At 31.3% G+C, this 57,671-nt stretch carries 56 protein-coding genes, 1 other RNA gene and 1 pseudogene (1 of these 58 running past the window's edge); 17 read left to right on the top strand and 41 right to left on the bottom strand.

Annotation, left to right across the window (positions count from 1 at the left end):
• Both ACKOWY_RS01990 and ruvX read right to left on the bottom strand, forming a co-directional pair.
• Positions 1-313: peptide deformylase (locus tag ACKOWY_RS01990; RefSeq protein WP_408939767.1), on the bottom strand; the 313-nt coding region annotated here is incomplete at its 3' end.
• Between the two features lie 67 nt (positions 314-380).
• Positions 381-791 carry a Holliday junction resolvase RuvX gene (ruvX, locus tag ACKOWY_RS01995; protein ID WP_408939768.1) on the bottom strand — a complete coding sequence of 137 codons (411 nt, stop codon included), beginning with the start codon at positions 789-791 and terminating at the stop codon, positions 381-383.
• Positions 792-855: 64 nt separating this feature from the next.
• On the opposite strand from ruvX, the gene ACKOWY_RS02000 reads away from it, so the two are divergent.
• From ACKOWY_RS02000 to ACKOWY_RS02010, 3 genes are read left to right on the top strand one after another with little or no spacing between them, the layout of a single operon-like run.
• The gene (locus tag ACKOWY_RS02000) at positions 856-1,671 is read left to right on the top strand and encodes a 2,3,4,5-tetrahydropyridine-2,6-dicarboxylate N-succinyltransferase (protein ID WP_408939769.1); all 816 of its coding nucleotides are present in this window, start codon (positions 856-858) and stop codon (positions 1,669-1,671) included.
• A gap of 9 nt (positions 1,672-1,680) precedes the next feature.
• Positions 1,681-2,733 carry a glycosyltransferase family 9 protein gene (locus ACKOWY_RS02005; RefSeq protein ID WP_408939770.1) on the top strand — a complete coding sequence of 351 codons (1,053 nt, stop codon included), beginning with the start codon at positions 1,681-1,683 and terminating at the stop codon, positions 2,731-2,733.
• A complete protein-coding gene (locus ACKOWY_RS02010; protein ID WP_408939771.1) occupies positions 2,733-3,845 on the top strand; it encodes a glycosyltransferase family 4 protein in 1,113 nt (370 codons plus the stop codon). Before ACKOWY_RS02005 ends, ACKOWY_RS02010 begins: the two co-directional genes overlap by 1 nt.
• Here ACKOWY_RS02010 and ACKOWY_RS02015 read toward each other — a convergent pair.
• Positions 3,837-4,595, bottom strand: coding sequence for a glycosyltransferase family 2 protein (locus ACKOWY_RS02015; protein WP_408939772.1), 759 nt, complete (start codon positions 4,593-4,595; stop codon positions 3,837-3,839). The two genes, ACKOWY_RS02010 and ACKOWY_RS02015, sit on opposite strands and share 9 nt — an antisense overlap.
• A 120-nt stretch (positions 4,596-4,715) precedes the next feature.
• Here ACKOWY_RS02015 and ACKOWY_RS02020 point away from each other — a divergent pair, with 120 nt between their 5' ends.
• A complete protein-coding gene (locus ACKOWY_RS02020; protein WP_408939773.1) occupies positions 4,716-5,486 on the top strand; it encodes a glycosyltransferase family 2 protein in 771 nt (256 codons plus the stop codon).
• A 1-nt stretch (position 5,487) separates the two neighbouring features.
• Here ACKOWY_RS02020 and ACKOWY_RS02025 read toward each other — a convergent pair whose 3' ends face one another.
• Genes ACKOWY_RS02025 through ACKOWY_RS02085 form a run of 13 tightly spaced genes read right to left on the bottom strand, consistent with a single transcriptional unit; the run spans position 5,488 to position 17,378 of the window.
• Complete coding sequence (locus tag ACKOWY_RS02025; protein WP_408939774.1) at positions 5,488-6,222, bottom strand: lipopolysaccharide kinase InaA family protein; 735 nt, start codon at positions 6,220-6,222, stop codon at positions 5,488-5,490.
• Positions 6,223-6,237: 15 nt separating this feature from the next.
• On the bottom strand, positions 6,238-7,026 hold the full coding sequence (locus tag ACKOWY_RS02030; RefSeq protein ID WP_408939775.1) for a polysaccharide deacetylase family protein: 789 nt from the start codon (positions 7,024-7,026) through the stop codon (positions 6,238-6,240).
• Entirely contained in the window at positions 7,023-7,952 is a 930-nt protein-coding gene (locus ACKOWY_RS02035; protein ID WP_408939776.1) for a glycosyltransferase family 2 protein, read from the bottom strand. The genes ACKOWY_RS02030 and ACKOWY_RS02035 overlap by 4 nt, the downstream gene beginning before the upstream one ends.
• Positions 7,953-7,955: 3 nt before the next feature.
• On the bottom strand, positions 7,956-9,149 hold the full coding sequence (locus tag ACKOWY_RS02040; protein WP_408939777.1) for a glycosyltransferase family 87 protein: 1,194 nt from the start codon (positions 9,147-9,149) through the stop codon (positions 7,956-7,958).
• Positions 9,150-9,154: 5 nt separating this feature from the next.
• Positions 9,155-10,021, bottom strand: coding sequence for a hypothetical protein (locus ACKOWY_RS02045; protein WP_408939778.1), 867 nt, complete (start codon positions 10,019-10,021; stop codon positions 9,155-9,157).
• Complete coding sequence (locus ACKOWY_RS02050; RefSeq protein ID WP_408939779.1) at positions 10,018-10,839, bottom strand: glycosyltransferase family 2 protein; 822 nt, start codon at positions 10,837-10,839, stop codon at positions 10,018-10,020. Before ACKOWY_RS02050 ends, ACKOWY_RS02045 begins: the two co-directional genes overlap by 4 nt.
• Before the next feature lie 55 nt (positions 10,840-10,894).
• Positions 10,895-12,004, bottom strand: coding sequence for a DegT/DnrJ/EryC1/StrS family aminotransferase (locus tag ACKOWY_RS02055; RefSeq protein ID WP_408939780.1), 1,110 nt, complete (start codon positions 12,002-12,004; stop codon positions 10,895-10,897).
• A complete protein-coding gene (locus ACKOWY_RS02060) occupies positions 11,988-12,353 on the bottom strand; it encodes a sugar 3,4-ketoisomerase (RefSeq protein ID WP_396146310.1) in 366 nt (121 codons plus the stop codon). Before ACKOWY_RS02060 ends, ACKOWY_RS02055 begins: the two co-directional genes overlap by 17 nt.
• Entirely contained in the window at positions 12,346-13,374 is a 1,029-nt protein-coding gene (locus ACKOWY_RS02065; protein ID WP_408939781.1) for a hypothetical protein, read from the bottom strand. The genes ACKOWY_RS02060 and ACKOWY_RS02065 overlap by 8 nt, the downstream gene beginning before the upstream one ends.
• Positions 13,374-14,363, bottom strand: a complete 990-nt coding sequence (locus tag ACKOWY_RS02070) for a sugar transferase (RefSeq protein WP_408939782.1) — start codon at positions 14,361-14,363, stop codon at positions 13,374-13,376. The genes ACKOWY_RS02065 and ACKOWY_RS02070 overlap by 1 nt, the downstream gene beginning before the upstream one ends.
• Positions 14,364-14,367: 4 nt before the next feature.
• Positions 14,368-15,546, bottom strand: a complete 1,179-nt coding sequence (locus tag ACKOWY_RS02075; protein WP_408939783.1) for a TDP-N-acetylfucosamine:lipid II N-acetylfucosaminyltransferase — start codon at positions 15,544-15,546, stop codon at positions 14,368-14,370.
• A gap of 3 nt (positions 15,547-15,549) precedes the next feature.
• On the bottom strand, positions 15,550-16,677 hold the full coding sequence (rffA, locus tag ACKOWY_RS02080; RefSeq protein WP_408939784.1) for a dTDP-4-amino-4,6-dideoxygalactose transaminase: 1,128 nt from the start codon (positions 16,675-16,677) through the stop codon (positions 15,550-15,552).
• A complete protein-coding gene (locus tag ACKOWY_RS02085; RefSeq protein WP_408939785.1) occupies positions 16,674-17,378 on the bottom strand; it encodes a GNAT family N-acetyltransferase in 705 nt (234 codons plus the stop codon). Before ACKOWY_RS02085 ends, rffA begins: the two co-directional genes overlap by 4 nt.
• 112 nt (positions 17,379-17,490) lie before the next feature.
• Between ACKOWY_RS02085 and ACKOWY_RS02090 the strand changes: the two genes are divergently transcribed.
• The 7 genes from ACKOWY_RS02090 to ACKOWY_RS02120 all read left to right on the top strand — a co-directional run bounded on the left by ACKOWY_RS02090 (position 17,491) and on the right by ACKOWY_RS02120 (position 22,932).
• The gene (locus ACKOWY_RS02090; RefSeq protein WP_408939786.1) at positions 17,491-18,057 is read left to right on the top strand and encodes an L-threonylcarbamoyladenylate synthase; all 567 of its coding nucleotides are present in this window, start codon (positions 17,491-17,493) and stop codon (positions 18,055-18,057) included.
• A 1-nt stretch (position 18,058) separates the two neighbouring features.
• Positions 18,059-19,480, top strand: coding sequence for a CCA tRNA nucleotidyltransferase (locus ACKOWY_RS02095; protein WP_408939787.1), 1,422 nt, complete (start codon positions 18,059-18,061; stop codon positions 19,478-19,480).
• Between the two features lie 10 nt (positions 19,481-19,490).
• A complete protein-coding gene (locus ACKOWY_RS02100) occupies positions 19,491-20,501 on the top strand; it encodes a COX15/CtaA family protein (RefSeq protein ID WP_408939788.1) in 1,011 nt (336 codons plus the stop codon).
• 50 nt (positions 20,502-20,551) lie between these two features.
• Positions 20,552-21,322: a CDP-alcohol phosphatidyltransferase family protein gene (locus tag ACKOWY_RS02105; protein ID WP_408939789.1), complete on the top strand. Its 771-nt coding sequence runs from the start codon at positions 20,552-20,554 to the stop codon at positions 21,320-21,322.
• Positions 21,323-21,393: 71 nt separating this feature from the next.
• Entirely contained in the window at positions 21,394-21,777 is a 384-nt protein-coding gene (locus ACKOWY_RS02110) for a hypothetical protein (RefSeq protein WP_408939790.1), read from the top strand.
• 23 nt (positions 21,778-21,800) lie between these two features.
• Positions 21,801-22,634: a 50S ribosomal protein L11 methyltransferase gene (prmA, locus tag ACKOWY_RS02115; protein WP_408939791.1), complete on the top strand. Its 834-nt coding sequence runs from the start codon at positions 21,801-21,803 to the stop codon at positions 22,632-22,634.
• A gap of 22 nt (positions 22,635-22,656) precedes the next feature.
• Positions 22,657-22,932, top strand: a complete 276-nt coding sequence (locus ACKOWY_RS02120) for an ATP-dependent Clp protease adaptor ClpS (RefSeq protein WP_408939792.1) — start codon at positions 22,657-22,659, stop codon at positions 22,930-22,932.
• 1 nt (position 22,933) lies between these two features.
• On the opposite strand, the gene ACKOWY_RS02125 is transcribed toward ACKOWY_RS02120, so the two are convergent.
• From ACKOWY_RS02125 to ACKOWY_RS02135, 3 genes are all read right to left on the bottom strand, one after another.
• Positions 22,934-23,200: a heavy-metal-associated domain-containing protein gene (locus ACKOWY_RS02125; protein WP_408939793.1), complete on the bottom strand. Its 267-nt coding sequence runs from the start codon at positions 23,198-23,200 to the stop codon at positions 22,934-22,936.
• 75 nt (positions 23,201-23,275) lie between these two features.
• On the bottom strand, positions 23,276-23,689 hold the full coding sequence (locus ACKOWY_RS02130; RefSeq protein WP_408939794.1) for a DUF6691 family protein: 414 nt from the start codon (positions 23,687-23,689) through the stop codon (positions 23,276-23,278).
• A 9-nt stretch (positions 23,690-23,698) separates the two neighbouring features.
• Positions 23,699-24,256, bottom strand: a complete 558-nt coding sequence (locus ACKOWY_RS02135; protein ID WP_408939795.1) for a YeeE/YedE family protein — start codon at positions 24,254-24,256, stop codon at positions 23,699-23,701.
• Positions 24,257-24,340: 84 nt separating this feature from the next.
• Here ACKOWY_RS02135 and ACKOWY_RS02140 point away from each other — a divergent pair, with 84 nt between their 5' ends.
• The 3 genes from ACKOWY_RS02140 to ACKOWY_RS02150 all read left to right on the top strand — a co-directional run bounded on the left by ACKOWY_RS02140 (position 24,341) and on the right by ACKOWY_RS02150 (position 26,554).
• A complete protein-coding gene (locus ACKOWY_RS02140; protein ID WP_408939796.1) occupies positions 24,341-24,808 on the top strand; it encodes a 2-dehydro-3-deoxyphosphooctonate aldolase in 468 nt (155 codons plus the stop codon).
• 72 nt (positions 24,809-24,880) lie between these two features.
• The gene (gene kdsA / locus ACKOWY_RS02145) at positions 24,881-25,699 is read left to right on the top strand and encodes a 3-deoxy-8-phosphooctulonate synthase (protein WP_408939797.1); all 819 of its coding nucleotides are present in this window, start codon (positions 24,881-24,883) and stop codon (positions 25,697-25,699) included.
• A gap of 9 nt (positions 25,700-25,708) precedes the next feature.
• Positions 25,709-26,554 carry a hypothetical protein gene (locus ACKOWY_RS02150; protein ID WP_408939798.1) on the top strand — a complete coding sequence of 282 codons (846 nt, stop codon included), beginning with the start codon at positions 25,709-25,711 and terminating at the stop codon, positions 26,552-26,554.
• A 52-nt stretch (positions 26,555-26,606) separates the two neighbouring features.
• On the opposite strand, the gene ACKOWY_RS02155 is transcribed toward ACKOWY_RS02150, so the two are convergent.
• The 4 genes from ACKOWY_RS02155 to ACKOWY_RS02170 form a co-directional block, all read right to left on the bottom strand.
• The gene (locus ACKOWY_RS02155; protein ID WP_408939799.1) at positions 26,607-27,971 is read right to left on the bottom strand and encodes a M28 family peptidase; all 1,365 of its coding nucleotides are present in this window, start codon (positions 27,969-27,971) and stop codon (positions 26,607-26,609) included.
• 126 nt (positions 27,972-28,097) lie between these two features.
• Positions 28,098-29,534 carry an MFS transporter gene (locus tag ACKOWY_RS02160; protein WP_408939800.1) on the bottom strand — a complete coding sequence of 479 codons (1,437 nt, stop codon included), beginning with the start codon at positions 29,532-29,534 and terminating at the stop codon, positions 28,098-28,100.
• 25 nt (positions 29,535-29,559) lie between these two features.
• On the bottom strand, positions 29,560-31,656 hold the full coding sequence (locus ACKOWY_RS02165) for a glycoside hydrolase family 97 protein (protein WP_408939801.1): 2,097 nt from the start codon (positions 31,654-31,656) through the stop codon (positions 29,560-29,562).
• A 135-nt stretch (positions 31,657-31,791) separates the two neighbouring features.
• The gene (locus tag ACKOWY_RS02170; RefSeq protein ID WP_408939802.1) at positions 31,792-32,994 is read right to left on the bottom strand and encodes an NAD(P)-dependent oxidoreductase; all 1,203 of its coding nucleotides are present in this window, start codon (positions 32,992-32,994) and stop codon (positions 31,792-31,794) included.
• Positions 32,995-33,216: 222 nt separating this feature from the next.
• Here ACKOWY_RS02170 and ACKOWY_RS02175 point away from each other — a divergent pair, with 222 nt between their 5' ends.
• Positions 33,217-34,416, top strand: a complete 1,200-nt coding sequence (locus ACKOWY_RS02175; protein WP_408939803.1) for a serine hydrolase domain-containing protein — start codon at positions 33,217-33,219, stop codon at positions 34,414-34,416.
• A 98-nt stretch (positions 34,417-34,514) separates the two neighbouring features.
• Positions 34,515-34,913, top strand: a transfer-messenger RNA (tmRNA) gene (ssrA, locus tag ACKOWY_RS02180).
• Positions 34,914-35,487: 574 nt separating this feature from the next.
• On the opposite strand, the pseudogene ACKOWY_RS02185 reads toward ssrA, so the two are convergent.
• Together ACKOWY_RS02185 and ACKOWY_RS02190 are read right to left on the bottom strand one after the other, a co-directional pair.
• Positions 35,488-36,423, bottom strand: a pseudogene (locus tag ACKOWY_RS02185) (recombinase family protein); the annotation flags it as partial.
• A 217-nt stretch (positions 36,424-36,640) separates the two neighbouring features.
• Positions 36,641-37,558, bottom strand: a complete 918-nt coding sequence (locus tag ACKOWY_RS02190) for a hypothetical protein (RefSeq protein ID WP_408939804.1) — start codon at positions 37,556-37,558, stop codon at positions 36,641-36,643.
• Positions 37,559-37,649: 91 nt separating this feature from the next.
• On the opposite strand from ACKOWY_RS02190, the gene ACKOWY_RS02195 reads away from it, so the two are divergent.
• Positions 37,650-38,039: a hypothetical protein gene (locus tag ACKOWY_RS02195; protein ID WP_408939805.1), complete on the top strand. Its 390-nt coding sequence runs from the start codon at positions 37,650-37,652 to the stop codon at positions 38,037-38,039.
• Between the two features lie 268 nt (positions 38,040-38,307).
• Here ACKOWY_RS02195 and ACKOWY_RS02200 read toward each other — a convergent pair whose 3' ends face one another.
• The 16 genes from ACKOWY_RS02200 to ACKOWY_RS02275 form a co-directional block, all read right to left on the bottom strand.
• A complete protein-coding gene (locus ACKOWY_RS02200; RefSeq protein WP_408939806.1) occupies positions 38,308-38,793 on the bottom strand; it encodes a hypothetical protein in 486 nt (161 codons plus the stop codon).
• A 16-nt stretch (positions 38,794-38,809) separates the two neighbouring features.
• The gene (locus ACKOWY_RS02205) at positions 38,810-39,808 is read right to left on the bottom strand and encodes a hypothetical protein (RefSeq protein WP_408939807.1); all 999 of its coding nucleotides are present in this window, start codon (positions 39,806-39,808) and stop codon (positions 38,810-38,812) included.
• Between the two features lie 51 nt (positions 39,809-39,859).
• A complete protein-coding gene (locus ACKOWY_RS02210; protein WP_408939808.1) occupies positions 39,860-40,912 on the bottom strand; it encodes a hypothetical protein in 1,053 nt (350 codons plus the stop codon).
• Between the two features lies 1 nt (position 40,913).
• Positions 40,914-42,254, bottom strand: a complete 1,341-nt coding sequence (locus ACKOWY_RS02215; RefSeq protein WP_408939809.1) for a hypothetical protein — start codon at positions 42,252-42,254, stop codon at positions 40,914-40,916.
• A gap of 191 nt (positions 42,255-42,445) precedes the next feature.
• Complete coding sequence (locus tag ACKOWY_RS02220) at positions 42,446-42,571, bottom strand: hypothetical protein (protein ID WP_408939810.1); 126 nt, start codon at positions 42,569-42,571, stop codon at positions 42,446-42,448.
• Between the two features lie 302 nt (positions 42,572-42,873).
• Positions 42,874-43,290 (bottom strand): hypothetical protein, encoded by a 417-nt coding sequence (locus ACKOWY_RS02225; RefSeq protein WP_408939811.1) that lies wholly within the window; start codon positions 43,288-43,290, stop codon positions 42,874-42,876.
• A 94-nt stretch (positions 43,291-43,384) separates the two neighbouring features.
• Entirely contained in the window at positions 43,385-44,392 is a 1,008-nt protein-coding gene (locus tag ACKOWY_RS02230; RefSeq protein WP_408939812.1) for a JAB-like toxin 1 domain-containing protein, read from the bottom strand.
• A 515-nt stretch (positions 44,393-44,907) separates the two neighbouring features.
• A complete protein-coding gene (locus tag ACKOWY_RS02235) occupies positions 44,908-45,228 on the bottom strand; it encodes an HNH endonuclease signature motif containing protein (protein ID WP_408939813.1) in 321 nt (106 codons plus the stop codon).
• A 196-nt stretch (positions 45,229-45,424) separates the two neighbouring features.
• Entirely contained in the window at positions 45,425-46,456 is a 1,032-nt protein-coding gene (locus ACKOWY_RS02240; RefSeq protein WP_408939814.1) for a YaaC family protein, read from the bottom strand.
• Positions 46,457-46,611: 155 nt separating this feature from the next.
• Entirely contained in the window at positions 46,612-47,595 is a 984-nt protein-coding gene (locus ACKOWY_RS02245; RefSeq protein ID WP_408939815.1) for a PIN domain-containing protein, read from the bottom strand.
• Between the two features lie 169 nt (positions 47,596-47,764).
• Positions 47,765-48,151, bottom strand: coding sequence for a hypothetical protein (locus tag ACKOWY_RS02250; RefSeq protein WP_408939816.1), 387 nt, complete (start codon positions 48,149-48,151; stop codon positions 47,765-47,767).
• Complete coding sequence (locus ACKOWY_RS02255) at positions 48,141-48,500, bottom strand: DUF6864 domain-containing function (protein ID WP_408939817.1); 360 nt, start codon at positions 48,498-48,500, stop codon at positions 48,141-48,143. Before ACKOWY_RS02255 ends, ACKOWY_RS02250 begins: the two co-directional genes overlap by 11 nt.
• A 190-nt stretch (positions 48,501-48,690) precedes the next feature.
• Positions 48,691-49,383, bottom strand: a complete 693-nt coding sequence (locus tag ACKOWY_RS02260) for a hypothetical protein (protein ID WP_408939818.1) — start codon at positions 49,381-49,383, stop codon at positions 48,691-48,693.
• Between the two features lie 5 nt (positions 49,384-49,388).
• A complete protein-coding gene (locus ACKOWY_RS02265) occupies positions 49,389-50,414 on the bottom strand; it encodes a ComEC/Rec2 family competence protein (protein WP_408939819.1) in 1,026 nt (341 codons plus the stop codon).
• Positions 50,415-51,369: 955 nt separating this feature from the next.
• Positions 51,370-51,774, bottom strand: coding sequence for a hypothetical protein (locus ACKOWY_RS02270; RefSeq protein WP_408939820.1), 405 nt, complete (start codon positions 51,772-51,774; stop codon positions 51,370-51,372).
• 4 nt (positions 51,775-51,778) lie between these two features.
• Positions 51,779-57,671, bottom strand: the 3' portion of a protein-coding gene (locus ACKOWY_RS02275; protein ID WP_408939821.1) for a SpvB/TcaC N-terminal domain-containing protein. The gene runs 4,571 nt beyond the window's last position; the window shows 5,893 of its 10,464 coding nt (coding positions 4,572-10,464); the start codon falls outside the window, past its right edge — the gene reads right to left on this strand; it ends in the stop codon at positions 51,779-51,781.

Genomic DNA, 57,671 nt, shown 5'->3' on the forward strand with positions numbered 1-57,671 from the left:
AACCTTCATTAAAACCCCATTCTTCGCCTTCCTCTTTTAAAATTTTTGCATTGATAAAGGTTTGCTTAAAAAGTCGCAGTTTTTCTTGTTCTTCATTTGTGATGTTTTCGCTGTCGCAAAAAGGCTCCGTGTCAATTACAAATAATCGAATAGCCATTCCCACTTGAGGAGCTGCCAATCCTACACCATAGGCATTGTACATTGTTTCATACATATTTTGGATGATTTCCTTTAAATTAGGATAATCGGCCGAAATATCTTCTCCAACTTTTCTTAAAACTGGTTCTCCATAACCATATATTGGTAGAATCATTTTATATTATTTGTTAAATTAATTTATAAAAAGGAAGTGCAAAAGTAACAAAAACGGATGTATTTATTTACTGTTTCAAAAGATAATCTTGCAACATAATGGTAGCTGCTATTTCATCGACTAAAGCTTTGTTTTGACGTTGTTTCTTTTTTAAACCACTATCAATCATGGTTTGAAATGCCATTTTGGAAGTAAAACGCTCATCGGAACGCTCTAAAGGCATCTCAGGAAATTCTTGTTTAAATTTAGTTACAAATTTTTCAATTATTCCGGTGCTTTCAGAAGGCAAACCATTCATTTGTTTGGGTTCTCCAATTAAAACCTTACCCACCTTTTCTTTTGCAAAATAGTCTTTTAAAAAAGCAATAGCGGTCTCTGAAGGAATTGTTGTTAGCCCCGAAGCAATGATTTGCATTTCATCGGTAACAGCAATTCCGGTTCTTTTTATTCCGTAATCTATTGCTAAAATTCGAGACATATTATTTTTTTGTAAAGGTAAGAAATAACAGAACTTGTTTTTATCTTTGTGAAAAATATTAACGATGATTCATTTACAACCTACCATAGAAAAAGCTTGGGAAAACCGAGAATTACTTAAAGAAGAAACGACCATAAATGCTATAAAAGAAGTTATTCATGCCATAGATAACGGAAGTTTACGCGTTGCTGAACCAACCAATAACGGGTGGCAAGTTAACGAATGGGTTAAAAAAGCAGTGGTAATGTATTTTCCGATTCAAAAAATGGAAACACATGAGGTAGGTATCTTTGAATACCACGATAAAATGTTATTAAAAACAGGCTATGCCGAAAAAGGTATTCGTGTAGTCCCTCCTGCTGTAGCTCGTTATGGCGCTTACATTTCTAAAGGCGTAATCTTAATGCCAAGTTATGTAAATATTGGTGCTTATGTAGATGAAGGAACCATGGTTGACACCTGGGCAACCGTTGGAAGCTGTGCGCAAATAGGTAAAAACGTACACCTATCCGGTGGAGTTGGAATTGGTGGTGTACTAGAACCTTTGCAAGCAGCCCCAGTAATCATTGAAGACGGAGCTTTTATTGGATCACGATGCATTGTTGTTGAGGGAGTTCGTATAGAAAAAGAAGCCGTTCTTGGCGCTAATGTATGCCTTACTTCGTCTACTAAAATTATTGACGTTACCGGAAGCGAACCGAAAGAATACAAAGGATATGTTCCGGCACGTTCGGTAGTCATCCCTGGTAGTTATACTAAAAAATTTGAGGCAGGAGAGTTTCAAGTACCTTGCGCATTAATCATTGGTCAACGCAAACCATCAACCGATTTAAAGACTTCTCTTAATGATGCTTTGAGAGAATATGATGTAGCTGTTTAATTGCAAACTATGAAAGTACTTGTAATACAAAAAAAACGAATTGGTGATGTACTAACTAGTACGATAATCTTTGAGGCTTTAAAAGAAAAATTCCCTGAATCTGAGTTACATTATCTAATCTATGAAAATGCGGTTGATGTTGTAAAAAACAATCCGTTTATTGACAAAATCGTCTTACTGGACAATAAAGCCCGTAAAAGTAAATTTGAATTTGTAAGGTTTTTATTTTCAATACGAAAAGAAAAATACGATGTGGTAATTGATGCCTATGGCAAACCAAACAGTGTGCTTATTGGCTGGTTTTCGGGAGCTAAAAAAACAATTACTTTCTACAAAAATTACGCTAAATTATTATACACGGATACTATTTACAGAACTGAAAAATCATTTTCTTCAGCCACAAGAGCAATAGAACACCGTATGCAATTGCTTGAACCTTTAGAAATTCGATTCAAAGAAATTGCTCCCAAAATTATTATTACAAATGAGGAACTGGAAGCAGCAAAAGCAGATTTAATTCGTTCCAACATCAATCCTTCTAAGCCCATAATAATGATAAGTGCTGTGGGAAGTAATACTTTAAAAACCTACAGAACTGATTATTTAGCTGAAGTATTAAATGAAATTTGCAACCATAAGGAAGTTCAAATTCTCTTCAATTACCTTCCTTTTCAAAAAGAAATTGCTTTAGAGATTTATAACAACTGTAATGAAAATACTAAAAAAAGTATATTCATAGATTACTATAAAGAAAACTTAAGAGAGTTCTTAGCCATAACAAAACTATGTGATGCACTAATAGGCAACGAAGGTGGTGCTACGAACATGGCAAAAGCGCTTTCGGTTCCAACTTTTACCCTGTTTTCACCTACAGTTCCTAAAGAAGATTGGAATATGTTTGAAAATGACACTACAAATATTTCAGTCCACATAAATGACTATGAAATAATTAAGAAGATTACTTTTGATGAGGAAGAAACTACACAATCCTATTTAAAATTCAAGCCCCACTTATTTAAAGACAAATTAATTAAGTTTATTAATTATAATATTAGATCATAATGCGCATAGGATTCGATGGCAAGCGGTTCTTTCATAACAATACTGGGCTAGGAAATTATTCTAGAAGCCTAGTAAAAGTGCTGTCTGACAACTTTCCTGAAAACGAATACTTACTTTACAATCCAAAAAAAAGCAGTAAATATAACTTAGAAAACTACACTAATTCTGTTACTGAGGTCTTACCTACTTCTTCTTTTACAAAAAAATTAAGTTCACTTTGGCGATTATACTTTGTATCAAAAGATATTAAAAAAAACAAAGTAGAATTATTTCATGGTTTGTCGGGTGAAATACCTTTAGGTTTACCTAAAAATATTAAAAAGGTGGTTACCATTCATGATTTAATATTTGTGAGATATCCAAATTTATATTCTTTTTTTGATCGAAAAATTCACTTCTTCAAATTCAAATATGCCGCCAAAAAATCAGATGTAGTTGTAGCAATAAGTGAGCAAACCAAAAAGGACATTGTTGCTTTTTTAGGAATAAATGAAAATAAAATTAAAGTAATTTACCAAGGTTGCCATACTGTTTTCAAACAAGAATATTCTGAAAATCAAATTGAAAATACAATAAAAAAACACAACTTACCTGAAGAATACATTTTGAATGTTGGAACCATTGAAAAAAGAAAAAATCTTCTCGTAATTTTAAAATCAATATCAAACACTGCTAAAAAACTGGTTGTAATTGGAAAAAAAACAGCTTATTTCGATGAGGTTTGGGATTATATAGTAGCTAATAATTTAGAAAAACAAGTGATTTTTTTAAAGGATTTATCACTTGAAGAATTAGCCATTATTTATCAAAAAGCAACTTTATTTGTTTATCCATCAATTTTTGAAGGATTCGGGATTCCAATTATTGAAGCGCTTTACTCAAAAACTCCCGTAATCACTTCAACGGGCAGTTGCTTTTCTGAAGCTGGAGGAAGTCATTCTTTGTATGTAAATCCAGAAAGTAGTGACGAATTAAGAACCGCAATCGACCTAGTTTGGGACAATACTTCAAAACGTATAGAAATGCAAGAAAAGGGATTTGAATTTGTGCAAAAATTCAATGATTCAACTATCGCAAAAAACTGGCAAGAACTATATAAATCGTTACTTTAGATTTTTTCTCTCTTTTTGAATTTGATATAGATTGGCATATTTTATATACGAAAAATAGCCTTGGGTTAATGAAATTGTTAATCCGTCAATTCCATTGATTATCCCTTTTTTAAATAAATAACAACGAATAAAAGAAATCAATCCATTCAATACCGGTTTGAAACTGTTTACTCTTTTTCCAGCGTCATACAATTGCTCGGCATTCCATTGTGCATATTGATTTTTCTTTGCTATAATTTGAAAAAAAGAATGGCTGCCATAATGTAAAATATGGGTTTTTAACTTTTTTACGTTTGTTGCAATAATTTTTTGATGAACCTTATCTTCAGAAGGTGTAGCTGTTTTTTTGTTAAAAAAACGAATCTTATAATCAGGGTACCATCCTGCAAAATCAATTACTTTATCTTGAAGAAAATTCTTTACCCGAAAACTATAGGCATCATAAGGCGCATCAAAAAAAGAAGCCTTTTTTATAAACTCAATGGAATCAGTATCTAAATACTCATCGGCATCCAAATTTAAAATCCAATCGTTTTTACAAAAAGGAACACCATGAATTCGTTGTGGCCCATCTCCTAAAAAAGGTTGAACAATTACTGTGGCTCCTTTTTCTTTAGCAATTGCAACCGTTTCATCCTTACTATTTGAATCTACAACAATCACTTCATCACAAACTTCAAAAAGTGCATCGATGCATTTACCAATATTTTTTTCTTCATTATAAGTAATAACCAAAGCACTGATATTCATTTGCAGCTAATTTTTTACAAATATAAACTATAATAAAATATTTTAAAAAAAAAAGAAAAAGTAAACGAAATGGTTAGTATTATTTATACATTTGTTTTTTTAATACAATTTTCAAATTTGATGAGTCAATCTCAAAAAAACAAAATTACTGGATTAATAATAACTTTTAATGAAGAAAGAAACATTGAAGAAGTTATTAATAATTTAGATTTTGTAGACGAATTAATTATTGTTGACTCCTACAGTACTGATAAAACTGTTGAATTAATCAACAAGTACCCAAACGTAAAGTTAGTTCAGAATAAATTTGAAAATTACACTTCTCAAAGAAACATAGCATTAGAACATGCCAATTATAATTGGATACTATTTATTGATGCCGATGAGCGCGTTTCAAATAAATTAAAAAGTGAAATTTTAGAAACTGTAAATAGCGAGACTACTCATTCTGCTTTTTATTTTTATAGAAAATTCATGTTTCAAGGGAAACACCTTCGTTTTAGCGGATGGCAAACCGATAAAAATATTCGATTATTTCTTAAAGATAAAGCCGAATACGTTAGCACCAAATTGGTTCATGAGAAATTAATCATCAACGGAACTATCGGAAAACTAAAACATAAGTTGATACACCATTCGTATACCGATTATAATTCCTACAAGCAAAAAATGGTTTATTATGGTGAACTTAAAGCAAAAGAACTTTTATTAAAAGGATCAAAACCTAATTTATTGCTTTATTATTTAAAACCTATTTATAAGTTCTTACATAGTTATCTTGTAAGATTAGGCATATTTGATGGTAAAAAAGGAATAATTATTTGCTACCTAAATGCATTAAGCATCCATGCTCGATATGCAGAATTCATAAAAATTAGCAAAACAAAATAAACTAGTTAAACAATCTTAGTTTATTTTTAATTCTTTTTTTTCTGTAAAATTTATACTGAAACTCAGAGGTATATTTCCACAACGTATCAAACACCAAGCTCTCCTCTTCATTAGATAATTTGGCATATTCTTTACTCATAATCTGAATCATATCTTGATATGGAGTCAATCGTGATAGGTTTTTCATACGCTGCTCAAAAGCCATTTCTTTATGAAATATCATTCTATTTAAATCAACTAAATAAAAAGAATATTCACTATCGTTTTCTTTTTTAATCAAAGTATTACCAGGTGAATGATCTAAAAATTCAATTCCATTTTGATGTAATTTATAACAAAATGACATGAATTGTTTTAAGATCAGCTCACGATCAGGGTAGTTGTTGTTTTCAACCAAATCTCTGAACATTAAATCAAATTCTAAATGTTGACTTACATAATAACTTTTCTCAAGTCCAAATATTGATTTTTCTTCATAATAAGCAATAGGTTTAGGGGTTCCTATTCCTCTCTCTAACAGCAACGTTGCATAGGTATAGGATCTTTTGGCTTTCGATTCTCTAAAATAGTTGTAAATGATTTTATTAAACCAATTAGGAACTTTAAATGCCTTTACATTAATTACAGCTCCTTCATAATCAAATAATTTAATTACATTTCTACTACCCGCAATGAATAGTTTTCCTGAATTATCAAAATTATCGAAAATGCTTTGTAAGGCGCTGTTTATTTGCATATTAAAACTAAAATATTAGTAATCTTTACGATTAATAGTTTTTAATAAATCTGAAAAAGTACCAAAAACATAGTTTTGAGACTTCATCGAATTAATAAAGTTATCCATTCGTTGAATCATTTTTTCGCCAGAATTTTTGGAAACATATCCTGGAAAATTGAATCTATTTTTGTCTGAAATATCAGTAAATTCCCATGGGTGAAAATAAATATTTAAGTATTTATCCTTCTTTATTGTGATTTTGGATAACCATTTGTATAAAAATAAAGGCAAATTATGAAATGACAACCAAAACAAAGGAAATCGAACAACGGGACTTACAGAGGCAGGAATTTGAATCACTCCTTCTTGCATGTAATACGTTCGAGGTTTGTCAAGATTATTATATCTTCCTGGTAAAAAAGTGGGATTGATAGAGGAATTATAAATATATCCAGCTTTATAAATTTCTTTTTCATCCACCGGATACATTCTTGGCATGCGATAACCAATTATTTTTTGACCTGTTACTTCTTCCAATTTTAATTTGGATTCTAACAAGTGTTCTACTTTAAAATCACTATGAAAATAACTATGAGAAGCAACTTCATGTCCTTCATTTACAATTCTTTCCATAACTTTTGGTGCATTAATTGCAAAAGTTGCTGTAGAAAAAAAAGTGGCTTTAACTTGGTGCTTTTTTAATAAGTCCAATATAGAATTTGTACCCTGAATTGAAATTGAAATCTGATCCTTAAAGTCAATTTCTCGTTCATATTCAAAGGGCATGTCAAACTCTTCAATATCAAAACTTAATATTATCATTTGTAATTGGTGCTTCGTATTAAATAATTTGGGCGTTGTTTTGATTGTATAAACAGCTTCCCAATATACATTCCAATTATTCCTAATACGATTAAATTAAGGCCACCAAAAAATACAATCGTACTAATTACTGAAGCCCAACCCGAAATTACATGTCCAAAATAAATGCTGTAAATAACATATCCTATATAAAACACAAAAGCAAAAAGTGACAACCCAACACCAAGAAAAATAGCTAAATGCAACGGTCTTGTACTAAATGAAGTGATTCCTTGAATGGCAAATCGCATCATTTTCTTCATTGTATATTTACTTTTTCCCGAAAATCGTTCGGCTGGAGCATAATCTATAGCGAATTGTTTAAACCCTAACCAACTTACTAAACCTCTAATAAAAAGTTCATTTTCTGTAAAATCGGTGAAAACAGCCACAACTTTTTCATCCATAAGTCTAAAATCGGCTGTACCTGGTTCAAAATTAACTTCCGATAAATAATTCATCATTTTATAAAAACCCTTAGAAGTCTTTCTCTTAAAATAGGAATTATTTTTGTCATCTTCTCTTCTTGTGTAAACAACATCGTAGCCTTCCTCCCATTTTTTTAATAACTCTGGGATTAATTCTGGTGGATGCTGCATGTCTCCATCCATAGTAATTACCGCATTAGCTTTTGCAATATCTACACCTGCTTTAAGTGCATTTTGGTGTCCGAAGTTTCTTGAAAGTTCTACAAAAAACAAATTAGAATAGGAAGTTGAAAGCGCTTTAAGTTTTTCTAAAGTAGCGTCACTGCTCCCATCATCTACAAAAATAACTTCATATTCATAAGGCAATGCCTGCATCGTATCCTTAATAGAATTTGCCATAATTTCAATATTTCCCTCTTCATTATAGGAAGGAATTACTATTGCTATTTTCTTTCTCATCTACTATTGGACTATTTTTATTTCTTCTTCAGATTGTTTGAAAAAAATCATTTCATAAACTATACTAAACCAAATCAACACACACGGTAAGGCTTTTAAAGCATATGGAATGATGTAATTTTCTCTTAGAAACTTTGGTATTATATCTGAAGGCGAAAAACTTGTTAATATGAGTGCAAATATAAATAAAATTAAAACACGATTCGACCTTGGTCTATCCTGCAAAACAAACCAAATTGCAACTCCTAAAAAGGCAATGATATAGGTTGGCGATTCTGATCCTGAACTAAATATTACAGTAAAAATCAATACGGAGCACAATAACAATAATTGAAATTTTTCTTTTATATAAGAACTAATTTTCAAATAAGGCAACCCAAATAATATTAATCCGAATAATAAGAAAGGAAGATTTGGCAACTCTGGATTGTGTAAAATTCTTCTAAACATTCCCATAAAGGAAATATCCTGCATAGAAATTAGAGACGCATTTTCGCTATTTTTTACAACCAATCGCTCATACCATTCTACATAGGTATGTAAAATATACTCTGGCGAAGAGAGCAACATTGGCAACACAAAAAACAAAATTGCCCAAAAGACTAATGACCCAATAAATTTTATTTTATCTTTAGAAAAGAAGAAGAACGCCAAGCCTACAATTCCGTATAATTTAACAAAGGTACCCAGCATTATCAACATGGCAGCCCAAAAATCTTTTTTATCTTTAATAAATACATAAGATAAAATAATGATTGCAGTCATGATTGGATTGAACTGAAAACTCAATATAGTTGTTAGAAATTCATGGGCTCCAATCCAAAGAATAAGGTTGATTTGTTCGTATTTTAAGGGTAATTTATTGATAGCGTATACAATCACAGCTGCATTAAACGTGCTCCATAAAGTCATCCCCAGCCAATCTGGAAAAATTGCAAAGGGCGCAATGATGATACTAAAAATTGGTCCGTAATGGTTGTGATCGAAATACTCATTGGGATAGGTTGTATACAAAGACAATTTATGTATTGTATGAAAAAAAACATTCTTATAAATCGAGTAATTATTATAATTATCGGGGTTTCTGGTTAAATATTGCTTTATTGAAGATCCAATTGCAATAATAAACCAAATACTAATTATGTACTTTTTCTTGGTAAAGAAGGGTAGGTAAAAAAACTTCTTTAATGTTTGCATACTGCTTATTTTTTGAATAAAAATTTAAACCATTGACCAAAATTCCTAAAGAACAATTTTGATTTACCTAAGTGTAATGATTTTTTATTTTGAGCATAATTTTTTATTTCTGAAATATTCTTGGTTGGAAAATACTCCAACTTCTTCCAACGCTCTGGTTCGATATAATAGAAATTTTCAAAATTCATATAATTGGTCTCATCAACAGCAATCCATTTATTTAAAAAATCCTTATTTACATCTTTGTTATGCCCCCAGTTTTCTAACTTAAACCGTAAGTCGTCCTCCGATCTTGAAACCGATTCATGCAAAATTAAATTATTGGTATAAATCACTCTTTCATTGGTTCTTCTAGCGTATTTATAATTTGGATAATTCGTAGCAAAAATTGCCTTTAAAGGCTTGTCAACATATAAAATACCCTCATTAGTATATTTATAAATAATAAGCCAAAAAGCCGCGATTTGAATTTTGTTTTTCTCTGGATTATCTAGATAGTGATCGAACTTTCGTAAGTCTTTTACAAATTTTTCAAAATCGATAAAATACTCATCACTATCCACTTGAATTAACCAATTTCCAACACCCATTTTTTCGGATAGCATCGTCCTTTCACGGGTATCGTTTTCAATAGTAGATAATTCCGGTAAATAAAAATCATCTGCGTAGATTTCAATTTTATGGTCAACATCAAATTCTTTTAACCATGAAAAGAATTCTGGATCAACACTAAATTGCTTGCCATTCCAAGTTCTAAAATCTTTATCGTGAGCTAAAAAAATTCGGTCTGCAGCTTGATATACAGGTGGCAAAGACAACTTTAGCAACTCATAATCATAAGACAATAAAAAACCTACATGTATTTTTTTCATTTTTTAATTTTTGGAATAAATACTAAAATAATGCTTATGAATACTTTCAATACCTTCCAAGCAATAGGATGGTTTTGAATATGTAAAACCTGTTGCACTCGCTTCGAATTCAATTGCGATACTTGAACATAATCTTCAACAAAGGCAGGGAAATATTTTTGCATAACACTCAAACGCTCTTCGTTTACTTTATTTTTATATTTATCTAAAGACGAAATACCGGTAAAATCATAGTTGGCAATAGTCTTTGCAAGATATTTATAGGGACGGTTTTCCTTGCAAATGGTATAAATAAAAAACTCCCAATCGGCTACAATTTTTAAATTTTCACTGTAATAGAAATAGGTTTCAAATAATTCTCTTCTGATAAATGTAGATTGATGGTTGATACAACTTCCATAAAAAAATGAAAAAGAAAGCTTTTCTGGATAGGTTTTTAATCGTTTGGAACCATCTGCCTTAACCTTATAATTATCTCCATAATAAATATCAAACTCGCTAGTTAAATCATCTGAAACATTCGATAGAACATTGTAATCAACAAAGGTATCTCCAGAATTCATAAAAATAACAAACTCCCCTGTGGCCGCTTTTATGCCTTTATTCTGCGCATTGTAAACGCCGTTATCTTTTTCAGAAATCCAATAATTAATTTTACTTGAGTGTTGCTCAATCAATTCTTTACTCCCATCGGTACTTCCGCCATCAATAACGAGAAACTCAAAATCTTTATAGGTTTGATTTACAACGCTATCAATAGTTTTATCTAAACCAATTTTATCGTTATAATTTATTGTTATTATTGAAATTTTTGTCATCAAACAGATTTAATAAAGCTCCCAAGAGCTTTTAATTATTAATTATTTATCCCAATTACTCAAAAAAACTATTTACTTTTTCAATTACTCGATGCACTTCTTCTTCTTTGGTAGCATACGAAATAGGCAAACTAAGCGTTGTTTTATGAATTTCTTCACTGATTTTAAACTCTGTATCCTCAAAAAATTCCTGATATCCTTCTTGTTTATTTGGTGAAACCGGATAATGTACTTCGGTATTGATTCCGTTCTCTAATAAATACGCCTTCAATTCATCTCGTTTGTCTGTTCTAATGTTGTAAATGTGGTACACATGAGAATAATCAGTTGTAAAAATTGGCTTGATTACTCGATTCGTAATTCCTTGATCATACAATCCGGCAAGCTTAATTTTGTGATTGGTAATTTTATCCAAATGCGGTAATTTAACATTCAAAAAAGCCGCTTGTAATTCATCCAACCTTGAATTCAAACCAATGTATTTATTGTAATATTTTTTTTCAGATCCGTAATTTCTTAAAGCCTTTAGCTTTTCATACAAATCAAAATCAGAAGTTGTAATGGCTCCGGCATCACCTAAAGCACCCAAATTCTTAGTTGGATAAAAACTATGCGCACCTATCTTTCCAAAACTTCCGGCACGTTTACCATCAAAGTTAGCTCCGTGTGATTGAGCACAATCTTCAATTACCTCCAAATTATTTTTCGAGGAAAGCGCCATTATTTTATCCATTTGGCAAATTTGACCATATAAATGAACAATCATTATCGCTTTGGTTTTGGTAGTGATTTTAGCTTCTATTGCATCCGGATTAATGTTATAAGTGAAAGGATCTGGCTCAACTAAAACCGGAATATGACCTGCATTTATAATTGCTAATATTGTAGCAATATAGGTATTTGACGGTACAATTATTTCTGATTTTTTAGGAAAATCAAATACCTGAAGCCCTAATATTAAAGCATCCAATCCGTTGGCAACTCCAATACAATAGGTAGTTCCGCAATATTGCGCATAACTTTCTTCAAATGCCTTTACTTCATTTCCTAATATATACCAACCTTTATCCAAGAATTGTTTGAATTTTTCTTGAAATTCGATTTCAAATTCTTTATTAAGAATATTTAGATTTTCGTAAGGAATCATATTATCTGTATGGCTCATATATATAATCGTTAGGATCGTAATACTCAGATGCTAAAACCAATAGAACAGCATCTTTTGAAAAACTATGCATAGAATGATAATCTTCTGGATACAGAAACAAACATTTTTCAGGATGGTCTAAAGTAAATTCTTCCAAATTTGTACCATCATCATTTGCTATTTTGCACGATCCATGAATGCAAATTGCTGCTTGAATGGTTTTGTGATGCCTGTGCTTACCTCGAACAGAATCGTCTACATTATAAATGTAAAAAACCCTTTTAATATCAAAAGGGATGTTTTTTTCAAGAACCGTAAGTGATCCTCGAGACTCATGAAATGACTTAATATGAATTAATTTAGGCATCTATTTTTATTATTAATTTTCGAATAAATTTAGGAATATAAGTGAAACTCTTATGTTCTAATGCATTATTTTTTCGTTTGTAAACAACTTTTTCTTTCAGCAATTTAGACAACAACCTATTGGATGTTTTATATCGAGTTGAATCTTCTTCTACAATCGCAAATTGATTATTATAAGAATCAATAGCGTCCCAATAATCTAAATACAATGCATCAATTCCTTTTTGGTGCTTTGCTTTATATTCGATAAAACCGTTTGAAGCCCAACTCGAATTAAATATTTTAAAGTGGTGAAAATGATAAAAAATCATTTGTTCACCATCAGAAAAATACTTGTTCCCCACTTTTTCAATTGTGTAATTATTCAAATTCCAAGGAGCGATTCCGCTAATCTTATCATTCAAAACAAAAACTTCATTTGGATACAAAGTTAACCATTTGTCAAGATATTTTTGATCTGCAAAACGGTCATTTACTTTATCGTATTGATCGCCACAATATTCAATGCATTCTTCTTTCCATTTGTGTAAACAAGCCAATCCTGTTTCGTTATTTTTAAATATCTGAAAACTCACATTATACAAACCAAATTCACTTAAATGAAGTATTTCTTTGGAAAATTTATGCGGTGTGATTACAATTGAAAAATCATTTAATTGATCAAAAAGTGGCTTAGGTGAATTTAAAAATAAAATATCTGCATCTAGCGAACAGATGTGTGGAAGATTGTATTTTTTTAACAAATACAATGGCAAGCACGGACTCAAAGTAAAATAATACTCGATCTTACTTCTGTTGGATTTTGCAGCAGCTAAATCAGTATCGTTTTCTTCAATATCTGCTAATTGCAAAGTTCTAACTTCAGGAAAATCTTTTTTATTTTTCTCAAAATACGCTCTTGTAAAATCATCCAAACAAAGAATATACAATTCAAAATCGGAGGTATATTCTTTAAGTGAATGATACAATACCAATCCCCGAGAAAGGTAATTTTTATCAAAAAAGGTAGTTAGATGTAGCATTAATCTAGATTTTTACTTTTGTTTCTATCTTTCTTAAAAAACATTACAATTCCGAATGGAATTAAAAACAAAAGCGCTTTTTTCAGCAATTTACCCGCTTTCTTCTTGAGGTATTTTGATTTATAATTTCCATAATAATCACTTTTCCCAGCATATCCTTTTTTAATTGCAGAAATAATTTCAGGCAATTCAACAGCGGCAACTGTTTCAAAATTTGGTTTTTCTAATTGCAAAGGCGGAACCACATTAATTTTAGCATGTGTGGCATCAACCGAATCAATATGATTTGAAAAAGCAGGATTGGAATATAAACAAAGCCAATTATTTAAAACCATAACTGCCTGCCAGCGAATAGCCCAAGAATCAACCTTGCCAAATATCTGTTCTTGCAACATCCCTTCCATATCATATGATCCGTGAGTATTGAACTGATACATTAAATCTTTTTTCTGCAATTCCTTGTAAAGATAGACCGCATCACTATTAAATTTTTCCCAACGGTTTTTCCAAGTGGCCCAACCCCATGTATCTGGCATATTTATAAAAAAGGCATTTGGATATTTTGATCCATTTGCAAAGAAATTACAAGCCCCTATCTCTCCCACTCGCCCATCATCTTCATAACGAATTAACGAATCATTCATGTAATTCAAAAAATAAGGAGAAAACACCAAATCATCTTCCAAAACAATTACTTTGCCATGTTCATTTACAACTTGAGTTACCCCATCAATGATAGAGTTCGCCAATCCTTTATTTTTTTCTTGAACGGTAATGATTATTTGTTTAAATCTATTTTCGGAAGCTACAATTTTTCTAACCTCATCAATTTTATTTAGCCCGGTAGCATCAACATTTTCTTTGGCTCCATCACAAAAAACATAAAGCAAACTCTCTTTTGCTTCTTCGCAATTGGCTAGTGAATTCAATACATTTTGAGTGTGAATTGGCCTGTTGTAAGTGAATAATACTATAGGTGCTAATTTCATAATATTAATTTAGTATTTCTCTTAAATATTCTAAACGTTTTTCTTTTGAAAATAAACCTTGAAGAATTTCCTTGTTTTTGTTTTTTTCATTTTCCGATAACGGATGTATGAATTCATCATAGGTCATTTTGTCAATTTCATTGGCATCAAAAACAGTCACCCCTATTGATTTAAAAAATGCAAAAAGAGAATTTTCTTTTTTCAAATATAACTTTTTCCCAAGCATTAATAACGGAATACAATTTCCAAATCCTTGTTGTCTGTTATGAAACATGATACAAACGTCTGTTTCTCTCAACTTGCTTATGTATTCTTCTCTTGGAACAAAATTTTCTACATATTCAATTTTGTTGCTAAAAAAATGAGTTCCGTATTTTTTTACAAATAAACTATATTTTGAATTACCATAGGCCATTGGTAGAACCAATTTTATTGCATTTTCTTTGAACTTACTCAGTTTTGATAATGCGTCTACATGATTATTACTTTCGGTGGCAGAATTACCGATTTGAACTACAATTTCATCCTTTTTTTTGACAACAGGATCAATAGATTGTATGCTTGCCAAATCAACATTTTGATCATAATTAAAATCAGCTGATGCTAATTTATCCAAACCATATAATTTTTTAATTAATTCTACTTCATATTCGTTATTCTTTGGTAGAAGTAACTTATCAATTCGATTGATGGTTTGTACTTTTTCAATAAATTCAGCTTTGGCTCTTGATTTGTAATTGTATTTCAACCACATCTTTTTTAAGAATAAATGGGGTCTTCTGTTGTATTTATCAGGGACTATATTGTTGTTTTTAACAAATTCAAAAGTCAGTGGATCATGTATCCAATCAATATGATACAAATAGGGGTCTTCATAAAATTCGCCACCCCAAAGAGCCACATACAAAGGGACTTCCCTTTTTAAATTTTTTAGTAAAAATTGTCCGGTTTTTAAATCATACCAATGAACAATAACTCTATCCGATTTAGATGCATTTTGAATGGTCGACATGAATTCGGGATCCGAAAAACTAATCCATTGTGCGATAGAATTCTTAACGTGTTTGGATTCCTCTTTTTTTCCATTAATAAAATAGCGATTGGAATTACTTTGAGAAACACGTTCTGCATCTTCAATAAATCCATCAATGAATTTATCGTCAATCATGATGTGATAATTCATAGCTTATTGGATTATTATTGAAACAATTTTCATAATATCAGATTCGGTTAATTCAAAATACATTGGTAAACGCAACAATCTATCGGTATAATAATCACTCCAAGTAAGCTCTTCACCTGTATATTTATCTTTGTAATAATCACTTTTATGCAAACTCAAATAATGGAAAACCGCCATTATGTTATTGTTTTTAAGCCTTTCAATACAACTCGATCTTTTCTCTAAATCATCAAAAACTATAAAAAACATGTGCGCATTATTCGTAGCAAAACTTGGAACATCTACTATTTTAAAACCTAAATTTTCATGAGGTTTTAATAATTTATTATACATATTCCATAGTTCTTTTCTTTTATTTTGAATAAAATCCAATTGCTCTAATTGCGCCCATAAAAAAGCTGAAATTATTTCGGAGGGCAAAAAAGAGGATCCCGTGTCTACCCATCCGTATTTATTAATTTCACCTCTAAAAAATTCGGCTCTATTGGTACCTTTTTCCCAAATTATTTCGGCTCTATGGATGAATTTATCGTCATTAATTGCAAGCATCCCTCCTTCTCCAGCGATAATATTTTTTGTTTCATGAAAAGAAAATGCAGCCAAATGTCCAATTGAACCTAGTGCTTTTCTTGTCCCATCTTTAAAAATAAAAAAACTATCAATGGCTTGAGCAGCGTCCTCGATAACTAACAAATTATATTTTGTTGCCAAATTCATTATGGCTTCCATATCACAAGCAATACCAGCATAATGCACTGGCACGATTGCTTTTGTCTTGGAAGTTATTAACGATTCAATTTTTGCAACATCTATATTTGGATTGTCTGCACTTGAATCAGCAAATATTATTTTGGCTCCCTGTCTTACAAAAGCTAAAGCTGTTGAAACAAACGTATAACTAGGAATAATAATTTCGTCACCTTTTTCAATATTCGCTAAAATGGCGCACATTTCAAGTGCATCGGTGCACGAAGTAGTTAGCAAACATTTTTTGAATGCGTATTTTTTTTCAAAATAATCCTGACACATTTTGGTATATTTTCCGTTTCCAGAAATTTTCCCACTACTTACTGCATCTTCGATATAAAATGTTTCTTTCCCTGCCAAATAGGGTTTATTGAATGGTATCATAAATTCCAATAGTGATAAACAAATGTTTTTTCTTGTATTTCAAATCCAACAGATTCATATAATTTCATTGCATTTACATTATTAAATTGTGTAACTACCTGAATTTCTTTGTAGCCTAATTCAAAACAATTTTTTAAAGTATACTGCAACAATTTCTTGCCAATTCCCTTTCCCCTGTGCGCTCCAGATACTGCTACAAGACCAATATCTACAAGACTTTCACTCTTTTTATTTAGGGTTACAAACCCAATAATATGCTCATTTTTGTCGGTGGCAACGACAATATCAAAAGCTAATTCTCCATCAATTGAAAGGGAAATCCAACTTTGATATAATTTTAAAAACTCATCCGATTTAAAGTTTTCATCAATTTTAAATCTAGAATAAGCACCGCTTTCTATTGCCAATGCTTCTAATTCTTTTCGATTATGAGTTAATTTATTGAATGATTTAATTGAGAAAAAATCCGAAGTTAAGTCGATATTTATTTGACTTAATTCTTGATGTAAAACAACTTTTTCATCAACTAATTTAAATAATTCATTTTGTAAACTTAATTTAGAAAAGATATAAACCAACTTAAATTCTTTGCTATTTGAAAGAAAATCAGGAATATTGAGAGATTGGTTTTCATTAATTATAATTCTTCCGATATTATAATTAAAAAAAATAGAGTCCCATTCCAGTTTTTCAAGCCTCATAAGTGCATATCTTTATTGGCAAATATAACAAATTCTTTACTTGATTGAATTTGTTTATAAAAGGTATTTGTGATTAAAAAATTTATCTTTGCAACTTAATTAATAAATTATCATGGACGTCAATACGGAACTACACAATGCCTTTGAAGTAATTAAAAATGGCGGAATCATTCTCTATCCAACCGATACCGTTTGGGGAATTGGTTGTGATGCCACAAATCCGGAGGCAATAGCAAAAATTTATGCACTTAAACAACGGGAAGATTCAAAGAGCATGATTGTATTGATGAATGGCGATAAAATGATGTATAATGTATTTTCGCAAATTCCAGATTTAGCATGGGATTTATGGGATTTATCTGAAAAACCAACTACCTTAATTTTAGATAATCCTAGAAATATTTCCGAAAATTTAATTGCTGCCGATAAAACACTTGGCGTTCGAATTATTAAAGAGCCATTTTGTTTCAAATTATTAGAACGAATGAAAAAACCATTGGTTTCTACATCAGCAAACATTTCTGGAATGCCAGCTCCAAAAACTTTTAAAGAAATTAGCCCCGAAATTATAAAAGGTGTCGACTATGTAGTAAATTTGTACCGAGATAAAGTTTGTAAAAATCCATCTACTATAATTAAACTTTCTTTAGATAATCAAGTTAAGGTTATTAGAAAATAAAATGAATTACACCAAAGCGCTAAATAACCCAATTTTTAAAATAATTGAACAAGCAAGCCAGGAACTTAACCTAGAAAGTTATGTGATTGGTGGATATGTACGCGATTTTATTTTAGGTAGGGATTTCAAAAAAGATATCGATGTTGTGGCGCTTGGATCGGGGATTGATTTAGCCTTAAAAGTATCCGAATTAATTCCAAATAAACCCAAAGTACAAGTCTTTAAAAATTACGGAACGGCCATGTTGCGTTACAAAGATATGGATATAGAGTTTGTGGGTGCCCGTAAAGAAAGTTACCTACAAGAAAGCAGAAATCCAATTGTTGAAAACGGGACTTTGGAAGACGATCAAAACCGAAGAGATTTTACCATAAATGCCTTGGCTATTTCGTTAAATAAAAATAATTATGGCGCTTTAATTGATCCTTTCAACGGATTGGAAGATTTAAACAATAAATGCATTAAAACACCTTTAAACCCTGACATTACCTATTCAGATGATCCGTTGCGAATGATGCGCGCCATACGATTTGCTACTCAATTAAAATTTGATATTGAATCGAAATCATTAATAGCAATTGAACGAAATAAAGAGCGCTTGAATATCATTTCGGGCGAACGAATTGTAGATGAATTAAACAAAATTCTGTCTACCGAAAAACCATCCATTGGCTTTTTACATTTGTATAAAACGGGATTGTTAGACTTAATTTTACCCGAGTTAACCGCATTAAATAATGTGGAAGAAGTGGAAGGTCATACCCACAAAAACAATTTTTATCATACACTAGAAGTTGTAGATAATATTTGCCCAAATACTGAAGATGTATGGCTTAGATGGGCGGCTTTACTGCATGATATAGGGAAAGCACCAACCAAAAAATTCAACCAAAAACAAGGCTGGACTTTTCACGGACATGAGTTTTTGGGAGGTAAAATGGTAAAGAAAATCTTTGAAAGATTACACATGCCTTTGAACAACAAATTAAAATTTGTTCAAAAAATGGTCATAATGAGCTCAAGACCAATTGTATTAGCTCAAGACACCGTAACGGACTCGGCGGTGCGAAGATTGGTTTTTGATGCTGGAGATGATGTAGATGATTTGATGACACTTTGTGAGGCTGACATAACAACCAAAAACCCAGTTAAGTTTAAAAAATACCACAATAATTTTGATATCGTTCGAAAAAAAATAATTGAAGTTGAAGAGAAAGACCATGTAAGACAATTTCAACCCCCTATTTCGGGAGAAGAAATTATGCAGCTCTATAATTTAAAACCTTCTAGAGAAATTGGTATGTTGAAAGAAGCTGTGAAAGAAGCAATATTAGATGGTAAAATTCCGAATGAGTACGAAGCGGCCTATGAGTTTGTATTGGTTAGAGCTGAAAAATTAGGTTTACAAAAAGTTGGTAATTAATATACATTTTATGAAAAAACACTTTCGAAAATCAGCTTTAATTTCTTTGATATTAGTCTATCTAGTAATTTTTGCAGGTGCATTTGTACGACTAACCGGTTCTGGAATGGGATGCCCCGATTGGCCAAAATGTTTTGGGTATTACATTCCACCAACAGAAATAAAGGAATTACTTTTTACTGCAGGGAAAGAATATGAAAAAGGACAAGTTATTATAAAAGACGAAACCCTATTGGTTGCCAAAAAAGATTTTGTTGCCACAAAAGATTTCGAAAAATCAAATTGGGAAAAATACACCAAACACGAATATGCAATTTTCAATCCGCTTCATACTTGGATCGAATACATCAATCGGTTATTAGGCGCACTTGCAGGAATTGCTTGTTTTATCACCTTAATCATTTCTTTTAGTTATTGGAAAGAGAAGAAAATGTATATTTTTCTATCCTTTTTCATATGCGTATTGATGGGATTTCAGGCTTGGTTAGGAAAAACAGTAGTGGATTCTGTATTAAATCCAATAAAGATTACAACACACATGCTGGCTGCATTATTAATAATTTCGTTTCAGCTGTATTTAATTTACACTACAAAAAATAATAAATCGGCCATTATAAATGACTCTAACTTTAAGAAAGTACTATTCCTTTCCTTAATCTTAACTTTAATTCAAATAATTTTAGGAACAAGTGTTAGAGAACATGTAGACTCCATAGCAGAAGCGGGAGCTCCAGAAATACTTTGGTTACAAAACCCAAATATTAATTTTTATATTCATCGCTCCTTTTCAATTATTGTATTAAGTATCAATTTGTTTTTATTCTTGAGAAATAAAAAATTGAATTTTAACTTTAACAAAATGAATTGGGCAATAGCATTAATAGGACTTGAAATAGCATCCGGAATATTAATGTATTATTTTCATTTTCCTTTTGGAACACAAACAATTCATGTAGTTTTGGCAACAATTCTATTCGGAATTCAATTGCATATGATTTTAGAAGCAAAAAAACAATCTTAATTTTAGATTTCCCCCGACTATAGTGTCAAAGCAATTATTAAAATCATTAAATGTCTAAACTTGCAGCCGAAAATAAATTTATTGACTTATCTGATTATGGACGCCCTTTTGGAAGATTTCTCGCAAATAAATTAAAAAATACCAACTTCACCCCTATTCACGTAACTCTACTATTTGGAATTTCTGGATTAACGGCTATTTATTTTTTACTTACCAACCATTTCTATTTAGCATTTTTCTTTATAGTATTAAAATCTGGAATTGATGCTGCTGATGGCGAATTAGCCCGTTTAAAAAACACACCCTCTTACTTTGGAAGGTATTTAGACAGTGTTTTTGATATTCTTTTAAACTTCCTACTTCTTATGTCTATTTGTTATGTTTCTCAAACAACAATTTGGTTAGCATTGATTGGGTTCATAAGCATCCAATTACAAGGAACTTTGTATAATTATTACTATGTTATTTTAAGAAATAAAACAGCTGGTGGAGACACCACAAGTAAAATTTTTGAATATAAAACTCCTAAAGCATTACCAGGAGAAAGTCAAAAATCGGTAACACTATTATTCTTTATTTACACCCTAGTATATGGGGTTTTTGATAAAATTATTCATACAATAGATCCAGATGCCTACAAAGCCCCAATTTTTTCAAATTGGTTTATGACATTTGTATCTTTATATGGATTGGGATTTCAATTATTTTTAATAGGTTTGATGCTATCATTAGGCTGGATAGAAGCTATAGTTCCTTTTTTTATTTGCTATAACATCCTAATTTTAGTAATGATTTCAATTAGAAAATATTATTATGCTTAATTGTTAAATTCAATTTTGACAGTTTAATTTTAATCAGAATAGTAGTACTATTGCATACAATTTAGAACCAAATGAAAAAACTTATTCTTATTACACTACTCTTTTTGGGAATGCAAACGATAGTTGCCCAAACTATTGTGGAAAAATGGAAGCCATTTTCTGAATACCATCAGCTATTATCAAATACATTTCATCCTTCTGAAGAAGGAGATTTTGGGCCTATAAAACAATTTTCAGGAGAATTAAATCGCAAAGCAGAAGCTTTAGATATTACATCTATTCCAAAGGAATTTAATACTCCGAAAATAGAAAGCACGGTAACACTGCTGAAAAAACAAACCAAATTTGTGGATGAATTGGTAAAAGTAAAAGCTCCCAATGCCGAAATTATGCGAGCCTTTGAGGATCTTCACGATATCTTTCACCGAATAGTACTGCTTTCAAAAGAAGAATAATATAAAACGATAATATAATCTCCATGTCAAACATTTATTTAGGATACCATTTTACTATTGAACCAAAAGAGTTAGGTTCTGAAATTCTTATTGCTGAGTTGGGCGAAAAACCATTTGAAAGCTTTATTGAAACCGATTTTGGAATTGTTGCATACATACAAAAAGACCTTTGTACTGACGATGTTTTAGATGATATCTTTATTTTATCCTCTCCAGAATTTACCGTTTCCTACAAAGTTGAAGAAATTGATCAAGTGAATTGGAATGAAGAATGGGAAAAGAATTTTGAGCCAATAGATGTTGATGGAAAATGTCATGTTCGAGCGCCATTTCACCCAAAAACTGAGGCCGAATTTGATATTGTTATCGAACCAAAAATGAGCTTTGGAACTGGGCATCATGAAACTACACACATGATGATTCAACACTTATTGGAAACCGATGTAACTGGATTAAAAACTTTAGACATGGGATGCGGCACTGCTATTCTTGCTATTCTTGCAGAAATGAAAGGAGCCAAACCTATTGATGCCATTGATATTGATAATTGGTGTTATTTAAATTCCATTGAAAATGCACAACGTAATAACTGTAAAGAAATAAGTGTGTATGAAGGTGAAGCAAGTTTATTGAATGGTAAAAACTACGATTTAATTATTGCCAATATCAATCGAAATATTCTACTAAATGACATGCAAGCTTATGTAAACTGTTTAAATAAAGGTGGAATACTTTTATTAAGCGGTTTTTACAACGAAGACATTCCTTTTATTGATGCCGCTTGTACAGAAAAAGGGTTGACTTACGTCAAAAAATTGGAACGAAACAATTGGGTTTCTTTAAAATATTTAAATTAGCATTGCACTATTAATAGCGTATATGAGTACTATTGAAAAAGTTCAAGAAGAAGTATTAATTGAAGAACAAGTAGAAAAAAACCATGAAATTGTGCTTTACAATGATGATGTAAACACATTTGATCATGTAATAAACTGCTTAGTTCGAATTTGCAAACATACCTCTGAACAAGCCGAACAATGTGCGATTATTGTTCATTATACAGGTAAATGTGCTGTTAAAACAGGTTCTATTGAAGAACTCAAACCCCAATGTTCACGATTATTGGATGCTGGTTTGAGCGCAGTAATTGAGTAACTTAATTTAGCTTTCCAATAGCGCAACTCACATACGATTTTGCTTTTGTTCCAAAAGTATTCTCCTCTCCAATAGCAGGATATCCATTCGCTTTTAAAGTTGCTTTTATTAGAAGTAAATCGGCTTCATTTATATAATTTAGGGATACCGAACCTTCTTCTACATTGACTAAAATTTCAGAAACATTTTTAATTTCGGAAAGTGTATTCAAAATAGTTTTAGCGCAACCATTACATTTTAAATTTTGTAGATATAGCGTTGTTTTCATGATAATTGAATTTATTACTTCAAATTTACCTCAATAAAAACAAAACTTATGTAACAATTATCACATAATCACTAATTAATGTGGTAATTTATCTTTGAAAAAACCATAGATAAAAGTTCCAAATAATGCACCAAAAAGTACAAATCCAACAGTTATAAATCCGGTACCAATTAATATATAAATAGGGCCTGGACAACTGCCTACCAAAGCCCAGCCAAGACCAAATAGTAAACCACCAATCCAATATCTAAAAGTACCTCGTTCTTTATCTAAAATTTCAATTGGCAAACCCTTAATATCTTTAATTTTATAGCGCTTAATGATTTGAATTCCGATTACACCCGTTGCAATGGCGGTCATAATTATGCCATACATATGAAATGAATCAAACTGAAACATTTCAAAAATTCGGTACCAAGATACCGCTTCCGCTTTGGTTAATACGACTCCAAAAACAAAACCTACAAGTAAATATTTAATTAAATTCATGTCGCTTGATTAAAAAATTAAAGGAAAAATAAAATTCACCATTATCAACCCACCAATAAAAAATCCAATCACCGCTTTCAAGGAAGGCAATTGAAAATTACTCAAACCCGAGATAGCGTGTCCCGAAGTGCAGCCTCCCGCATAGCGAGAACCAAATCCAATTAAGAATCCACCAAAAATTAATAAAAATAGTTTTTTAGGTGTTTGAAAAACCTCCAAACCAAAAAGGGTATCTGGCAATAATTTTCCGTTGGGAGCATCTATTCCCAATTTATTTAATTTCAAAATAGTTGCCGGATTTATGGACACATTAGAAGGATCTGATAAAAAATGGGTTGCAAAATATCCGCCTAACATTGCACCAAGCACCACAACTAAATTCCACCTTTGAGATTTCCAATCCCAATTAAAAAAAGGAACCTTTTTACCTAATCCGGCTATAGAACACATACTTCTGAGGTTTGTAGACATTCCGAAAGATTTACCAAAATAAAGTAAACACAGCATCACTAATCCGATTAAAAAACCAGAAACCGACCAATGCCAAGTTGCAGTAAGTAAATTCATATTAAATAATTTATTTTTACAAAAATAGAGAGTGTGGTTTGATTTTTGATAAATAATTTAAAATAAATAAAATTGATTCTCCAAATGAAAACGCTTAAAGTACTTCTGCTTCTTTTAATAATTACACTATCAAGCTCTTGTGGCTCGATAAAATCTACAATTAAAAACATTGATAATTCGGCCATAAAACCAGCAGTAAGAAATGGTCAATTTATCATTACAGAATATGCTAAGGATAATAATTACGGTTATGATCAAGATTATCCAATAAATTTAGGATTTGAAAACGAAAAAAATTCACCAAAAAACATTGACTATTTCTTTAACGGATTGGAAGGTCCAAAAGGTGAAAAAATATATTATGTTAAAATAGAAAATTGCTGTCCTTTCCCTACTAAAAGAAGCGTTATGGGCGCGGGAACTTTAGAAGTTTATGAAGTTAACATAGAAGGTACCGAAACGAAATTGCGAATGTATTTGAATATCTATGAAAAAGGAAAGGTTATGTGTCCCAAAGGATTACAAATAAAAAAAGAGAATAATTCCAACTAATAATTAAAAGGAAACCTTCTAGGTGTCTCAATAGAAGGTTTTTTCTTAGTACATTTGCAAAAAATTTAGAAAATGAATTTAATTAATATCCCAAAAATCAAGCATACCGAAAGTGGTAATTTCTTTCTTTTGGCAGGACCTTGCGCAATTGAAGGTGAAGAAATGGCTTTACGTATTGCTGATAGATTAATTACTATTACAGATCGATTAGAAATTCCTTATGTATTTAAGGGTTCTTTCAAAAAAGCAAACCGTTCTAGAATTGACAGTTTTTCTGGAATTGGAGATGAAAAAGCTTTAAAAATACTTAGAAAAATTTCCGAAACTTTTAATGTTCCAACAGTTACAGATATTCACACCAATGAAGATGCTGCAATGGCTGCCGAATATGTTGATGTACTTCAAATTCCTGCGTTTTTAGTTCGCCAAACCGATTTAGTTGTTGCTGCTGCAAATACAGGAAAAACCGTAAATCTTAAAAAAGGGCAATTTATGAGTCCGGAGAGCATGAAACATGCCGTTCAAAAAGTATTGGATTGCCACAATGAAAATGTAATGGTAACTGACAGAGGAACGATGTTTGGATACCAGGATATGATTGTTGATTATAGGGGAATTCCTACGATGCTACAATATGCTACAACTGTATTGGATGTAACACATTCGTTACAACAACCAAATCAAACTGCAGGTGTAACTGGAGGAAGACCAGATATGATTGAAACCGTTGCTAAAGCAGGAATCGCTGTAGGTGTTGACGGAATTTTTATTGAAACTCATTTTGATCCAGCGAATGCAAAAAGTGATGGAGCAAATATGCTTCACCTTGACTATTTTGAAGATTTGATGACTAAATTAGTGGCTATTAGAAAAACCATAAATCAATTTTAAATAATACGCATGTTTACAAAACTTAAAATCACTTTAGTTGTCTTGGCGGGTATTTTTTCACAATTCATGACTGCACAAGACGCTCCAAATCCAGTAAAATACACCGCTCACAATAAAGGGAAATTTTATATTTACTGGGGAGGTAACAGAGACAGTTATTCAAAGTCAGATATTCACTTTAAAGGAGCTGATTATGATTTTACCATAAATAACGTTTCGGCAGAAGATCATCCTGTTGGTTGGCACATCAATTACATTAACCCAACCATGATGACTATACCGCAAACAAATTTTAGATTGGGTTATTTTATTAATGATCACTATAACATCTCTATAGGAGTAGATCACATGAAATACATTATGGTTCAAACCCAAACTGTAAACATTGATGGAACTTATCCTGCAAGTTATGTTGGAAACCAAATTAATAACGGTCAGGTTAATTTAACAGATGAAACCTTTTTAACTTTTGAACATACAGACGGATTAAATTATATTAATTCTGAAATTTCTCGTGTGGATGATTTCTCAAAATATTTAGGAATAACAAATACCGATAAAATTCAAATAAACTTAACTGAAGGTATTGGCGGTGGTGTATTATATCCAAAGACCAACGCAAAAGTATTAGGCAAAGAACGACATGATGATTTTCATGTTTCTGGTTTTGGTATATCTGCTAAAGCAGGTATTAACATTACTTTTTTCAAACATTATTTTATTCAAGGCGAACTTAAAGCGGGTTACATAAATATGCCAGATATTAGAACAACCGCTTTAACAAATGATACGGCTAGCCAACATTTTAATTTCTTCCAAAGAATCATCTCTTTTGGAGGGATTTTTAATTTATAAAAATTAAAAAATCAATATAAAAAAAGAGACTTAAAAAAGTCTCTTTTTTTATTTAGTTATACTTGTCAAACAGATACATTAACGAAGCCATAGTTGCAGCACCAAGTTCTAATTCTCGTTTATTTACGGCATCAAATTTATCATTTGCTGCATGATGGTAATCAAAATAACGCTGGGAATCAGGATGCAATCCAACTTTAACAATAGAATCCGATTGAATAGGATCTACGTCAGTTCCGGAATGTCCTTTATCAAAAATATGAATTAAATAAGGCTCGAACAAATTCTTCCAACTCGAAATTTTATTGAAGTTTACTTCATCAGAATCAATAGAAAACCCTCTTGGAGAAAACCCACCCGAATCACTTTCCATAGCGAAAATATGATTCTCCTTATTTAATTTGGCTTCCTCTGCATATTTTGTTCCGCCTTTTACTCCGTTTTCTTCATTCATAAACAAGACCACACGAATGGTATTTTTAGGATGATAGTTCAACTTTTTAAACAATTCTAAAACAGCCATACTTTGTACGCATCCTGCACCATCATCTTGCGAGCCATCGCCTAAATCCCAAGAATCTAGGTGACCTCCCACCACCATAATAAGTTCTGGATGTTCTGAGCCTTTAATTTCACCAATAACATTGTATGATTTTACATCGGGATAACTTTGACACGATTGTTTGAAATATAATTTTAGATTAGTATTTGTTTTCAAAAGTTTACTCAAAGCCTCAGCCCCATTGGTAGAAATTGCAGCGGCAGGAATTCGTTTATCCATTGGAGTGTCTTTATAATTGGTCATTCCGGTATGTGGCAAATCGTCTAAACGCAAATTCATAGAGCGTACAATTACCCCAACAGCTCCCAATTCTCCAGCTTCTCTTGCCCCAGAAGATCTTTGATCCACACAACTTCCATAAGCATGAAAAGTTTCTATAAATTCGGGGTTCATAGGTCGGTTAAAGAAAATAATTTTGCCTTTCACCTTTTCAACTCCCAAGGCTTTTAATTCTTCAATACTTTTCACTTCGATAACCGATGCAGAAATTCCATCCTTAGGTGTAGCAACTGATAAACCTAATGCACAAATTGGAAAATTAATTTTGTTTTTCCCAACCTCAACATATGCTACTTCTTTAGCACCACGCTCCCACTTTGGCACCATAACTTCTTGCAAATAAACTCTGTCTAAACCAAGAGTTTCTAATTGTTGTTTAGTATATAGCACCCCTTTTTCGGCTCCACTTGAACCCGATAGACGGTGCCCAATTTTATTTGACAAATCGTCTAACCAATTGTAACAATGGCTTTCGGTTAATGCCGATTTATATATTTGCTTAAGCATAACCTCATCGGTAGTTTGCGAGAAGGATAAAGCAGTTTGTAATAAAAAAAAGAGTAATGCTTTTTTCATAGTATATTTTATTTGCATCAAAAATAAATTAAATACTTGGTAATTATTTCAATTGAATAAGAAAAAACTCCGAATGAAAATACTATTTCAAACGGAGTTTTATTAAATCGATTTTAATGATCCCTATTAATGTCCGCCACTTATTTTTTTATCAAAATCAATTCCTTGCCTTCTTAGTATCGAACTCACTTTCCAACCATAAAAGGCCAAATAAGCAAAACAAAGCACTCCCACAATATAACTATTTTGAATTCCAATTGAATCAGCAACAGTTCCTTGTAGCCAACTTACAATTCCACCACCCATAATCATCATAATTAAGAAACTACTTCCTTGACTCGTGTGTTTTCCAAGGCCACTAACTGCCAAAGTAAATATACAAGGCCAAAGCGTACTACAAAACAATCCAACACTAATAAAAGCATATACCGATACCATTCCGCTTGTAGCCATTCCAACCGCTAAAGAAACGATTCCTAAAGCAGAAAATAATACCAACATGCGTGCAGGGTTTCCTTTACTTGCAATATCTGCAGCAATTAATACCAAAATTATTAATGCATAAACATAAAACGGAGTCAAATCATGTTTAGCGATAGCATTTACTATTAAAAAAACACCAAAAGCAAGGTAAGGCGCCACAAATCGTAATATCTTTTGAAGATCCATTTTATCTGTAAATGCTTCAACAGCCCCAGTCCATCTTCCAATCATTAAACTAGCCCAATATAAAGAAATGTATGGTGCAATATTTTGGGTTAACAATCCTAAGTTCTTTTCCATATAGGCAGGTAAATTACTAGCTGTAGAAACCTCAACACCAACATAAATAAAAATGGCAATCATCCCTAAAATTAATTGTGGATATTGCAAAGCTGAAGTTTTTAAAGTACTACCTTCGGTTACAGTTTCTTCAATCGCTTCGGGGTGTTCTGGTAAAGAAGACATTTTAAGTAAAACTGCTACAACTAAAAAAGCTACCCCTAAAACAAGATAGGGAATTTTAACACTTTCGATACTCATTTCGGTATTGGTTGAAGTAGCTACACCAAAAATGGCAAAACTCACAATTAGTGGCCCAATGGTTGTTCCAAAATTGTTAATCCCTCCCGCAAGTGTCAATCGTTGTGATCCGGTAGTTATTGGGCCTAATGCAATTGCTAACGGATTAGCAACTGTTTGTTGCAATGAGAAACCTAAAGCAACGGTAAATAAACCGGAAAGCATTAATGGAAACGAATGCAAATTTGCCGCTGGATAAAACAATAAAGTTCCTAAAGCAGAAATTGTAAGCCCTAAAGCCAATCCGTTTTTATATCCAATTTTATTTACTAGATCCTTACCGATAGCAAGTGAAATCAACATATAGATTAATGATCCTACAGTGTAAGCAATATAAAATGCTACTGAAACCAATTGACTTTGGCCCTGAGTTAAATCGAATGCTTTTTTAAATACGGGAATTAATATATCGTTACTCGCTGCTACAAATCCCCAAAAGAAGAATACGGTAACAAGCGGAATAAATTGGGCCCAGTTGGTTTTAATTTGTTCTGATTTCATAATTTAGTTTTTTAGGTTGGTTGGTTTAATTAATAGGTTGAAAACTAATTGCAGTTCCACCTCCGTTAGCCAAATGTAATTTAATTTTAGATTTGGAAGTAACTTCAATCGTTTCTATGTCGTAATTTTTTGGATTATTTTTCCAATCGGCGTCTTTCCCATCTTGATAAATAACCGCTTTGTATTTTTTATTTGAAGAAAGGAAATCCAATTTAATTTGTGTATCTCTTGCATGTTCATCGGTAATTGCACCCAAAAACCAACGTTCACCATTTTTTTCTTTACGCGCAACTGTCAAATAATCGCCAGGCTCTGCTTCTAGATATTTAGAGTCTTGCCAATCCACTGCAACGTCTTTTATGAATTGAAAAGCTTCTGGGTAACGTTCGTAATTTTCTGGTAAATCGGCAGCCATTTGAACCGGAGAATACATGGTCACATACAAAGCCAATTGTTTAGCTAAAGTGGTATGAACTTGCTCTGTTTTTGATTTATCGTAATGACTCATTTTAATTTCAAATATACCTGGCGTGTAATCCATTGGTCCACCTAGTAATCTTGTAAATGGCAAAATGGTCTCGTGCATCGGTGGATTTCCAACACTCCAAGCATTAAATTCGTTTCCACGAGCAGCTTCGGCAGCCACATAATTCGGATAGGTTCTATTGAAACCCGTTGGGCGCGAACTCTCATGAGAATCAACCATAATTTTGTTTTCTGCGGCTCTTTGAGCCACAAAATTATAATGATTTACCATCGTTTGTCCATCATGAAATTCCCCTCTTGGAATAATTCTACCTACATAACCCGATTTCACAGCAGTATAGCCATAATCTTTCATCAATTTAAATGCACGATCCAAATGACGCTCATAATTAGCAACTGAACCCGAAGTTTCATGATGCATGATCATATTAACTCCTTTTGCTTTGGCGTAATCGGTAACCTCCTTCAAATTGAAATCTGGATAGGGTGTAACAAAATCAAATACATTTTCTTTCCAGTTTCCAAACCAATCTTCCCAGCCGGTGTTCCAACCTTCTACTAGCACCCCGTCAAATCCATTTTTGGCAGCAAAATCTATATAACGCTTCGTGTTTTCAGTGGTTGCTCCGTGTTTTCCGTAAGGCTTTAATTGCCCATCTGCTGCATTTTGAGCATTTTGAGAACCTGCATAATCCCAAGTTGATTTTCCAATATGCATTTCCCACCAAACACCAACAAACTTCATTGGTTTAATGAATGAAGTATCTTCAATTTTACATGGTTCATTTAAACTGAAAATCATTTTTGAACTCACAATATCTCGCGCATCATCACTTATCATAATGGTTCTCCATGGTGAAACACATGGCGCTTGCAAATAGGCTTTATCTCCAATAGCATTCGGTACTAAGTGCGAGGAAAATTGGTATTTTTCTGGAGCTACATCCAAATGCATCACTGGGTAATTTACAACTGCTGCTTCAAAAATATTTACATAAACTCCTTCTTCCGATTTCATCATCAAAGGCGACTGCACAATAGATTTTCCAGCAATAGATTTTAATCCGATTCCGTTATTTCGGTCAATATTATCGGTATTAATTTCTGATATTTTAGATTCTGTGTATGGATATTCTTGGCTATCAAAATCTCCCGGAAGCCAGAAGACCTTATGATTTCCCGTTAAGTTAAACTGCGTTTTTTCATCTGAAATAATAAAATAATTCAGGTTGCTTTGTTTCGGGAATTCATATCGAAAGGCAACTCCTTCATCATACACTTTGAAAATGATATTTAATCTTCTATTTGTAGTCGTTTGTGATAGCGAAACCTTCAATTGATTGTAGTTGTTTTTCACATTGGATTGCTCACCTAAAACGGGATGCCATATTTCATTCACACTTTTCTGACCAATACTATCAATTTTAAAATTAGCATCAAGGCTGGTGGTTTCTTTTAATTTTATCCCCAAACTACTTTCTGAAACTATGGTCTTATTTTTATATTGAACAGAATAACTTGGCGTTCCTTCTTTTGTTAATTGGAAGCTAAGAATTAAATTTTTGGAGGGTGATGCAATGTTTTGCGCATTGGAAATGGTGCAAAAAAATAATACTAATAAACTTAGTTTTCTCATAAATTTTGGTAATGATTAGGCATAATAAATTATAGATTATAAAAATACATTTATAATCTAAACCGCCAATAGATAGATTGAAATAGTTGTTAACGAAAACTTTTCTTAATTCGGAAAATGGGAATTAATTGCTGTTTATTTTCCGTCTACATACTCTTGCAAGTATTGAAATCGAGGGGTTAGTTTGCCGTTTTCAGTAATCTTTGCACGTTGTAAAATGCCGTCTTTATCTCCGTTAAAAAATGCAGGGATAACATGTTCCATGAACATTTCTCCAAAACCTTCACTAGCATCTTTTGGTAATTCACAAGGCAAATTATCAACAGACATTACCATGATTGAACCCGGATGTGTATAGGGAACCTCTTTGTGTTCGAATGGCAAATAACCAAAAAACGGATCGGCAATGGTTGATGCTTTAAGCGTACAAGCAATTGGTCCGGCAACATCACAAGATACATCTGCAACCACTTTTATTTTACAGTCGGAAGCGTTGAGCATTTCGTTAGTAAGGATATCGGGAGCGCCATTTCCATGAAAATGACCAGCTATATACATGTCTGAAACTTTGGTAAATCGCTCAAAATCTGAAGTGTATTCTTGAGGATTATTGTAAAAATCTTTGTTATCTAAAACCTTACCATCCAATCTCTTGTTATAGTCCAATACATCAATTTGAGTGTAAACGGGAGAAGAGAAATTTTTGTTTAAAAAATCATCAACACCAACCTCTTTAATTTTCATCCCGTCCAGCATTTCTTTGATGCCCATTCCTACTTTACCAAAACCGGTTACAACAATTTTCAAGTTTGGAAGTGTTTGTCTTTTTAATCGTGCCAACAAATCGGCTTGACTTTTTAGGGTTTCTGCCTTCGGCAAATTAAATAAATCAAATTTGATTCCGAATCCTCTAAATCCATTGTAAGCCCCAACAATTCCGGCATATCGCCCAAAACCAATTAATCTGCGAAAATTAGCATCTACAATAGTTTCATGATCATAAAGTTCGATGTTCTTTTCTAAAATTGCCTGCAATAATTTTCTATTGTACGGTTGTTTTTTAATGGTGTGCGAAAAGAAAAAATATTTTTTATTCGGAATTAAGGCATCCACAGGAATTTCCTTCACTCCAAATAATACATCGCAATCATTCAAATCGTTGGTTACGGTAATCCCTAAATCAGTGTATTCTTCATCGGTAAATATTCTGATATCAGAAGATTCTACTTTTACAAATGCCTCGGGATAATGCCCTTGTAAACGAACAATTTCTTGTGGGGTAAAAACAACTCTTCTATCGGGTGGTGATTTTCTTTCTTTTACGATTCCAAATTTCATTTGTAGGGTATTCTAGTTTGATTTGCAAAAATACCATTAACGAAATCGTTTTCAAAGGAAATCTTCTAAAAATTATTTTCAACAAAAAACACTCTAATTATTGAAAAACAAAGATTTAGAATTCCCTTTTTTCAGACTGTGAAAAACATGTTGATAGCTTTCTTAAAATCTGCTTTGGCAAGAAATAGTATTATTTATATTTGCTTTTTTATCCCCAAATAAATGAAACTTAAATATATATTTTACGGCATCCTAGTGCTTGGATTGAGCATATTATCTATAGTTAGCTACAAAGAAAAAAAGAGTAGCAAAGCATGCGAATCAAAAACCAATTCTAATGGCATTCCTGTTTTGCAACCTTTACAAGACAAAATGCCAGATCTTTCTGCTAGTTATTGTAATGATAAAAAAATAAGAATTGACAACTTCTTTCATAAAGTATGGAATAAGGAAGACAATGTTAGTTTTTTGATTGCTCAAAACGGTAAAATTCTATACGAAAACTACAATGGTTTTGCTAACCGATATAAAAAAGATTCCATCACCAAAGACACTCCTTTACATATTGCTTCGGTGAGTAAAGTAATCACAGCTACGGCAGTTTTAATGCTTGTAGATGCCGGAAAAATTAAGCTAGAACAAAAGGTAACCGAATTTCTACCAAACTTTCCTTATCCAGATGTAACCGTACTTACCCTGCTTAACCATAGAAGTGGTATGAGAAATTATGCTTATTTCACTTATGAAGATGGTAATTGGGATCGAAAAAAAGAACTGACCAATGCCGATATTATCTCGGTGATGAATGACCGACACATTGGATTGGAATCAAAAACAGATACCCGATTTGCGTATTGCAATACAAATTATGCCATGTTGGCATTAATAATTGAAAAAGTAACCGGACTTAAATATCCGGATGCCATGCAAGAAATGATCTTCAAACCATTGGGAATGAACAATACCTTTGTATATGAAACTTCAAAACATTATGGTAAAGTTTCACTTTCATATAAAGGCAACATGGATTTGGCTGTGGAATATTTGGATGGCGTGTATGGAGATAAAAATATTTATTCAACGCCAAGAGATTTACTAAAATTTGATTTGGCAAAATATTCGTCTTGCTATTTAAATCCGGAGTTAATTAAGAAAGTATACCACGGATACAGCAATGAGAGAAAGGGTCAGCGCAATTATGGCTTGGGAATTCGTATGATGGAATTTGAAAAAGGCGAACCATTTTATTACCATAACGGATGGTGGCATGGTAATACTTCGTGCTACATTAACATGAGAAAAGAAAAGGTAACTATGTTTGTTATTTCCAACAAATACACTAAAAAAACCTATCAAACCAAAAAACTAGCACCACTTTTTGGAGATTATCCTTTTAAAACGATTGATGAAAAGGAGGAATAGTTAGTATTTCATTTTTAGTTTCTTCTACTATTTTGCAAGGCACTTATATTGTTAGTATATTTGCAGGCATGGTTTTTGCAAAGCCATGAATACCATTTGGGGTCGACTGGTTTTGACAGCGAGTGGAATTGAACAGTAAGCACGTCGAGCTTTGTTTTTTCAGCTCGTTAATCCGAAATTACACCAATTTAAACGGCGAAGGAAACTACGCTCTTGCTGCATAATCTGAATCATAGTAAGATTAGCCACGCTCCTACAAGGTAGGAAAGCAGGATTCTCCTCGAAAGCTTTGGTTTGTGGCGGTCGACCAAGGGGAATCGTAAATACGAACCTAAGAACAGTGAAGCTTTGGTGCTGTTACGAAAATTAAAGAAGATAAGTATTTTGTGGCTGTTTCTGGCCAAGCAGAATAACGAAAATTCAATCAGAAAATAAGCGTGTAGAAAGCTCTTTGATTGCTTGTTTGGACCCGAGTTCGATTCTCGGCGACTCCACTAGAGTGGACAACTCGATTTTTTTCGAGAATTGTCCACTTTTTTTATTTTGTAAACCATTGTCTATCTGCAACATAAACCTCAAAACATCATTAATTCTAGTAGTTCGACATTTTTTTCCGTCAAATTCAAATTTTTCAGGAAATATCGAACTAATTAATTGTTGTTTATCTCTAATTGCAGAATTTAAATAGTGACTCTTTAGATTTGATAATGCATCAACTCCATGTTTTAACCATTTTAAATAATCCTCATCCACTTTTTTCAATTTATCAATTTCTTCATTTAATGAAAGCTTTTGGGATGAGTATCGTGCAATTGTGGCAGAAAATTGATTAGAATCTATTTTACCATCAACTAATAAATCTTGTAATTTTTCAATTCGCTCATTTGTTTCTGCTATGCTATTTTTTAATTTTTCAAGCTTTAGTTTTGAATCTTTAACATCACCTGAGAGTAAATCTTTAACCATCATTTGATAAATTTCTTTTATATCAGAAGTAAAACTAAAATCCTCCAAAATACTCTCAAAAGTTTCGTTAACTAAATTCATTGGAAATCTTTCCTTGCTGCAATAATTACAATGATAGTAAAAATATCGATTACCAGTTGCACTACGTGAGCGACTACCTGTTAATTTTTCACCACAATGTGAACATGATAATAACCCTCTTAATGGTAACTCTTCCCTTAATGATTTATAAACTGGTAGTTTTCTAACTTTGTTATTATCTGAAAGCATTTGCTGAACTTCAAAATATAAATTTTCAGTGATTATTGCTTCATGAATTCCATCAATTATCATCATTGGTTCATCCCCACATTTTGGAACAATTATCTTTCCCATATATATTGGATTCCTTAATAATTTAGAAAAGTTACTCCTACTAATAACTACTCCTTTTTTATTCACTTCTTGTCTGACTTCACTTTGAAGCTTACCAATTGCAACTTGCTCAAACATGTATTTTACATGTTCAGCATATGATGAAGGAACAATAATTGGTTTATTATTTTGATCTCTTGTATTTTTATATCCTAGAGGAGCTTGCCTACACCAACGACCTGCTTTTAAGGAACCTCTTATACCACCTCTAATCTTAATTGATCGTCTGTCATTATCAATCTCTGGAATTACTAAATATAAAGCTAACATAGCCTTATTTTCAGGAATACTCAAGTCTATTGGTTGTTCAATTGCTTGTACATTTACTCCAAGTTTTTCCAAAGTAGCTAACATAACTAGAGAATCTGAAAGATTTCTAGAAAATCTATCCCATGAAGTTATTAATAATAGATCGACTTCTCCCTTATTCCTTTTTACAAATTGTAAAAAATTTTGAAATTCGGGTCTATTGAAATTTTTTGCAGAGTGGTCCTCTCTATATTGTTTAACTATCGAAATATCATTCCTATCACAATATTTAGTTAGTTGTTCCAATTGAACATCCAAACTATATCCTTTAGCTTGTTCATCACTACTAACCCGGCACATAATTACCGCTTTTTTCATAATCAATTCAAATTTTTGTAATTACTCAATGTTTGTTTTGCTATTACTGCAATAAACTCCAAAATTTTCTCAATTTGTTCCTTTGTTAAATTTGGATTCTTTTTAATTAAAATTTTTCTATACTTTTCAAACAACACCACATTTTAAAAAATGTGCTTCACTTTCAGTTTTTCTGATAAGCTTACTATTTTACGCTTGATCTAATTTATTCAGTATCTTATAATTTTATTTTCTGTGTGTTTTCAAAATTTACAATTTTCCCATCTACTGTATCAATTGAAATAGATTGATAATCTCCCTTATTTATGTACTCTAAAAGTCGAGCCTCCATTTTTACTTTCTTTAATGAAGTAACTTCAAGTAACTCCATTTCCTTGTTCCTAAATCTAATTTTAATACTTTTTACATTTGCATATCCCTTTCTAATATGTTTTAATAAACTATGTTCGTTTTTGGTTAATATTGAAATAGTTTTTTTCTCAAATGCATTTTTACCTTCTACCAAAAATTTAGCAATTATTTCACTTAATGAAATACTTAGAAATGTTTTTGATAATAATTCTTGAGGTATATCTGTTCTTTCATTCTTATCAAATGCTCTTAATGTTTCAACTGATAGTGGGAAAAAAAAACCTGGAATATCCTTAAAAAAAAGTAATGACCAATTTTCTCCTGAACCAATAATACGAGTAATCATTATTTCAAAATGACTAATACCTAATTTTTCGCTTTCATCATAACCCGAATTTTCAATTAAATTTAAATCATTTATTACTTTTTTGCCAAGCTGTTCTTCTATGTTATCCAAATCAATTTTACTAGCTATCATAATCTCATCTAAAGTAATTTCAGACATTAATTCAGTTTTATATTGTTCAATTTCTTCATAGCTAAAGCCAAAAACTCGCAACTCCTGAATTATTTTTAGCCATACGTATTCGAAATAATTTAACCTTTTCCAATCACCTTTATCTGAATTTCCGCCAATATTTAAAAGATTAGATCGTTCCCAATTAACCAAGTCGGAATAAACTACATCAATTTCAGTTTTTAAAAAAACGCGTTCATTTAGCTTTACAAGTAAATTACTAATTACCATCTCTGGGTTGTCCTTATAATTTTCTATAGATATCATAGTCTTATTTTTTTGTCAAAAATAAATAAAAGATTGTTTTATTACAAACTTTTTATTAATTTTGTTATCATTAACATAAAAAAAAAACAAAATGGAACAAAACAATTTTAAAAACTTCAATGTTTGTGGTAAAGCAACTGCAAGTCAAAAGGAAATTTACAGAAAAAAAGCCGAGGAAGCTGGCTTAAGTCTATCAGAATGGATCATATCAAGATTGGATCTATATCTTGAACAAGAAATGCTTAACGAAAAGAAAATTAAACAAAAATTTCTTAAACAAGAAGATCATCCTATTGAAGTAAAATATACTAGAGGAGGAATTCAAAATCAATCTAAATTAGAAACAAAAAAGATAACACCAAATTCTATTGAAACAAATGTTGCACTACAAAAAGAAATACAGCAATTAAAATCAGTTTCAAATTCATTTAATCAACTTGGGGTTATTGCTCTAATTGGAGCCATATTACTTGGTAGATAAGTTCTATATTAATATTTTTTCAGGTATACCCAGGTATACCCAGGTATACCTGAAAAAATATAAGTTCTTATTTATAATAATTTTAATAATAGAATGTTCATACAATATCATGTAACTAAAATAACTTCTTTTTAAAATCATGATATGACTATTACCAAGAAAAAATTAGAAGTCAACCTAACTAACTTAATGAAAGAATAAATTTTATAATTATAAAGCATAAAAAAACATGCAAATTGCAAGTTTTTTTTTAGCAATTAATTAGTTTTTAATTTGATAAACTTATTCTTCTTTTTAAATAATACCAGTTTTTTTTTAACATTTTTTCTTCTTTAATTTCTTTAGAATACATACTTTTTTCATTTATAAAATTTTTAATATCAACTGAATAAATTATATAATCAACATTTCCGTTTATGTATCCTGAGTTGGTTTCTAGTATAAAACTAATACAATTTTTATCATAAATACTTATGTATTTTATAATTTTATTATCAAATACTTGACTAATAAAATCTAGATCTACTTTTTTCAAAAATGTACATTTTGTTTTAAACTCATTTGGATATAATGTTACATTATTGTGAAATTTATTAGAATCTAACTTTCTTAATAAAGGATAATTATCTGACAATATATTTTGCATTCTTATAAAATCATTTTCGTTTTTCATAAAATCATTTTCTGAATTTTTATTACAACAAGATATTGCTGTAAATAAAACCATTGCTAATATTGATACTATTAATTTCATTTTAGATAGATTAACTTTATGACTTGTCTAAACTAGTATTTGCAGCTGGAAAATTTTTAAGATTATACGGTTTGCTTGTATGATTTTGAGGGACATATTCACCCGAATTTAGTTGTTTTGGTGTATAGTTTTCGGGTAATCGGTTTCGATCTTGATCATCAAATGGTATCTGATTGTAATTTGGTGCATTTTCAGGTTTTCTAGCTGATGCTCCTTTAAATTGTCCCTCGATAGACTTATACAAATCTTCACCTGTCTTTAAAGTTTCAACTTCTGTTTTGTATTTTCCATTAGGACTAATTCTATATTCTAATTTATATATATTTGCTTCGCTACCAAACTTATTTGAAGGTAAATCCTCGTAAGAATAATAGCTTTTATCCGCTCCTTCTCCAAATACATATTTTTGCAATATGCTGTTACCACTAGCTGGCTCTAGTGCATCCATAGGTACTTTTCCATATATAATAGTGGCATAATAATGTTGTAAATCTATCCAACCATTTTTTTCTGTATAAACATATCGTATTGCGTTTTTGTCAGATTGTATATAACGCATTATATCTCCTACTGACTTTAATCCTTTATCTCTGCATTGTTTTATAGATTCTTGGATTGTTCCAGCTTGATTTCTTGCTGGTTCAATATCCCTACCATCAGGGTCAATTAAATTGATTGGATTGTCCATTGTATAGCTGTAAGGTGACCAATTTGGATATTCTTCACTTAAAGGATCGGGAGACATCCATATTCCGGCGGCATCCCCTAATGGCTGTGCATCTGCATTTAAACTATCAATCTTAATTTCTCCCACAATTATTTTCTTATCAACTTGCCACCTTGTTGAACCTATAATAACAATACTATCTAAATCATGTACCTCTAGGTATTTCCCTATACTTAAAGTTGCCACTGGTGCTTTACAGCCATATTTTACAAAAGGATTTCCTGCTTTTATATTTTTCTCTCGTCTTGCTTTTTCTTCTTTAGTTAGTTTTACTTGAGCAGAGAGCATAGAAAAGCTTAAAAATAAAAGTGTAAAATAATAAAATTTTATCATAAAAACTTATTTTTTGTGGGAGTTATTTAAATTTTTATTTTCGTATTTAGTTCTTTCCGTCTTTAATGTAACCAACCAATTGAAGTACATATCCTCAGGCATATTTCTGTAGCCAATTTCATGAATATGAACGTATTCCTTTTCTAAGGCTACAAGCATCACTTTTGCTTTATCCGTAATAAGTTCAGCTTTCATTAATTTTTTATGTATTTCAGCTTGAAGAATTAGAGCTGTTGCAAAAGTTGGATATTCATTTAATGCCATTTGACAACATTTAAGAATAAAAAGACCATCATTATCTGGAAATTTTGAATTGTAATTATCTGCCAAATCAATTAATAGAAGCGCAATGCTTTCTTTATTATTTAAAGCTTTCATATATACTCCGTTTCTAATTGCATCAATATGTACATATCCAGATGCCATTATCCAAGCATCTATTGGGAAAATCCCACTTGTAAGTTCCGTATTATACCATCCTTCTGCTACACTTTTAAGTTTAACATAAACGTGATTAGGCGCTAGAGCTAAATTTGCTGTAACTCCTAATTCTTCACACAAAATTTTGTATAAATAAGGTAATGAATGACAATTACCTTTTCGTGTGGTAAGTAGTTTTGAAACGAATAGATTTTCTCTTGTTTTATGTCCAAAAACATCGTTAAAATCATATCCAAAAGGCACATAATTATATAATGTATCATCAATTTTTATAGGAATCGTATCATGCATAACTTCAAAAACAGATGCCCATTTATTTACTGTTGCCTTATCGTTTTCAACATATGCTAAAAATCTATCGTTAATAATTGAATTGCTTAAATTGTTTAAAAACTTAATTTCTTTGTTAAGAAAAAGGGTATCTAATTTGTTATCTAAATAAGCATTTTCGACAGAAAATACGGCTTTTTTAAAACTATAATTATTTTCATCAATAAGCATACTCTTAAGTAAATCATAGCTTTTGTAAAACAATTTTTCTTGTATTTCTATATTTTGTGCCGTAGTATATAAATTAGAAAATAAAAATAATAACAGTATAATTTTAAATTTTGTCATTTTAACCTTTTGTTTTTTTGGTTACTAATACTTTAAACTGATTGGCTAACTTTTCACTGTCTTGCTTATTTTTGGCTTTTTTTAAAGAACCTAGCCATTTTTCATAAGCTTCTGATGCCATGGGTTGAAAACCCAAATCATCTATTTTATTGTATTGTTTTTTCATTTTATTGAGTAATGCTATAGCTCTCGGATATTTTTTAATGTTCTCTTTATTTTCTTTTGTGAGTTTTAATTGCTTAACCACATATTTAAAAGTTTCGGTATTTAAATTTGCTTTATTTAAATTCGCAGTAATGCTATTAGGGTTAAGTTCAAGAGCTTTGTCTATTATTTTTTCTACAAACTCATCGTATCCATATTTATGTATGTATCCAGAAGCTAAATCTGTGAAGAATTGCGATAGCAATTCTTTTTTTGTCATACTCTGCATGTAAATATTGTTTTGAATTGCTTCAGAACGAATAAAACCATTATTTAAAATAAATGATGAAACGGTAAACATTCCGTTGGTTAACTCTAAATTGTACCATTTTCCTTTTTCGTCTTGAAACTTAATGTAAGAATGATTTGGGGATTGGGATAAATAGGCAACTGCTCCAATTTGTTCAGCAAGTATTAAATAAAGCAATGGCATTGAATGACATTGCCCTGTATTAGTTTTTAATAGTTTAGATACAAACATTTTACTCCAATTCTTATCTCCCGAATAATCTTCAAAATCATACTTAATTGGAAAATGTTTTTCTTTAAATCCCTTAACTTGTGTTGGTTCTGTAAAGAATTTAAAGAGCATAAAGTTTTTAACAGAATTACTATTTATGTCAAAATGTAGTTCCTTAGTTTTTGCAATAATAAAATCAGCAGTTTGTTTTATCAATTTGTCAAATTCTTCCTTTTGTAATTTGTTTTCAAAGAAAGCATTTTCAATTTTAAAGTTTATATCTTTAATAGAATAGTTTTCTGGATTTAAAGTTTGTATTTCATAAAAAACTTGTCTGTAAAATTCGGAACCTTTTACTTTTGAATAACTTGGTAAACTGTATTTAATATTTTCGATTATATTATCTTCGTAGTTGTCCTTATTTATTAAGTTTTTTGATTCAAGTTTGTCTTTTTGGAGGTATTGCGCATCTTGAATTAATTGTTGGTTTTGTTGTTCAATTAACTTTTGTTCATCAGCTCCGAAAAGTATATTTATTGGATTTGGTGGATGAATAGTACTTGGAATTCCAATTCCTTGATTTCCGAAATATTGAATTGGATTGGATTGTAGTGCATTAGAAAATCCTACTTGTGAAAAATTGAATAACGGAACCAAAAGAAAAAAAAGTGATTTCATGGGGCTTTAAAAAAATAGATATAAAAAACACTCTTACAGCTGGAATAAATAGCGATTTTATGTAATTGAATTTCAATCACAAACCTTTAATCTTTTTACATTTTTCAATTAAAAAAGACCTATGTAATTGAATAATAATATCATCCAATCTTTGGTTTTTATTCCTACATATTATTCATTTTAGAAGAAGATTATCTCTTTCTTTTTGTGGTATAGGTAGTACTTGGGTTTGCCTTGGCAAAATTTGTTGATACGAATCTACCAGTTACAGCGCTACGAGATTGGTTGTAGGTTTTTACTTTTTTCTCTTGTGACATAGTTGATAATGATATTAAAATTATTAGAATACAAGTTTTTATTATTTCATGTTGAAACAATACATAAAAATAAAAGACTGAGGATCCAAATCGTTAAGTAATTTTACGTTGTTAAAATAAAAAAAAACAAATAAGAAGGACGTAATGTTCCGCTGTTCCTGTTGGAGCTATTTAAGACAAGCTATCGGTTACGTTAGTAGTGATGCAAAAAAAACGTTTTATTTAGACTGTAATTTTAAAGAAATTTAGATTTTATTAATGATTAACAATTAAAAAAAACGATTATCACTAAATTTGGAACTTTACCAAATGGGAAAACTACCTCTTTTATCTAAAATAAATCTGTTATCTTTCAAATAGTAGACCCAAACAAAAAAATCATATATGGGTGCAAATCTATTTTTTTTACGATTCACTTTTAATTGTTTTCTGAAAATGGGAAAATCTACCTTTATCCTTTTTTCAAAAAAAAGAGAACTTCTATTTCCAAAAACTAATACATCAATTCCATTATAGTTTGTTACCCCAAACACGTTTATTTTTTTATCATAAAAATACCACTTAAAAGCACTTCTATTCAGCAATGCTGCTTTTATTTCAATTTTATCGTAACTATCATTTATGTTTAAAATAAATATCAATATTTCGGGATTTGAACTCATCTCAAACTTGTAAATAGTATCCAGTACAGTAAATATTTTTGGATTTACAATTTTCAATTTATCTAACTTCCAAATTTCAAAATTTTGTGAAAAAGCATTGTTTGTAAAAACAAATAAAATCGCTAATAAAAAGTAAAAATTAGCTTTTACATTAAAATTTTCTCGTGCCATCATATCTTAAATAAGTTTTATCTTTAACAATATAGACTCTAAAAGTCATTTTAGGTCGTACAGCTTGAACTTGTCCCGCAAACTGTTTGTCTCCGACTACACCTGGTTCAAATCCTGAAGGCCCATAAACATAACCAACCGTATATTTTTCTGGATGACTATGATCATGACTGTTAGGAAATAAACCATTATTTATCATATCCGCCAATATAGCAGGACCAGTTGAATCAGTAGTTCCTTCGTGCGAACTTCCAATATAATTAGATGACCTATCAAAACCTATCCGAGTCCATTCTACATCTGTGTTAGTAGCTGCAAATTCAAATACTTCTTTTGCTTTAGCATTACCTTTTATTTTAAAATAATCGTACTGAACTCCCTCGTAGTCCGTTTTTGTCTTTTGATTCCCTAATACTCCTTTTGGAACAGTAACAGCTTTTTCAGTTTGCCTATTATTATTATCTATTTTAACAAGTTTATCTACTTCTTTACCATTTTCATAGTACTTCTGATTATCCAAGCGTGTAATATTCCCACAACTATCTAATCCATATGTATCATCATTGTCAATTGCTTTCCTTCCATCAGGGTCAACAAAATGAACTGGATTGTTAAAGCAATAATTGTACGGATTCCAACTTGGGTATTCTTCACTTAAAGGATCGGGAGACATCCACATTCCAGGAACATCACCTGTAGGCTGAGCATCTAAATTTAAACTATCAATCATAATTTCTCCTACAATTATTTTCTTATATACGTGCCATCTTGTGGTTCCTATAATAACAATACTATCTAAATCATGTACCTCTAGGTATTTCCCTTTGCTTAAGGTAGCCACTGGAGCCTTACAGCCATATTTTACAAAGGGATTTCCTGCTTTTACGTTTTTCTCTCGTCTTACTCTTTCCTCTTTAGTTAGTTTTTCTTGTGCAGAAAGTATAGAAAAACTTAAAAATAAAAGTATAAAAAAATAATACTTTATCATTATAACTTATTTATTATTAATCCTATTTTGTATTTATACATGTATTTAGTTCTCAAAAGTTTTAATATCACAAACCTTTTTAAAGGCTATTTTCTAGCATATTTCTAAAACTAATTTCTTGAATATGTACCTTTTCAATTAGTTAATCGGTGAGTAATACTTTTCGTTTTCTAATTATGGGAAACTAACATGCATTGCCTAAACATCAATAAAGAGTAGGTCAATAAGTAACGCTCATAATCTTCATATATATTAAAATCAACTTTAACTTTTGAAGCTAACTATGCGTAAAATTATGATGCTGTATTTTAAGTGCTTTGCGTATTTTTACGCTATTTTCAATAAAAAAACCACAACTCAAAAGTTGTGGTTTTTTTTAAATTGTGAGTGGGAGTATGAATCTGCGTTTTCTGATCATTGTTAAAATAACACATATACTTTAGAGCCACCCGGAGGTGTTGTCAATATAAGCAACTAAGTTACCTTCTTTATCATATAGCGTCATAGTCATTTAATTATTTTGCTGACATAACACAATAATTCGGAGCAGGATAATCGTCTCCTTTCTTCCTGTTATTTTGCCATTGCAAGGGTTGTAAGTTATTTAATTCGTCTCCTCCCCCTTTTGAAACAGGTTTAATGTGATCAATTTCCCAACCACTATCATTTTCAGTAGTGTTACCATATTTATCCCAATTAATCCAAGCACCACATAAATCTTTTCTTGTTTTATTTGAATCATAACCTGAAACGATTTGAGCCTTACTCCATACAGCTCTTTTTGTTTCTTCCGAAAATGAATTTCCACTTCGGTCTGAATTGTATTGTCTTGCCATTTTTTTAAAAATTTAAATATATATAGATTAATAAGCTATTTACGTTTTTACTCGGCTGCACAACGGTTTGCGGCTACACGAAGTGCAAGAAATCGTGACTGCATGTTTTCTATTTAAGTAAAAAGTTCAATGCGAAACGTGAACATGAATTTACCAATAAATTCGCAATCTCGCAAAACCGCTTTTGTGTGAAGTATTATTTTCTTATTCCAGGTATTTTAAATTCTTGACCAGTTATTTCGCATGCGATTGTATAAATAAATTGTGAAGGAGCCAGATTGATAAACTCCGAAAGTAGCCAGTTATGTTGACATTCAAAATGTCTTTTTAATCTAATAGGATCATATCTAGATAATTCACTCAATCTATGCATCAATGCAAAAGTTATTGTTAATGGACACTTATCAATTGAATTACCAAAACCTGTTCTTTTAAAGTACCACAAATCTGTTGTTCCATAAATGAAGTGTATATCTTTTCTAACTAGCTTGTGATAATTTGTTAATCTAGTTAGATTTGCATTTTTATTTGCCACGCCTGTTCTCCATTGAAATCTATTTATTTTTCTAATCACCCATTTGTCTGTATGCCCCATATCTCTTTCAAGAGTTGCAGGCAATTTTCTTATTGTTATTTGATTTTTATAAAATTCAGATTTTATTTCAGCAGTAAAAAAAGCATGGTTTTGACCTTGAATTTTCACAAAGTGTGGGTTAATAATAGGATAAAATAACTCTGGATCTGAACTATATGTTAGAGTATAAGCTCTATGTATAAAAGATAAATTGTAGATTAAATTTTTGAATGTAAATGATTCACCATTTACAGGTTCTCCTAGCAATCTACTCAATTCAGATAATATTCCGTTTGCTTGAAATTTTATAGTTTCGTTTGATAGAGAACATACACCACTAGAACTTCCAGTTACTCCATGTCTATCGGCATATGAAATACCTTTGATTTCAAGCAAAGCCTTTGTAGCATTTAAAAAACAATAATATGCAGTTAAGGGAGAAGATGTTTTGGGTAATTGTTTAGTGGCTTCATAAAATCCATGTGCTTGCTGCCAATAGAATAATGCGTTACTGTTGTTTTGTCTTTTAATCCACAACTCAACATATTCCCAAGGATTGTCTACTAATATTGATTTCTTATTGAAATCGGGATTTATAGTTGCTTTATGAATAACTACCGGTTTACTATCAATTGTAATTTTCTTTGTAGGCATAGTCGCTATTAAAATTTCACAAAACGTTTTGGGGCTTTGCGAAGGCTGGGTTTAGAAGTACGAATGTTCAAATTAGTACTAATGTCGATAGAAGTACAAATGCACAATTTAGCAATAATGCCCCCATTTTGCTAAACCGCTGTTAGGCGACGAATCTAAAATGGCAAATCTTCTTTGGGTTCATTTTCAAAATCATATAATGAATTAAACTCTTCCAAAAGCTTTGGATTTATTTTGTCTTTTTTTCTAGAAACTAACTTTTGCAACACATCTCCGACTCCGTAATCATTCGCTATCCAATAAAGTTGATTATTTGTTACTGCAATCTCTATGATATCATTTAATTGCTTGTTTGTAAATTCAGTATAAGTAGAAAGTTTTGCCAATCTAGACTTTGCAGAAATAAAAGAACCTGCCTCGGCCAAACTTTTGATTAACAATTCTTTTTCTAATTCATCTGATAATGTGATTTCGGGAAATTTGTCTTTAAAGAATTCCGACAAAGTTTTGTAGAAATGTATTTTTGATTTTTTCTCTTTATCCCATTCGTTTTTTAAAAAAAGATTCAGTTCTTTTTTGTCCAATAATGAAGCATAATCAGGGTCGTCAGACACGAGACAAAGGTCTTCATCTTCATATACATAATCCATAAGTGCTTCCCAATTTAATGCATCACCATATGATTTCCCTTTTCCTGGCGGATTTCCTAAATCAAAACGCATTTTTGCTTTTTCTATCAAAGCTGTTGAATTTTCTATTCTTTTTGCTGATTGAAAAATTCGATAGGTTAATATGTCTGCATTTAGTTTGAAGTCTTTCGAATCACTTTCTATTTTTGAAATAATTTTATTTTTGTGTTTTTCAAAGCTTTTATATGCTTCTTGAAGTAAAACATATTCTTCATAGACTTTTGAAATTTGAGGATATCTTGATGTAACTTTTTGTTCTTTTAAAGTTGTTATTGCATCGTTAATAGACTTATCTCTGTTTCGTAAGAATTCATTTCTTGTTTGTTCAGGAAGTAATAAACTTATTTGCTCATCTTCTATTAGGATAGCTAATTTTTTAAGCTCATCAAGGTCATCATTTGTCAAATGATAGAATGTCAGAAATATGTTAGTGTCAATATATAAATTCATAACTGTGGTTTCTGGATATGTTGCCTAACGTTTTGCTGCTTCAGGCAGTGGCGTAATTTCGACACTAACTATCACAAATATTACTAAAATTCAGTTTCAAAAATTCAGTTTTATTAATAAATACAAAACCTAATCATTATTAGAAACAGCTGTTGGCAGTAGTTTTTTTTTACACAATGTATAACGGACGTTGTTTAATTTCTGTAATTAATTCTTTACATGGATTACTAGATATTAACCAAATGATTCCAAAAATGAATGCTACAACACTACAAATACCACCAATTAATCCATTCCAAAAAATCTCGGAATTGAATGCATTTATTTTTTGAAATTCTATAAAAGAGTTTACACAACATGGTATTCCAATTCCTAAACCGGTTAATGTGACATCTTTCCAAATTGAAGAACTTCCTTCTTCAATTATATGCAATTCAGTGGCAGTAATGCTATAAAAAGTTTTGTTTAGATCAATATGTATATGAGTCTGTTGAGTTGCAGTATTAAGATTTGCTATGTTTGCCTGTCCAGTTGATTCAGAGTGATTAATTGCCATTTTTAACCTCCTTTCCTAAAAGCCAAGTATAATGAAATGTTTTTGCTCCTTTATCAAGTGAATATACTCTGTAATTTAGAAATAATTCTCTATAATTTAATGTCCCTATTTGTAATGGTTTAATGTTTCCAACTCCAATGGAATTAAAATTTATTAATGTTAATTTAGCACCAACCTTATCAAAAGGTACTCCTTTCATTCGGCTACTTTTGTCTTCAGAATCATTTTCAAAAACAACTCTTATAGTATAACCAATATTTTCTACCAATACAAAATCTATTGGTTCATCTTCGATGCTGACAATCGTTCCAGAATCTAAAATATCATATTCCCCAACTTTAATTTTCATATGTTTATTATACGGTTTGTGATTTAAAATTACTGCCAACGTTTTGCAGCTACCCGAAGGGCGGGACTTTTACCACAAAATTTGATTTAAAAAACTAATGTTTGATTAACCACAAAACTGTCTTTGGAAAACCCCGCCTTTTGGGTAGGTGCTGTTATGCGATGGCCTTTTTCTGTCGTCCGTTTCCATGTCAGATTGTTAAGAATTGTTCGTAAAGAATTTTTGCGTAATATTTTCCGTATCTGTTTATAATAACTTTGCTAAGTATAATTGGTAAAAAGTATATTGAGGTTAAAATAAAACCCAAATTTCTTGTTGCAATGTCACCAGTGCAATGCGAAGAAATAAGAATAATTAGTGAAATTACAAACGCTAAGAATGAACCACCAATTAGGTTTCTGAAAAAACCATATTCAATATTGTGTTGTAGTAGTAAAGAGTTGTCTCTTAGAACATTTCTAATCTGTGAAACGGTTGTCGCTATTAGTTTTCTTGCTCTTGGTTCGTCTGCCGATTCTTCAGTTGAAGAAAGTAAAGTAATGTCAAACTTGTTTTTTATTTTATCTTCAATTTTTTGCTTTATGCTTGTTTCTAGTTCATTATTTGATTTAAGCAATAAGTTTGTTGTTGGCATATTAATTTCGCCCTTGAAATAAAGTCTTTGAAATATCTCTTTAGATAGGAACCGATTTATTTGAACAAGCAAAAAGATTATTGCACCTGAAAAAATCACATCGGTGATTGTCGGAAGTGCGGTATAAATATTTTCGAGTTTATCATGATATAGTGAAGCAACAAATTTGTTGTAAAGAATTAAAGCTGGTATTGATGTCAATACTGTGGGAAATAACCTAGCTTTTAAATAATAAGTGTTTACAGCCATAACTTTTATGCGTTTAATTGTCCGAGTAAATATGCTTTATGAACGGAATTATAAGTAGGAGCAGTCCAATTACGTTTGGGATTTAATCTAAAGTCTTTTGCAAACTCAAAGTTCTTTACAAAAATTTCTATTTGGTCAACAGCAATATCTAGGATGACATAACCTGCCTGATTATTTGATATTCGTGTTTCAGGATATTTTGTGTATGCTAAATGCTCAGAACTTGCATTTCCAAATAGTGTTACCTTTGGTTTAAGGGTGTCTAAAAAATCATAATTTCTACTCGAATCTCTCCCATGATGTGGTGCAAACAGGATGTCAATATTGGAAACATCACTTTTATGATTTTTCAAAATGTAATCCCATGAATCATCATGAGTATCTCCTGCTAAGAGTATTTTCCATTTACCACCGTTCTTTTTTGGTGGAGTGAACAATATTGCATAGGAAGAATCATTGTAGTCTTTTGTTTCATTGCCAAGTTTAACAAGTTCCGCAGTAGGACATAAGATTGTAATATCGTCTTCGTTGAAATACAGATTATTCGTTTTTGAGAAATATGTAAGTCTTTTGGTACTTGTTATTTTTCCTGCTCTTAAGTTTTTATAAAATTTCCAGTCTTCTTTGTTGTAGCCAGCAAAGAACCCCGTCAAGTCTATGTATTTATCATTATCAGTATCCCATGTATTTGTGATTTCAAATTCATCAAACAAGTCTTTTATGCCGTCTATATGGTCCATGTCTGGATGAGAGATTATGAACCTAAAAATATCTTTGACCTTTAGTTTGTTTTTTAAATAGTCGATTGGATTATCAGGGTCTTTCTTTTGATGATAATTTTTCTTGTTTGATGGAACAAAAGTTCTGTTCCGCATTTCTTCTCTTTCTTTTGAGACTTTTACAGCTTTTTCTACTGCTGTATCTTCGTCATTGTAAGCGTTACTTACGTCCATAACTGTAACACGTCCAGAGTCATGTTGGATTATGTTACAATCTCCTTCTAATACGTTTAAAAAATGTATTGTCGCCATATTTCTTATTTGTCAGTTTTATGTTGTGATGTCGGTTTTAGGCTTTCGCATAACTTGCATATTCAAGCAATTATCAATAATATATATATTATTTAAATAATTGCAAACACTTACAAACGACTACAAATTATTAATTTACTTTGTAAAACTAAATTACTCTACTTTAAGTAGATTGCGTATTTTTACTCTAACTACAAAAAAACCACAACACTACTACTAAGTTCACAATGGGACTTTATTGAATCGTATTTATAAGTTAGCTTTTTTTATTAACTATCATTTTCTTTTGTTGATGCCCTAGTAGGTATGAAAAAATTAAAAGATGCGCTTTCAGGCGTACTAAATGATGTAAAATAGAAAAAGCCCCATAATTGGGACTTTTTTTTGAAAAATATTTTTTTTAGGTAGGAAATTAAGTGTTTCAAAGTGACACATTGGGTAGCGAACTCAGAAACATGGTGGCTATTTGTTTAAACCATCATAGGGATGAGGGGCAAATTAGCCAAATTGTGTACATGAGGGCGGTAATTTAAAATACCATTATCGTGGATTTTGATACTAAAAAAGCCCTAACAAGAGGTGCGGAGGGTGCCGCTGTTCATGTTGGGGCTATTTGAGACTTACTAGCGTTTACGGGTGAAAAAAAACAAAAAAACGAACTATATAGCCCGTCTTTTTATAGAAATTTAGATTTTTTAACCCGTTGGGTGTAATTATCAAAAATGTCAGTTTGAGTATTTTTTATATTGTAAAACTGAACAAAAAATCATCCGAAAACTATTTTTGATAATAATTTTAATTGTTCTTCATACGATTTTCTATCGAAAAACAGTCAAACTGACGAAAAATCATCATCAAAAACTAATTACACCCAACGGGTATTTTTTAATGATTTACAAGTGATTAACAATTCCAAAACCGATTATCACTAAATCTGGAACATTACAACATTATCTTATCGAGATTCCAAAATTTTATCACTTTTTAAATTTGTTTTTACATATAACCAAGCAGAAAAGCGCTGGTCAAAAACATTTGGTTTTTCAAATAAAAAAGTATTCCCTTTTAATTTGCCAATAATATTCCTGTTTTTTAAATGAAATTGAATATTTAAGCTGTCATTTTTTGAGTCTAATATTTTCCAAGAACCCGTAAGTCCTTTTCTTTCAATATCGAGGTATTCTAAATAAAAAACATTATCCTCTTTCAAAACAAGATAGCGAAAGTCACTGCCAGAAAACTCTGTAGAAACTTTATCTCCTTTGTATACACCAGCTACATCTCTTTCAGAAGGGTTTTTACAAGAAGAAAAAAAAGAAATTATTGTACAAAAGAATATAAATTTTGTTGCTGTTTTCATCTGTTTATTTATTATCTCTTACTTCTGTTAGTACATATCTCGTAGGTGCACCTTTTTTGGGGTTTTCATTTCGATTATAAGGAATGTTGCCATCCGCACCATCTGAAAAATAATATGAACCATCCTTCGATTGGTATAAACGAAACTTGTTTAAATTAGTATTAGTTCCAACGCTTGTACCTGTTTGCTCTTTATGACCTTCTCCAGCATAGTTGTCATAATACGAAAAATAAATACCTTGTTTATCTGTCCCCATTCCTACAATCGTAACATAATGGTCAGTTGAAATATTAGCATTACCTGGCTTGTCAGAATAATCCCTATCATACATAACACCAGCCATCACTGCTCTACCTTCTTTAAGGTTTTCCACAACAGTATTTATTCCTTTCTGAAAATTAAGATTAGAGGTATTACCTCCATTTTTTACGTACATATCAATTCTATCATTTGAACCTACAGCAGTATAATTGCCATTTGCACCTTGAACCACCTGTAATCTACTATAATCGGCACATTCTCCAGTTCTATAAGTAGTTTGATTATAAAATCCTCTATTCCAACTAAAATTCCAGTGGCTTTCTGGAATGCTTTTAGATAGATATGTTATCCATTTCTTGCCAGACAAAACGTTTGAAACATTAATCAAACCATTAAATGAAGGCCTAGGGTCCATCCCATCTGGGTCAATCAAATTGATTGGATTTCCAAAACAGTAATTGTAAGGACTCGCATTTGGATACTTCTCCGCTAGTGGGTCAACAGATAGCCATATACTGGTCTTTGGGTCATAGTATCTTGCACCGTAATAGTACAGCCCAGTTTCTTCATCCAGCTCTTTACCGTTAAATTTATAAGGTGAACTAAAATAATTTGGTCCTAATTGCTCTGCCATGGTTTCTCCAAAAGGTAAATTTAAGAAAAATTGGTATGCATTACCATTAAAATCTGTTAAAGCTGTAGAAGTTCCCAAATGATCGGGATGGTAATAGTAAAAAGGTATCGGTCTAGGAGGCTTGACTGAATTTCCATTTTCTTGAGCTATTGCATCTTCCTGATCGGCTAATGATATTGGTTTATACTCACTATAAACAATTGTACCAGTTTTTAGTTTGTTAGCATAATTTTGTAAATCGGTTTTTTGGTTATCTTGTAGTTTTTTGCACCAAATACAACCTAAATCAAATATACTAGCATCATCTTCACCCAAACGACTCACAATTCGTTGGCTTCCTGCATAATAATGCTTACTATAAACTCCATCTGCGGTTATTACCATAAATGCACTAGGATAGCTTGTATACCCGTTAATGGTAACCCATGAAGGTGAATTTACAATTGTTCCGTTTTGATAAATAGCCTCCATATTGGTATCTGCTTTTAGAATACGTTCTCCACTGGCATCATAAATATAGTGTTGCATCCCGTTATGCTCGTCTGTAACTACTCTTAATCGGTTAGATTCATCCCAATAGAACTCTTTATGTGATTCATTGTTTTCTCTAAGTGTAATATTTCCATTTAAATCATATTTAAAATGTTCAACATTACCTGTGTTGGTATCTGTGATTGCATCAACTTTGTGTGTATTATCAAGGTATTCATAGGTGTTTATATATGTATTTGGCATAAAATCATCTCCATTTTTTTGGTGATTTTGAGTCTTATTAATAATCCCATGGGTATCGTTATAGGCCATAAATAGTCTGTATGATGCAGTAGCATCATTACCATTTTCAATTTGCGAATTACTTCCATCAAAATTGCCATCAGCATAAGTTAATCGATTAATTTGGTCGTATTTAAAATGATTCTCATAGTGCCCTGCCATATTATTAGAAGTAACTCCAGCAGTATTAGTAATCGCTAATACATTACCAATTTTATCATAATTGTAATCATTAAAAAATAAATTATTGGCATCGGATGTTTTTACATTTAAATTATTCAACCTTCTTAAAGCAGGTGTATAACTATAGAAAGTCTCGGTATTATTGCCGTAAAGTTGGTATGTTTTTTGCTCATAATAATCATAATCAATACGTTTTATATAAGAGTAAGGAGCCTGGTTGTATTCACCTGTCATTTTAGTAAGGTTACCTCCTAAGTCGTAATCGAAATTAACTTTTTCTCCATCAGGATAAATCATGTCTTGTAATCGGTTCCAACTATCGTATTGAAAGAAAGTTTGAAAAATTCTTGTTGGAATATTTGGACCTACTACTATGCGTTTATTTGAAATCATTTCACCCATATTGCCATAATCAAACTCTTGAGTTCCCGTGGCATCTTGTTGAAAAATTATTCTGCCAGTTTGATTTCCTGTATCTCCAAATTTGTAAATTACATTGGCAATATTTGAATCACCCGAAGGGTAATTTGGATAATTAATCTGTATCAATCTGTTTATTTCATATTTATAGTCGATTCTTGTTCCCTGACTATGCAAGTTGGCAGTTTCTAATGAAAGAAGATTTACATTATCATAAGTATATGTCGTAGTTCCTTTATCGGGATTAGTAACTGTTAATTTTCTACCTAACATATCGTAGGTATAATCAGTAATAATATTTTGGGCATCTGTGTACGATTTTAATTGATTAATCGCGTCAAACTTGAATTTAGTCCAAATACTTCCGGTAGTTCCTCCCACATTTTTTGTTGAAATTACATTACCTGCTACATTTTTATAGGTCTCTGTAATAATGTGTTGGGTACCATTCTGGTCAACATCCGATTTTGTTTTAATAGCTATAGCTCCAGTAATGTCATTGGCTAATGAATATTCAATAGTGCTTATATTTCCATCAGGGTCTGTTGTTTTAACTGGTCGATCCAACTCATCAAAATCAGTTATAGCTTTAAATGGAGAATTATATTGGTTAAGCAAGAATTTTGTTGATTCGCTTTTAAGTTCCCACCAAGGATGAAATTGTTGTATTTTTCTACCTAATGCATCATAAAACTGAAAACCACTTACTGAAAACGCTTCTTTAAAATCGGGATCGTGTGGTGTATTATGAGTATCCAAATAAATATCTTTTTTAACCTGTATTGGTCTGTCTAGACCATCAATAAAAGTATAGGTTTGAATATCGTTTTCAGGATGTTGTTGGTCATAATGACTCGTTACTGCAACAGGTACAAAAGTAGATGTTGAAACACCACTATTGGAAGGCAAAGTAGAAAAATATGGGTAATATTCAAATTTAAGTGTGTATTCTTTACCAACTTCTATTTCTTTAGGTGCGGTTATAAAAGTGTTTCTTCCAAACACATCATATTTATATTTCATATGATTTCCTGCTTGATCTATACTTTCTGTAATTTTATCAAAATCTGAATTATAGAATGCTGAAGAACTGTAACCAAAAGCATTGGAGATTTGTGTTACATATTTATGATAAACGGAGTCATAAGTATAATCATAAAACATTGCATTTCCCGAGGAATATTCATAATTATTATTACCTGAGCTAATTTCAGGATATCTTATATGACTTAGGTTTCCATATTGGTCGTATTCCATTTGAGTTTCAGCCCAACTATTACTATTATTAACTAATACTTTAACAATACTACCATTGGCGGCATTCACCTCTGTTTTTCGCTCTCTTACAACTCCAGTTGCAGTATTTACTTTTATTGTTTTTGGAATATTAATCATATTAAGTGCATCTAAAGAGTCATGATAAGTAATAATTGAAGAATAATCATCGTCACTAGTGCTAATTTCTCCAATGTTATCATACTTTATTATCCTTCCTTTATTGTCATAATCAAAATCAACTTCTGAAGTGATTTGAGGACTAGAATTTAATTCATACAATTCATTTATTGTACTTTTCAATAACACTATTGCCGAACGTCTACCTTCAGTCCCCCCTACATCATAAGTTTCAGGCTCAACAGTTGATAAATTGATTTCGTTATTTGAACTATTTAATGTATGTATTTCATAATTATTTATAGTGCGTGAGAATTTTTGATTTTCATTATTTCCTTTAATAACGTAGGTATCTTTTAATAAACCATTTAAAAAGTAACTTTCATTATGATAATTTGCGACTGTTGTTCTATAAAGTTCTGGGTTTCCAAAAACAGAAATATAATCTTCTGTTTTGACGGTTTTATAACCATAAAATTCTCTTTCTCGTCGATCGTATTTTCCTCCTTCATAAACATAATGTTTTTTATATTCATCTTCTCCATCATTAATTTTATTATATCCATCATTAATAATAACATCACTCATTACCCATTTTGCATTGGGGTTATCAAAATCTACTTTTTGAACTTTGTAATCAATTGTAAAATTTCCTCCAATAGGATTATGAACCGTTTTTAACATATTGGTTCTTTTAATATTGGATTGATAAACTGTGAGATCCGTTCCATGACTTTGAACAAAATCAGGGAATCCATCTCCATTAAAATCTGAAAATTGTTTGTTTGCTTCCGAAACAGTTAAATTTGCACTTCCACTTACCGTCACACCATATTTCCACCACCAAATTGGAATAAAAATTACAAAAGGTGGGAAAAAAATCAAGATAAAAAAGCCCAAACTATGCCCTACATATGGGCTAAAGCTACCACTTAAACTACCTGAACTATTCGAGTTATTCGAGTTCAAGCTTATGGCATAGGTTAATGTTTCTTCATTATCCGAAAATTTATTTCCTAAGTTATAGCGGACTGTAGCTTGAGAACCACTAGAAGAAATCAAATCAGGTAGTCCATCTCCATTAATATCTTGTAATGATATTTTTGAGCTACCCCCTGAAGCCGAAAATCCAGCTGAAATATTATAAGGTAAACCTCCTCCTGTGATTCCATCTAAAGAAATACTAGCATTTATTCCTATTGAATCCGGTTTGGTTTTATTAGGAATTAAATACTGAAAAGGCATAGGATTGTTAACCCCTGAAAAGCCTTTCCCTTGATTTAAAATGCAATAAAAACCTTGATCAGTTTTAACAAGTCTATCAACCAAACCATCTCCATTAATATCAGAAAATGAAACATTTTCTTGTGTTTCCCCATATAAATTAACAGTCGCTCCTATTCCTAAAGCATAATCAGGTTTTCCTGTATCCGACTTTGTATCTTTGGAAGGTTCTCTACCCGAAATTGGAGCTGTACCTCTATGAGACATAGCAAAGTTTTCACTATAATTTTCATTTATCGCATCCAATCCATATCCCGAAATAGCTCCTTTATGTCCACCTGTCATGCTTGTTAACTGAATAGCGCTTGAGGTCATTATATCGGGATATCTATCTCCATTAACATCAATAAAATCGGAATCGGAATCACTATAATCTGATTTACTATAAGACAATGCAGTTGAACCATATCCCGCTTGAAAACTATGCGATTTACTTCTTTGTACTTTATCAATTCCACTCATTCCTGTAAATTGGTTAGGGACAAGAAGTGGCGAATCAAAATCAGTGTTATCGTTAAATGCCTGTCCAAATGCACTATTTTCAATATTTCCATCTTGCATGCTATTTCTTTTCGAAAATTGACTATCAAACAATCCCATCCATTTTTCGATTTCTTCTTGATTTTCAATGCTTCTATATGCATTCATGGGTACCAATGCTAGTGTTGGAAGTAAGGAAGCTGTGTTTGCATTAAGTGAAGATAAAATAGTATTTACTAAGTTTTCAACATTACCACTATTTATTGGCGAAGTTGGAGTAGGAATTTGAAGATTTGAAGATAATGTACTTTGATAACAATCATAAATTTGTTGGCTAGTCCAGCCAGGTTGATTACAAGCACTTACATTTTGGCCAAGGATAACATTTGGATCTTGAAGTAAACCTCCATATGGATTATCAACAATAGCATTATTAATTAGTTTGCTATAATTATCTTGAGGATTA

The organism is Flavobacterium sp., assembly GCF_046073885.1.
GTDB lineage: Bacteria > Bacteroidota > Bacteroidia > Flavobacteriales > Flavobacteriaceae > Flavobacterium.

Excerpts from the sequence above, each read along its gene's own strand:
- ruvX (WP_408939768.1), bottom strand. The coding sequence starts at position 791 with ATGTCTCGAATTTTAGCAATAGATTACGGAATAAAAAGAACCGGAATT.
- ACKOWY_RS02000 (WP_408939769.1), top strand. The coding sequence starts at position 856 with ATGATTCATTTACAACCTACCATAGAAAAAGCTTGGGAAAACCGAGAA.
- ACKOWY_RS02005 (WP_408939770.1), top strand. The coding sequence starts at position 1,681 with ATGAAAGTACTTGTAATACAAAAAAAACGAATTGGTGATGTACTAACT.
- ACKOWY_RS02010 (WP_408939771.1), top strand. The coding sequence starts at position 2,733 with ATGCGCATAGGATTCGATGGCAAGCGGTTCTTTCATAACAATACTGGG.
- ACKOWY_RS02015 (WP_408939772.1), bottom strand. The coding sequence starts at position 4,595 with ATGAATATCAGTGCTTTGGTTATTACTTATAATGAAGAAAAAAATATT.
- ACKOWY_RS02020 (WP_408939773.1), top strand. The coding sequence starts at position 4,716 with ATGAGTCAATCTCAAAAAAACAAAATTACTGGATTAATAATAACTTTT.
- ACKOWY_RS02025 (WP_408939774.1), bottom strand. The coding sequence starts at position 6,222 with ATGCAAATAAACAGCGCCTTACAAAGCATTTTCGATAATTTTGATAAT.
- ACKOWY_RS02030 (WP_408939775.1), bottom strand. The coding sequence starts at position 7,026 with ATGATAATATTAAGTTTTGATATTGAAGAGTTTGACATGCCCTTTGAA.
- ACKOWY_RS02035 (WP_408939776.1), bottom strand. The coding sequence starts at position 7,952 with ATGAGAAAGAAAATAGCAATAGTAATTCCTTCCTATAATGAAGAGGGA.
- ACKOWY_RS02040 (WP_408939777.1), bottom strand. The coding sequence starts at position 9,149 with ATGCAAACATTAAAGAAGTTTTTTTACCTACCCTTCTTTACCAAGAAA.
- ACKOWY_RS02045 (WP_408939778.1), bottom strand. The coding sequence starts at position 10,021 with ATGAAAAAAATACATGTAGGTTTTTTATTGTCTTATGATTATGAGTTG.
- ACKOWY_RS02050 (WP_408939779.1), bottom strand. The coding sequence starts at position 10,839 with ATGACAAAAATTTCAATAATAACAATAAATTATAACGATAAAATTGGT.
- ACKOWY_RS02055 (WP_408939780.1), bottom strand. The coding sequence starts at position 12,004 with ATGAGCCATACAGATAATATGATTCCTTACGAAAATCTAAATATTCTT.
- ACKOWY_RS02060 (WP_396146310.1), bottom strand. The coding sequence starts at position 12,353 with ATGCCTAAATTAATTCATATTAAGTCATTTCATGAGTCTCGAGGATCA.
- ACKOWY_RS02065 (WP_408939781.1), bottom strand. The coding sequence starts at position 13,374 with ATGCTACATCTAACTACCTTTTTTGATAAAAATTACCTTTCTCGGGGA.
- ACKOWY_RS02070 (WP_408939782.1), bottom strand. The coding sequence starts at position 14,363 with ATGAAATTAGCACCTATAGTATTATTCACTTACAACAGGCCAATTCAC.
- ACKOWY_RS02075 (WP_408939783.1), bottom strand. The coding sequence starts at position 15,546 with ATGAATTATCACATCATGATTGACGATAAATTCATTGATGGATTTATT.
- rffA (WP_408939784.1), bottom strand. The coding sequence starts at position 16,677 with ATGATACCATTCAATAAACCCTATTTGGCAGGGAAAGAAACATTTTAT.
- ACKOWY_RS02085 (WP_408939785.1), bottom strand. The coding sequence starts at position 17,378 with ATGAGGCTTGAAAAACTGGAATGGGACTCTATTTTTTTTAATTATAAT.
- ACKOWY_RS02090 (WP_408939786.1), top strand. The coding sequence starts at position 17,491 with ATGGACGTCAATACGGAACTACACAATGCCTTTGAAGTAATTAAAAAT.
- ACKOWY_RS02095 (WP_408939787.1), top strand. The coding sequence starts at position 18,059 with ATGAATTACACCAAAGCGCTAAATAACCCAATTTTTAAAATAATTGAA.
- ACKOWY_RS02100 (WP_408939788.1), top strand. The coding sequence starts at position 19,491 with ATGAAAAAACACTTTCGAAAATCAGCTTTAATTTCTTTGATATTAGTC.
- ACKOWY_RS02105 (WP_408939789.1), top strand. The coding sequence starts at position 20,552 with ATGTCTAAACTTGCAGCCGAAAATAAATTTATTGACTTATCTGATTAT.
- ACKOWY_RS02110 (WP_408939790.1), top strand. The coding sequence starts at position 21,394 with ATGAAAAAACTTATTCTTATTACACTACTCTTTTTGGGAATGCAAACG.
- prmA (WP_408939791.1), top strand. The coding sequence starts at position 21,801 with ATGTCAAACATTTATTTAGGATACCATTTTACTATTGAACCAAAAGAG.
- ACKOWY_RS02120 (WP_408939792.1), top strand. The coding sequence starts at position 22,657 with ATGAGTACTATTGAAAAAGTTCAAGAAGAAGTATTAATTGAAGAACAA.
- ACKOWY_RS02125 (WP_408939793.1), bottom strand. The coding sequence starts at position 23,200 with ATGAAAACAACGCTATATCTACAAAATTTAAAATGTAATGGTTGCGCT.
- ACKOWY_RS02130 (WP_408939794.1), bottom strand. The coding sequence starts at position 23,689 with ATGAATTTAATTAAATATTTACTTGTAGGTTTTGTTTTTGGAGTCGTA.
- ACKOWY_RS02135 (WP_408939795.1), bottom strand. The coding sequence starts at position 24,256 with ATGAATTTACTTACTGCAACTTGGCATTGGTCGGTTTCTGGTTTTTTA.
- ACKOWY_RS02140 (WP_408939796.1), top strand. The coding sequence starts at position 24,341 with ATGAAAACGCTTAAAGTACTTCTGCTTCTTTTAATAATTACACTATCA.
- kdsA (WP_408939797.1), top strand. The coding sequence starts at position 24,881 with ATGAATTTAATTAATATCCCAAAAATCAAGCATACCGAAAGTGGTAAT.
- ACKOWY_RS02150 (WP_408939798.1), top strand. The coding sequence starts at position 25,709 with ATGTTTACAAAACTTAAAATCACTTTAGTTGTCTTGGCGGGTATTTTT.
- ACKOWY_RS02155 (WP_408939799.1), bottom strand. The coding sequence starts at position 27,971 with ATGAAAAAAGCATTACTCTTTTTTTTATTACAAACTGCTTTATCCTTC.
- ACKOWY_RS02160 (WP_408939800.1), bottom strand. The coding sequence starts at position 29,534 with ATGAAATCAGAACAAATTAAAACCAACTGGGCCCAATTTATTCCGCTT.
- ACKOWY_RS02165 (WP_408939801.1), bottom strand. The coding sequence starts at position 31,656 with ATGAGAAAACTAAGTTTATTAGTATTATTTTTTTGCACCATTTCCAAT.
- ACKOWY_RS02170 (WP_408939802.1), bottom strand. The coding sequence starts at position 32,994 with ATGAAATTTGGAATCGTAAAAGAAAGAAAATCACCACCCGATAGAAGA.
- ACKOWY_RS02175 (WP_408939803.1), top strand. The coding sequence starts at position 33,217 with ATGAAACTTAAATATATATTTTACGGCATCCTAGTGCTTGGATTGAGC.
- ACKOWY_RS02190 (WP_408939804.1), bottom strand. The coding sequence starts at position 37,558 with ATGATATCTATAGAAAATTATAAGGACAACCCAGAGATGGTAATTAGT.
- ACKOWY_RS02195 (WP_408939805.1), top strand. The coding sequence starts at position 37,650 with ATGGAACAAAACAATTTTAAAAACTTCAATGTTTGTGGTAAAGCAACT.
- ACKOWY_RS02200 (WP_408939806.1), bottom strand. The coding sequence starts at position 38,793 with ATGAAATTAATAGTATCAATATTAGCAATGGTTTTATTTACAGCAATA.
- ACKOWY_RS02205 (WP_408939807.1), bottom strand. The coding sequence starts at position 39,808 with ATGCTCTCTGCTCAAGTAAAACTAACTAAAGAAGAAAAAGCAAGACGA.
- ACKOWY_RS02210 (WP_408939808.1), bottom strand. The coding sequence starts at position 40,912 with ATGACAAAATTTAAAATTATACTGTTATTATTTTTATTTTCTAATTTA.
- ACKOWY_RS02215 (WP_408939809.1), bottom strand. The coding sequence starts at position 42,254 with ATGAAATCACTTTTTTTTCTTTTGGTTCCGTTATTCAATTTTTCACAA.
- ACKOWY_RS02220 (WP_408939810.1), bottom strand. The coding sequence starts at position 42,571 with ATGTCACAAGAGAAAAAAGTAAAAACCTACAACCAATCTCGTAGCGCT.
- ACKOWY_RS02230 (WP_408939812.1), bottom strand. The coding sequence starts at position 44,392 with ATGATAAAGTATTATTTTTTTATACTTTTATTTTTAAGTTTTTCTATA.
- ACKOWY_RS02235 (WP_408939813.1), bottom strand. The coding sequence starts at position 45,228 with ATGGCAAGACAATACAATTCAGACCGAAGTGGAAATTCATTTTCGGAA.
- ACKOWY_RS02240 (WP_408939814.1), bottom strand. The coding sequence starts at position 46,456 with ATGCCTACAAAGAAAATTACAATTGATAGTAAACCGGTAGTTATTCAT.
- ACKOWY_RS02245 (WP_408939815.1), bottom strand. The coding sequence starts at position 47,595 with ATGAATTTATATATTGACACTAACATATTTCTGACATTCTATCATTTG.
- ACKOWY_RS02250 (WP_408939816.1), bottom strand. The coding sequence starts at position 48,151 with ATGGCAATTAATCACTCTGAATCAACTGGACAGGCAAACATAGCAAAT.
- ACKOWY_RS02255 (WP_408939817.1), bottom strand. The coding sequence starts at position 48,500 with ATGAAAATTAAAGTTGGGGAATATGATATTTTAGATTCTGGAACGATT.
- ACKOWY_RS02260 (WP_408939818.1), bottom strand. The coding sequence starts at position 49,383 with ATGGCTGTAAACACTTATTATTTAAAAGCTAGGTTATTTCCCACAGTA.
- ACKOWY_RS02265 (WP_408939819.1), bottom strand. The coding sequence starts at position 50,414 with ATGGCGACAATACATTTTTTAAACGTATTAGAAGGAGATTGTAACATA.
- ACKOWY_RS02270 (WP_408939820.1), bottom strand. The coding sequence starts at position 51,774 with ATGAAAACAGCAACAAAATTTATATTCTTTTGTACAATAATTTCTTTT.